This window comes from Superficieibacter electus (assembly GCF_002915575.1).
GTDB lineage: Bacteria > Pseudomonadota > Gammaproteobacteria > Enterobacterales > Enterobacteriaceae > Superficieibacter > Superficieibacter electus.
The window spans coordinates 230686-287778 of sequence record NZ_PQGD01000006.1 but is presented as its reverse complement, the minus strand read 5'-3'; the positions used below and the strand labels follow the sequence as shown (position 1 = coordinate 287778).

The following is a 57093-nucleotide window of genomic DNA, read 5'->3' as shown; positions in this document are numbered from 1 at the left end:
TCCGGGATCTCGCGGCGTAGTGTTTTCTTCAGCGCCGCAATATCCAGCGTCGCCGGCGCACCTTCCAGAAGTTCATTGACGCTTTCTTTAAGCAAGCGCCAGGCGCTACGCAGTACCAGACATGACACCAGAATAGAAAGAATGGGGTCAACAGGCATCCAGCCCGTAGTCATGATGATAATGGCTGCAGCTATCGCACCAACCGATCCGAGCAGATCGCCAAGCACATGCAGCATGGCCGCACGGACGTTAAGATTTTTTTCTTCTCCACCGCGATGCAGCAGCCAGAAGGCCAGCAGATTCGCCAGGAGTCCGGCAATAGCAATGATCAGCATGCTGAAGCCCGCAACCGGTCGCGGATGATAAAAACGTTGAATGGCTTCCCAGACAATCAGAAAAGTGATGATGACCAGCGCGATGGCATTAACAAAGGCCGCAAGCGTTGTCAGACGTAACCAGCCAAAAGTATGTTGAGCATTGGGTGGCCGTCGTGAAAATTGCACGGCCAAAAAAGCAAATAGCAGGGCCGCGGCATCGGTAAGCATGTGACCTGCATCTGCGAGCAAAGCCAGCGAGTTGGCGATAAGTCCGCCCGCCACTTCTACCGCCATAAAACCAGCGGTTACGCTAAAGGCTAACAGCAAACGGCGAGCATTACTGTTGTCAGGCGTCGCAGAGTGGGAGTGCGCCATAATATCGTCCTGCACCATTTTTAAGGGTTACGCATTACATCATATCGACATATTGCGCGATTGTGCATAAAAAAGGAGAGCCGAAGCTCTCCTTAATTCTGACGAGATTTACCACATTAATGGGTAGTACCATCAGTTTTGGTATCGACGTCATTATTAACGCCATCGCCAGTTTCTACTTTTTTATTGATATCCGGGCAACGACCATCTTTACACATGGTGTTTTTATGGATGTCTTCTTTGGTCATACCGTCAGCATCAGTGCTCTGGGTAGAGCTTGAGCTGTCAGGATGCAGCATGGTACCGCCAGAAGAACCCGTTGAGGTGGTATTAGTATTGGTGCTACCCGTATTGATATTACTGTTATCAACATTATTCGGTGCCACGTTCTCTTTCGCGCCTGGCTCGACCTGACCGGCGTCGGCAGAAGAGTTAGAGGTACCGTTATTCGATTGACTGCTGGCGGCAAAAACTGCGCCGCTGGTCATAGAAAGGGTTGCTGCCAGAAAAATTGTAGCCAGTTTAGTCGTTTTCATCATGCTGCTCCTGTTCTCATCGTGGTGTCAGATAACTTCATCCAACAATACAATTGAAAATCGTTTGCTCAGTAGTGAAAGATTCTGTGACAAATAAATCGGTCAGAATAGAATCTGGTAATTAAAAACAAACACAGTAGTTACATTTAAAAAGTGTAGATGAGATCTCGTTCTACGCTACTTTCTGGCCTTTTTTTAAATAATTCCAGGAATATTCTGTCTGAACTGTAAAAGTCCGTTTACAGTGCATGGCTGAGGATATAGATTGAAGGGATTGCAAACAACTTCATTAGTATGGCACGACTGGAAAGAAGATGAATTATCAGAACGACGATTTACGTATCAAAGAGATTAATGAATTACTGCCTCCTGTGGCATTGCTGGAAAAATTCCCTGCGACCGGTAACGCTGCTAATACCGTGGCCCATGCGCGCAAGGCCATTCACAAAATTCTTAAAGGGAATGATGACCGCCTGCTGGTCATCATTGGCCCATGCTCTATCCACGATCCGGCCGCTGCCAAAGAATACGCTTCACGTCTGCTGACGCTGCGTGAAGAACTGCGTGGCGAACTCGAAGTCGTGATGCGTGTTTATTTCGAGAAACCGCGCACGACCGTTGGCTGGAAAGGACTAATCAACGACCCGCATATGGACAGCAGCTATCAGATTAACGACGGCCTGCGTATTGCCCGTAAGCTGCTGCTGGATATTAATGACAGCGGATTGCCTGCGGCAGGTGAGTTCCTCGACATGATCACCCCGCAATATCTGGCAGATCTCATGAGCTGGGGTGCCATTGGTGCGCGTACCACTGAATCCCAGGTTCACCGTGAACTGGCATCAGGGCTCTCCTGCCCGGTCGGGTTTAAAAACGGGACTGACGGGACCATCAAAGTGGCGATTGATGCCATTAACGCTGCGGGTGCGCCACACTGTTTCCTCTCCGTCACCAAATGGGGGCATTCTGCCATCGTTAACACCAGCGGAAACGGCGATTGTCATATCATTCTGCGCGGTGGCAAAACGCCAAACTACAGCGCGCAGCATGTGGCAGAGGTAAAAGAGGGGCTAACCAACGCGAATCTTGCGCCGCAAGTGATGATTGATTTCAGCCATGCCAACTCCAGCAAGCAGTTTAAAAAGCAGATGGACGTCGGTGCTGATGTCTGTCAGCAGATCGCAGGTGGAGAGAAAGCAATTATTGGCGTGATGATTGAAAGCCATCTGGTTGAAGGTAATCAAAATCTCGACGGTGGCGAACCGCTGACCTACGGTCAAAGTATTACCGATGCCTGCATTGGCTGGGATGATACGCAAGTGCTGTTGCGTCAGCTGGCGGATGCGGTTAAAGCGCGTCGCGGCTGAATAAATAAGGCCGGACAATGTTGCCCGGCCTTACCTGTAGCTTTAATGCCCAAACAGTGGGCATTTTTTTACTTCGCTTTACCCTGATTTGCTACCGCCGCTGCTTTGGCCGCGATTTCGTCAGCATTACCCAGATAGTAATGTTTAATCGGCTTGAAGTTTTCGTCGAATTCATACACCAGCGGAACGCCGGTCGGGATATTCAGTTCGAGGATTTCATCTTCGCCCATGTTATCAAGATATTTAACCAGCGCGCGCAGGGAGTTACCGTGCGCGGCGATGATCACGCGCTCGCCGCTTTTCAGGCGCGGCAGAATGCTTTCATTCCAGTAAGGGATCACGCGGTCGATAGTCAGCGCCAGGCTTTCCGTCAGCGGCAGCTCCTGCTCGGTCAGTTTTGCGTAGCGCGGATCGTGGCCCGGGAAACGCTCATCTTCTTTCGTCAACGCAGGCGGGGTAACGGCAAAACCGCGACGCCACTGTTTAACCTGCTCATCACCGTATTTTTCCGCAGTTTCAGCTTTGTTCAGGCCCTGCAGCGCACCGTAGTGACGCTCGTTCAGTTTCCAGGATTTCTCAACGGGCAACCAGGCCTGATCCAGACCGTCCAGAATGTTCCACAGAGTGTGGATAGCGCGTTTCAGCACGGAGGTGTAAGCGAAGTCAAAGCTATAGCCTTCTTCCTTCAGTAATTTACCTGCCGCTTTGGCTTCAGATACGCCTTTCTCGGACAGATCAACATCATACCAACCGGTAAAGCGGTTTTCGTTGTTCCACTGACTTTCACCGTGACGAACCAGTACCAGCTTAGTTACAGCCATACACTTACTCCTCAAGCTTTATTGAATGATAACAATTCTCATTATATTGCCGTCACGTCTCCGGCGGCAATGCTTACCCCTAACCATAGCGAAAATAGTGGGTCAGTGTAAGGTGCTTGTGAATTTGCAGTTATGATTTTGTCTTTAAATGGCGTTAATTTCAGCAAAACGGGCAAAAAAAGCCCTCTATGAAGAGGGCCGGTGATCATGCTGGAATAAACTGATATTCCGTCAGGCTGACATACTCTTCACCCGGGCGTAAAATACAGTCCGGCTGCGGCCATTCCGGGTGATTGGGCGAGTCGGGTAAAAACTCGCTTTCCAGCGCCAGACCCTGCCAGGCATCATAGGTCCCGGGTTCACGGGAGGAGGTGCCTTTAAGGAAGTTGCCAGAATAAAATTGCAGCGCCGGAGCAGAGGTATACACTGCCATCTGCAATTTCTCATCATCCGACCACAGGTGCGCGGCTTTGGTTTTTACATCGCCTTTCGCCTGAAGTAAAAAAGCGTGATCGTAACCGTTAACCTTTTTCTGATCGTCATCGCTTAAGAAATCATCGGCAATACGTTTCGGCGCACGGAAATCAAAACTGGTGCCAGCTACCGCTTTTAAACCACTACGCGGAATACCGCTCTCATCAACCGGCAGATACTCATCAGCAAGGATTTGCAGTTTATGATCCCGCACATCGGAGCGTTCACCGTTGAGATTGAAATAGACATGGTTAGTCATGTTAACCGGGCAGGGCTTATCTACCGTAGCACGATACTCAATGGCAATGCGATTATCTTCGGTGAGGGTATAACGCGCCGTGGCTTGCAGATTACCTGGAAAGCCCTGATCGCCGTCAGCCGATTGCAGCGAGAAGATCACCTCATGGTCACTCAGGCTCTGATAACTCCAGCGGCGTTTATCAAACCCTTCCGGCCCGCCGTGAAGCTGGTTGACGCCCTGGCTTGGCAATACCTTAATGACTTCACCGTCCAGTTCAAAACGGCTGTCGGCAATACGGTTTGCATAGCGACCCACCGATGCGCCAAAAAAAGCCTCATGCTGCGGATACTGCTCCGGGCCGGTGCAGCCGAGGATGGCCTCCCGGACGCTACCATCTGAGTGCGGCACGCGAACAGACAGCAATGTTGCTCCCCAGTCCATCAGAGTGACGACCAGCCCTGCGTTATTACGCAGAGTGAGTAAACGAAACGGCAGCCCATCAGGGGCGGCTGCGGGTGTATTTCTTAACACTGACCTGCTCCTTGTGACGGTTTACAAACGTAGAAGGTTTCTTTGATGCCGGTTTTAGCTTCGTACTGTTCAGCGACCGCGTTTTCAACTTCAGTCACCAGCGCTTCCGGGATCAGCGCAACAATGCAGCCGCCAAAGCCGCCGCCGGTCATGCGCACGCCGCCTTTGTCACCAATGACACCTTTGACAATCTCAACCAGTGTGTCAATTTGCGGGACGGTGATTTCAAAGTCATCGCGCATGGACGCGTGAGATTCTGCCATCAGTGCTCCCATCCGTTGCAGATCGCCTTTTTCCAGCGCATCGGCGGCTTCAACGGTACGAATATTCTCCGTTAACACATGGCGCACGCGTTTAGCGACCACCGGGTCCAGCTCGTTTGCCACCGCGTTAAACTCGTCGAGTTTGACGTCACGTAGCGCTGGTTGCTGGAAGAAACGCGCTCCAGTCTCGCACTGTTCGCGGCGAGTGTTGTATTCACTGCCAACCAGCGTGCGCTTGAAGTTACTGTTAATAATAACTACCGCAACGCCTTTTGGCATGGAAACCGCTTTGGTGCCGAGCGAGCGGCAGTCAATCAACAGGGCATGATCTTTTTTACCCAGCGCCGAGATCAACTGATCCATAATGCCGCAGTTACAGCCGACGAACTGGTTTTCCGCTTCCTGACCGTTAAGCGCAATTTGCGCGCCGTCCAGCGGCAGATGATAAAGCTGCTGGAACACGGTGCCAACCGCCACTTCCAGCGAGGCGGAAGAGCTAAGACCTGCGCCCTGAGGTACATTCCCGCTGATCACCAAATCCGCGCCGCCAAAGCTGGCATTACGCTGCTGGAGATGTTTCACTACGCCGCGCACGTAATTAGACCACTGCTGGTCGTCATGGGTAACGATCGGCGCATCCAGCGAAAATTCATCAAGTTGATTGTCGTAATCCGCTGCCATCACCCGCACGGTACGATCGTCACGTGCGGCACAGCTAATCACTGTCTGATAATCGATGGCGCAGGGAAGGACGAAACCGTCATTATAGTCAGTGTGTTCACCAATCAGATTGACGCGGCCCGGTGCCTGAATCACATGAGTGGCAGGGTAGCCGAATGTCTCAGCAAACAGGGATTGTGTTTTTTCTTTCAGACTCATTGTTATTCTCCGGATTCGCGAAAATGAACGTCGCTGACCGCACGCAGGCGCTCCGCGGCTTGTTCTGCGGTAAGATCGCGCTGGGTTTCCGCCAGCATTTCGTAGCCAACCATAAATTTACGCACGGTGGCTGAGCGCAGCAACGGCGGGTAAAAGTGGGCGTGTAGCTGCCAGTGCTGATTGCCGTCATCATTAAACGGCGCGCCGTGCCAGCCCATTGAATAGGGGAAGGAGCACTGGAACAGGTTGTCGTAGCGGCTGGTGAGTTTTTTCAGCGCCAGCGCCAGATCCTGAGATTGTTCGTCGGTTAAATCGGTGAGCCGCAGCACATGCGCTTTTGGTAGCAGCAGGGTTTCAAACGGCCATGCGGCCCAGTAAGGTACCACCGCCAGCCAGTGTTCCGTCTCGACCACCGTGCGGCTACCGTCCGCCAGCTCACGTTGTACGTAGTCCACCAGCATCGGTGAATGCTGCTCAGCAAAATAGCTTTTTTGCAGGCGATCTTCGCGCTCGATCTCGTTTGGCAGGAAGCTGTTAGCCCATACCTGACCGTGTGGATGCGGATTCGAGCATCCCATCGCTGCGCCTTTATTTTCAAACACCTGCACCCATGGGTAGGTTTGCCCCAGCTCTGCGGTTTGCTGCTGCCAGGTGCTGACCACTTCCGCCAGCGCCTCCACGGTCAGTTCCGGCAGCGTTTTGCTGTGATCGGGCGAAAAGCAGATCACCCGGCTGGTGCCGCGCGCGCTCTGGCAACGCATCAGCGGATCATCGCTTTCCGGAGCGTCCGGGGTATCTGTCATCAGCGCGGCAAAATCGTTGGTAAAAACGTACGTGCCTTTGTAGTCCGGATTTTTATCACCGGTTACGCGGGTGTTGCCGGGGCAAAGAAAGCAATCCGGATCGTGTTTCGGCAGTTTTTGCTGCGAAGGCGTTTCCTGCGCGCCCTGCCAGGGACGCTTAGCGCGATGCGGAGAAACCAGAATCCATTGCCCGGTTAAGGGGTTATATCGGCGATGCGGATGATCGACCGGATTAAATTGCGTCATCACTGTTCCTTAGTCTGAGTAACCCTGCGGGTGGCGGGACTGCCAGTGCCAGGTGTCCTGCGCCATTTGATCAAGGTTGCGGGAAACGCGCCAATCCAGCTCTTTATCTGCTTTGCTGGCATCGGCCCAGTAAGCAGGAAGATCGCCGTCACGACGCGGGGCAAAATGGTAATTGACCGGTTTGCCGCAGGCTTTGCTGAAGGCATTAACGACATCCAGCACGCTGCTACCGACGCCTGCACCCAGGTTATAAATATGAACCCCTGGCTTATCTGCCAGTTTCTGCATGGCAGCAACATGGCCGTCAGCCAGGTCCATCACGTGGATGTAATCGCGCACGCCGGTACCGTCTTCAGTGGGGTAGTCATTGCCAAAAATGGCCAGCGATTCGCGACGGCCGACGGCAACCTGTGCGATGTAAGGCATCAGGTTATTTGGAATGCCCTGTGGATCTTCACCCATATCGCCTGACGGATGCGCCCCCACCGGGTTGAAATAGCGCAGCAGCGCGATGCTCCATTCCGGCTGGGCTTTTTGCAGGTCGGTCAGGATTTGTTCGACCATCAGTTTACTTTTGCCGTAGGGGCTCTGCGGCGTACCTGTCGGGAAGCTTTCAACATACGGGATCTTAGGTTGATCGCCATAAACGGTAGCAGAGGAGCTGAAAATGAAATTTTTAACATTTGCCGAACGCATAGCGGAGATCAGCCGTAAGGTACCGTTCACGTTATTGTCGTAGTACTCCAGCGGCTTCGCGACAGATTCACCCACTGCTTTTAACCCGGCAAAATGAATCACGGTATCAATGCTGTGATCGTGCAGAATTTCTGTCATCAGCGCTTCATTACGAATATCGCCTTCAACGAAGGTAGGATGCTTGCCGCCGAGACGTTCAATGACGGGCATTACGCTGCGCTTGCTATTGCACAGATTGTCCAGAATGATGACATCGTGGCCGTTTTTCAGTAACTGTACGCAGGTATGACTGCCAATGTAACCGCTACCACCCGTAACCAGAACTCTCATTTTTCGCTCCATCATGCTTATGATATGTGATAAAGATAGCATAACAAAGATGCGAAAAGTGTGACATGGAATAAGTTTGTGGAATCGCTTACACTAAAAGTGAGAAGCGTGTTTTTTTAATAAATAAATATAAAAATCAAATAGTTATTAAGATGTGTGATAAATCCTAAAATCCCTTCTTCCTGTTCCTGATTTTTACTGCCCCTCACGCCTTAATGGTTGACGAAAGGCATAACGTAACGCTCAATAAAACACGCAAAAAAGTGAGATGCAAAAGGAGTGAATAATGAAGACGTTTTATTCGCGTATTGCGGGCGCAAAGGTGCGCTGGCAGGCATTGCCAGGAGAGGGCCACCCGGTGGTTTTTATTCACGGGCTGGGCTGCGCTTCTTCTTATGAATATCCGCGCGTGGTGATGGACGCGCAATTTGGCAGAAAAGCGGCCATTCTTATCGATCTGCCGGGCAGTGGCTATAGTGAACGCCCACAGGCGTTTAGCTATCATACCCGCGACCAGGCGCGGGTAGTTGTGGAATTGCTGGAGAGTTTGAATTTACAGCATTTTTATCTATACGGTCATAGTATGGGCGGCAGTATTGCAATAGAAGTCGCAACACTAATGACCGATCGTCTTCTGGCGCTTGCCGTCTCTGAACCCAATTTTTCAGCGGGTGGCGGGATGTTCAGCCGTCAGATTGCCGCGCAGGCCGAAGAAGCATTTGTCCATGATGGCTATGCTGCACTGTTAGCTGCCGAAGACTCTCCCTGGGCCGGGTCATTACAAAGCAATGCGCCCTGGGCCGTCTGGCGTGGCGCGAAGAGCCTGGTTGACGGGATAACGCCATCATGGCTGATGCTTTTTCGGAGCCTGCGCTGCCCACATACGCTAATTGTGGGCGAACTTAGCGAGCCTGATACTGACGTCGAAACGATACGGGCGTGGGGAATTCCGGTTCTGACCATTGAAAAGGCAGGACACTCCATGTCATGGGAAAATCCGTCAGCCCTGGCAGGCATCCTTGCCAGCGTGTTTCATTAACGCTCCTCCAGGACGTAACGATAGCTTTCCCCCTCCGGCACAAACGCCAGCCGGTGGGTGATGCACGCTGGCGCATCTTCCGCATGATGCGAAACGAAGAGGAGCTGCGTTTCACCTTCACCGATCAGAATATCAATAAAGCGGCGAACCAGCTGGCGGTTCAGTGGATCAAGCCCCTGAAGGGGTTCATCAAGGATCAGCAGCGTTGGATGCTTCACCAGCGCGCGCGCAATCAGCGCCAGCCGCTGCTGGCCCCAGGAAAGACTGTGGAAGGGCGCGTCAGCAGTGCGATTATCTATTCCCAGAATATCCAGCCACTGCTGCGCCAGTTTGTGCTGTCGGTCGGAAACCGCCTGATAAATGCCAATTGAGTCAAAATAGCCGGAAAGAATGACATTACGCACATTAGTGCTGACGCGATAATCCAGATGCAGGCTGCTGCTGACGTAACCGATATGTTTTTTAATATCCCAGATGGTTTCTCCGCTGCCGCGGCGGCGGCCAAAGAGCGTCAAATCGTTGCTATAGCCCTGAGGATGATCGCCGGTGATAAGACTCAGCAGCGTCGATTTTCCCGCGCCGTTGGGGCCGACAATCTGCCAGTGTTCCCCTGGTTTTACTGTCCAGCTCAGATGATTAAGAACAGGGCGGTCATTGTAAGAGACCACGCCATCGTTAAGAATAATTCGCGGGGCGTCGGCGGCAAGGCTCAGGCGCACCGACGGCTCGTCCGGCTCAGGTAAACGGATGCCTTCCAGCCGTTCGCTGTGGGCCAACTGGCCAATGAGCGCCTGCTGTAATAACGTCTCTTTTTCGCCTGTGTCAAGCAGGGTGCAGTCTGCCAGAACCCCTGCATGCTGCACGAAAGCAGGGATTTCATCAAAGCGGTTTAACACCAGCACAATGGTATAGCCCTGCTCATTGAGCGTCGCCAGCAGCACCGCCAGTTGTTCACGCGACGTCACATCCAGCCCGTCAAACGGCTCGTCTAAGATCAGCAGATCCGGTTCGGACATCAGCGCCTGGCACAGCAGGGTTTTACGGGTTTCCCCGGTGGAAAGGTATTTGAAGCGACGGGTGAGCAGTGGCGTAATGCCAAATCGGGCGGCCAGCTGCGCGCAGCGTTGCGGATTTTTCACCTCATCCTGAATAATTTCTGCCGTGGTGCGCCCGGTATCATCCTCATCCGGACTCAGTAGATCGGTGTTATTACGCTGCCATTCATCGCTGACCAGCTTTTGTAACTGTTCAAAGGAGAGGCGAATAACGCGCGAAAACTGACTCTCCCGCCTACCTTTGCTGATCGGTAATTCGCCTGCCAGCGCCCGGGCAAGGGCTGATTTACCGCTGCCGTTGGTGCCGATAAAGGCCCAGCTTTCACCCGCGTGCAGGGTCAACGCGTTAATGGTCAGGACACGTGTATCGCTCAGATGAAACGTGCCTTGCGAAATATGCAACAATGACATTATATATCCCGTTTCTTGCAGTGTTTTAAACAGGGATACGATTTCCTGAGCAGATTGTCAATGCATCAGCACAGCGTGGCGATAATTACCCGGTCGGCATTGAAATACGCCATGACTTCGCTGCCTTCGTTAAGCGCGACGGCACGCTCATGAGGAAGCGTGGCGCAAAGATGTTGACCGTCCGGCAGCCGCATCAGCACTTCGCACTGCTCGCTACCGCGCTCAATATGACTGATAACGCCGGTAAGCTGATTATCTGCTGTTTCAGCCTGCGCACGATCGGTAGTAATATTGACCCAGGGTGCTTTCAGGAGCACCAGCACTTCTTTGCCTTCATCCAGACCGAGACGCTCGCCACTCTGGGCGGTAATAGCCACTTTTAACCGCGTTTCACCGTCTGCCAGTAGGATGTCCACATGCTGCTGTACGCGATCGCGATCGCGGCCAGTCACTGTACCGAACCACTGATTGCGGGCGCTGGTTTGCAAAGAAAAACGAGAAATCGCCGCCAGCAGGCTGTTTAGCGGCAGGCCGTCATCCAGACTTAACACGTCAAACGCTTTCTGCTGAATTTGCGCCAGCAGATCGTAAAGCTCGATGAGTCGCTGACCATAACGTGTTAACAGTGCTCCGCCGCCGCCTTTGCCGCCGGTCGCGCGATCCACCAGCGGCTGTTCGCTAAGCTGATTCATGTCGTTGATCGCATCCCAGGCGCTCTTATAGCTGATGCCCGCCTCTTTCGCGCCCTGACTGATGGAGCCAGTTTGTGCGATGTGCTTAAGCAGCATAATGCGGCGCGGATCGGCAAAAAGGCGCTGCTGGAGTTTCAGTGTAAGAAGAATTTCAGCCTGCATAACAGTGTCCTGGCAAAAAGGGTATTGTGACGCAATTAGGGTGGGACGCCAACCGCACCGCACAAAAGGGGAGTGCCTTTTAGTAAAATCCGGTTAGAATAACCTTATTCACAATGTCTGGAGTTCACCATGTTAGAGTTGTTGAAAAGTCTGGTTTTTGCCGTAATCATGGTCCCGGTGGTGATGGCTGTCATCCTCGGATTGATCTACGGGCTGGGTGAAGTGTTTAACATTTTCTCCGGGATTGGTCACAAAGACCGCTCCGAACAACGCCGCTGATTTCTCTGAACGCCCGCCACTCGCGGGCGTTTCTGCCTTAAGTTTTCCCCTTTATTGCCGATAGTCTACCCATTGCACGGTAGCATTTAATGCTGGGAAAAATCTGAGCTTGTCGTTATATTACGTGATATATAACGACACTCACAGGAGTTTATGATGGCACGTACATGGGTACGCTTGTTTGCAGGGGCAACATTAACGCTGACCGTCGCCGGACATGCGCTGGCTGATGAAGGTAAAATTACCGTTTTCGCGGCGGCTTCACTCACTAATGCGATGCAGGACATTGCCGCGGATTATAAAAAAGCCAAAAACGTTGAGGTGGTTTCCTCTTTTGCCTCATCATCCACACTGGCACGTCAGATTGAAGCCGGTGCACCTGCCGATCTGTTTATTTCTGCCGATCAGAAATGGATGGATTACGCGGTCGATAAGAAAGCGATTGATACCTCCAGTCGCGAGACATTACTCGGCAACAGCCTGGTTGTGGTCGCGCCAAAAGCCAGCAAGCTTGATAAGGTAACGATTGACGGCAAAACGGATTGGGCGCGCCTGTTAGATGGCGGACGTCTGGCGGTGGGCGATCCGGACCACGTTCCGGCAGGCATTTATGCCAAAGAAGCGCTGCAAAAATTAGGCGCATGGGAGACGCTTTCCCCGACACTGGCTCCGGCAGAAGACGTGCGCGGTGCGCTGGCGCTGGTTGAGCGCAATGAAGCGCCGCTGGGCATTGTTTACGGTTCCGACGCCGTTGCCAGCAAAGGCGTAAAAGTTGTTGGCACCTTCCCGGAAGATTCACACCAGAAAGTCGAATACCCGCTGGCGATTATTGACGGGCATAAAAATGCCACCGTCAGCGCGTTTTATGATTATCTGAAAGGACCGCAGGCTTCTGCGATTTTTAAACGTTACGGATTTACAACCCACTAATGATACTGACCGATCCTGAATGGCAGGCCGTGCTGCTGAGCCTTAAAGTGTCTTCTCTTGCCGTCATTTTTAGTTTGCCTTTTGGGATCTTCTTTGCCTGGTTACTGGTTCGTCGCCGCTTTCCAGGCAAAGCGCTGCTCGACAGCCTGCTGCATCTGCCGCTGGTGCTGCCGCCAGTGGTCGTCGGTTACCTGCTGTTAATTTCGATGGGGCGGCGCGGGGTTATCGGCGCGTGGCTGTATGACTGGTTCGGCATCACGCTGGCGTTCAGCTGGCGCGGGGCGGTGCTGGCAGCGGCGGTGATGTCCTTTCCGCTGATGGTGCGTGCCATCCGGCTGGCGCTGGAGGGCGTTGACGTCAGGCTGGAGCAGGCCGCCTGCACGCTTGGCGCAGGGCGTTTGCGCGTCTTCTTTACCATTACGCTGCCGCTGATGTTGCCAGGAATTATTGCCGGCACGGTGCTGGCCTTTGCCCGCTCGCTGGGCGAATTTGGCGCAACTATCACCTTTGTCTCCAATATTCCCGGTGAAACCCGTACCATTCCGTCGGCTATGTACACGTTAATCCAGATGCCCGGTGGCGAAAGCGCCGCCGCGCGTTTGTGCGTGATTTCCATTGTGCTGGCAATGATTTCGCTGCTTGTGTCGGAATGGCTGGCACGACTCAGCCGCGTGCGGACGGGGAAATAATGATGCTGGAACTCAATTTTACTCAGACGCTCGGTAGTCATTGCCTTTCCCTCAACGAAACGCTGCCTGCCAGCGGCATTACCGCCATTTTTGGCGTATCAGGTGCCGGAAAAACCTCGCTGATCAACGCCATCAGTGGCCTGACGCGCCCTGAGCAGGGACGCATCGTATTAAACGGCCGGGTACTGAACGATGCGCAGAAAGGCATTTGCCTTTCGCCGGACAAACGCCGTGTTGGCTATGTGTTCCAGGATGCGCGGCTGTTCCCGCACTATAAAGTGCGCGGCAATTTGCGCTACGGCATGGCAAAAAGTATGGCCGGACAGTTCGATAAGCTGGTGGAACTGCTGGGCATCGCGCCGCTGCTCGATCGCCTGCCGGGAAGCCTTTCCGGCGGTGAAAAACAGCGCGTGGCGATTGGCCGGGCGCTATTAACCGCGCCGGAACTGCTGCTGCTTGATGAGCCGCTGGCGTCGCTGGATATCCCCCGCAAGCGCGAACTGTTGCCGTACCTGCAACGACTGGCGCGAGAAATCAATATACCGATGCTCTACGTCAGTCATTCGCTGGATGAAATTCTGCACCTCGCGGATAACGTGCTGGTGCTGGAGGCGGGGCAGGTTAAAGCCTTTGGTCCGCTTGAAGAGGTATGGGGAAGCAGCGTGATGCATCCCTGGCTGCCGCAGGATCAGCAAAGCAGCATTCTGAAAGTCAGCGTGCTGGAGCATCATCCGCACTACGCGATGACCGCGCTGGCGCTGGGCGATCAGCACCTGTGGGTAAATAAAATTGATCGCCCGGTGCAGTCGTCGCTGCGCGTGCGTATCCAGGCCTCGGACGTTTCGCTGGTGCTGCAACCGCCCCAGCACACCAGCATTCGTAACGTTCTGCGCGCCCGCGTGGCGCAGTGCCTGGATGACAACGGTCAGGTTGAGGTGCAGCTGGAGATTGGCAGCCGCAGATTGTGGGCGCGCATCAGCCCGTGGGCCAGAGATGAACTGGCGATCAAGCCTGGCCTGTGGCTGTACGCGCAAATCAAAAGCGTGTCGATAACCGCCTGATCACAGCAAGTGAGAGTAGATAAACTGCGCGATGCTGTCTTCGGTATTTTCGCCAATCACGACATTGGCGCGCGCTTTGACTTCTTCGACAGCGTTGCCCATCGCCACCCCGGTGCCAGCGGCTTCCAGCATGCTGATGTCGTTCTGGTTATCACCAAAGGCCACCACGTCCTGCATTGACCAGCCCTGCGACTCCACCCATTGCGTAAGGCGTTTGCCTTTGCTGTTGCCGTGACGGGCCACGTCGACCTGATCCTGCCAGGACCATTCACACTCCAGTGCCAGCGTCTCGCCGACGTTCAGCGCGAAATCCTGCAGTTTGCTGATGTTCTCATCGGTCAGTGCAAACTTCCACACCGCGTTCACCTCCTGCGCCGCCTGGCTCAGCGAGCCGACCTGCGTAAACACCGGACGCTGCGCTTGCGGCAGGGTTTGTGCCCATTGGCTCATGCGGATCACGTGACCAGTAGGACGCTCATACAGCATCGCGTCGTCCACGTACATCAGGCCATGGATATCATACTCATTAAGCATTTCAATTAATTGCAGCGCTTTGGGGACCGGCATGGGATCGGCCTCAAGCACTTTTTTTGCATGATAATCATACAAATAGGTACCATTGCAGCAGATAGCAGGTGTATCCAGCGCCAGGGCCTGATAAAAAGGATGGATAGCAACGTGATGTCGCCCGGTGACAATAATCAATTTATACCCTGCCTCTTTCGCGCGCATCAGCGCCTCAAGCGACGAGGGGAGAAACGTTTTTTGCGGGGTCAGCAGGGTGCCGTCTAAATCCAGGGCGATAACGCGCGTGGTCATTCGTTTTTCCTGTCACAGAGTTAATATAAAAGCGTTGGTCGATGGTACACCGCCGTGCGGACAGGACAAATAAATTCAGCATTTACGGTCAAAAAAGACTATCCTGGTTATTTACTTCCACTCTGTTGTAAGGAAAGGAGTATTCATGAAACAAACCGTTTATACCGCCAGCCCGGAAAGCCAGCAAATCCACGTCTGGGGCCTTAATCCAGAAGGGACGCTGACCCTGATCCAGGTTGTTGATGTGCCCGGTCAGGTGCAGCCGATGGTGGTCAGCCCGGATAAACGCTATCTCTATGTTGGCGTGCGTCCTGAGTTTCGTGTGCTGGCCTGGCGCATTGCGCCGGATAACGGTGCGCTCACTTTCGCGGCAGAAGCGCCGCTGCCGGGCAGCCCGACGCACATTTCTACCGACCATAGCGGACGCTTTATTTTCAGTGCCTCCTACAATGCGGGCAGCGTTAGCGTAGTACGTTTGCAGGATGGCTTGCCGGTTGAAACGGTAGACGTTGTGGAAGGACTGGAAGGATGCCATTCAGCCAATATTTCCCCGGACAATCGAACATTGTGGGTACCGACGCTGAAGCAGGATCGTATCTGCCTGTTTACTCTTAGCAATGACGGTAAACTGGTCGCGCAAACGCCGGAAGATGTTAAAACGGTGGAAGGGGCGGGGCCGCGCCATATGGCGTTCCATCCTAACCATCAGTACGCATACTGTGTTAATGAGCTTAACAGCTCGGTTGACGTCTGGGATTTACGTAACGCCCACGATCAGATTGAATGCATTCAGACGCTGGATATGATGCCGGCCGGCTTTGCCGATACGCGCTGGGCCGCCGATATCCATATCACGCCTGACGGTCGCCATCTTTACGCCTGCGATCGCACCGCCAGTACGATCACTATCTTCAGCATCTCCGAAGACGGCAGCATTCTGGCGGTAGAAGGGCATCAGCCGACCGAAACGCAGCCGCGTGGCTTTAACGTCGATCACAGTGGTAAATATCTGGTTGCGGCCGGACAGAAATCTCACCATATCGCGCTGTATGAAATTCAGGGCCAGCAAGGGCTGCTGGAAGAGAAAGGCCGCTATGCCGTAGGGCAAGGCCCGATGTGGGTGGTGATTAACGCGTTTTAATCGGCATAAAAAACCTCGCGATAGCGAGGTTTGAGGCTGATGACAAATCTGTTTTACTACTGTGTTCACCGTTTTGCCGGGTGGCGGTATCGCCTTACCCGGCCAGTGAAAACCATCAACATCAATACGTTATGCGTAACCCGTAGGCCTGTGCAAGCGAAGCGCCGCCAGGCATCATTCCACGGTATAACGCTTATCAGTAGTCTGAAAAAGGGGGATTAATTCCCCCTTTTTGCTGTCCAGCTTTTACTGCTTCGCCTGCGCGGCTACCTGGCTCCCCACGCCGCGGTTATTAAACTCCCACATGCGGTTGAACTGCGTGTCGTTCAGGTTACGCTGGATCTCACCTTTCTCATCCTGGGTACCGGTATTACCACTAAATGGACGTTTGGAGATCGCCGCGTCTGCCCACGGCTGCGCCATATTAAAGCCCTGATTGATCACGCTGTCGCGGATCACCACCTGGCCGTTAACATTGCTGTCGGCGTCCAGAGAGCGCCCGAGCTGCGCGACCCCATCACCAGCGGCGGTAAAGCGGCTGTTGGTGGCCAGGAAACCATAATAGACATTGGACAGGGTTGCAGGGGCGAAAACATAGCCTTCCTGCTGGGTACGCGAGTTAACAATACGGAAGTCGGTATTGTCGAACACCACGCTACCGCGGCCTGAAACCAGATCGACATCGCCTTCTATATAGCTGTTGGTCACCAGCGTGCGAGTCTGACGATCGTTTTGCAGCACGTTCTGTACGCCGCTGTTGGTCACAAAGAAGGTGTTCTGACGGCCGAGGATATTGACGTTATTCATCTGCACCTGGTCGCCATCGCTGCGCAGCGCAACAGCCTGATGGGTACCCGCATCAACGCTGTCGCCGAGATTGTTTTCGATGGTCAGGTTCTGCAATTGCAGGCCATTATTTTGTGACCAGAAGACCGCAGAACACATCACCCCAACGGTCGCTGCACGTTTGCTCTGGCATTTATCGAACATATACCATGCGGGTTTACCCGGCATATATTTGCCTGACGGATTGACCAGCCGACGCCAGCTGACCGGATCGATTTCAGAATCAATCGCGGCACTGATTTTCACATCAATGGCTTTATCGCCTGTGCCGTACAGCGTCAGGCTACCAGAGGCGATGGGCACGTAAACGGTGCCTTCATATTCGCCAGGCATAATCGCAATATATTGGCGTTTACTGGTATGGCGCGTAATTGCTGCGTCAACGGCCGCCTGAAGTGAGGTGTGGGTGACTCCCGCGGACCCCGCTGGCCCCACCACAAAGTCGGGCTGGGCAGGAAGCGCGATCGCCGAGGGTTTCCACGGTGCGGCATTCGGATTTAACGACAGGAAATAGTTATCCGCGACAAAATTCTTTGCTTCGCCTGCGGAAAGGATAGGGCGTGCTGTGGTGCCGGGTGCGGCCTGTGAAGAAGGCTGTTGATCGGCGGGCGTTGAGCTGCATGCGGTCAGCGTCGCGCCCAGAACCAATGCCAGAGTCAGGCGAGAAACCGAAAATGTGTTCAAGGGATGCTCCAGACGTTTATTCGTTAAAGGTGCTTTAAAGCCTGCTGTTTTATACTAAGTTGAACGAAACGGGAAGCCAAATTACGTAAAAGACACAACGAAAAGTGTTGATTTACAAAGGCGGGGGAGACCCGCCGGATCAACACCTCGTATCAGGGGTGTAACGACAAGCCTTTAATCACTTTATCAACGGCTTTTTTCGGTCCGCGTAGTGCAATCCCGACCAGGTTCATCGCGTTTGCCTCTTCTTGCAAGAATACGGCGCGATTGTCGGCGTCATTGCCGGTTGCAAACATTGCCTGCACATAGGGTACCAGCGTCAGCTCTCGCTCAAGCCCCTTACGATGGGTACGCTGAAGATCCTCAAGCCCGCCGGCAAAAATGAGCATTGGCTGGCCTGACAGGCGGGAATAATGACGGTTGGCAGCATCAATATAGGTTTCGCCCAGCACTTCAGGCGCGGCAGAAACAATCCCGGTCGCCAGAAATGCCACCACATTCAGACGCTGCCAGTTTTCCAGATCGTCCCGTACTACCAGAGCAATTTTTGTGTCAAACATGCGTATTTCTTCTCCGTCCTCACTAAAAAGGCCATCATTAAAGAAACACGCTCAGCGGGATAGAACGTTTGTGCACTGTTGCTGAAACGCGGCGGGCGACATGCGATAAGCGCGTTGAAACCATCTCCCCAGATGACTTTGATCGGCAAACCCAACCTGGGCTGCAACAAGCGCAGGCTCTTGCCCGTGAGCCAGCAGCGCTCTGGCGCTACGCAGCCTCAGCCTGACGAGCCAGGCGTGGGGTGTTTGGCCAAACGCTTTGTAGAACTGCCTGCTAAGGCGAAAGCGGTCAATACCCGCAAGAGAGGATAATTCATCAAGGCCGATATCGTCCGCCATCCGCTCATGCAAAATTTCCCGGATACGGTGCATCAGCAGCATCGTATCGCTCTTATATGAGGCAGGCGGGGCTTTAATATGGCGGGTAAGTAAACTCAGAAGACGATCCATGCTTTGATCGCGGGCCAGTTTCCCTTCCCGATGATGAAAAGCAAAAAATGTCTGCTGGATGGCATAAAACAGCGTTTCGTCGTCGGTAAGCGTGTGGCGAAACGCCGCTTCGATGAGTGATATATCCGCCAGCCCGCGTTGAGCAAGCCGGTCGGAAACCCAACTTTGCGGCAGATACAGCATTGAGTAGGTAAAGCCGCCAGTTTCCGGGGCATGGCCGTCATGCACCGCGCCAGGTTCGATCAGAATAGCGCGGCCCGGTCTGCTGGTATGCAGTGTCCGATGGCAGCGAAACCGCTGCACACCCTGGTGCGTAAAGCCCACCAGAACTTCATCATGGTCGTGCGGATCGTAAGCGTGGCCGGTAAAATGGGCGCTCACGCTTTCGATACCACTTTCACTGTCGCGACGAAAGTCGAGCCAGTCGCCGCTTTTGGTGTCCTTCATCTCAGACGATCAGATATACCAGGCGGTCAGCGAGGCGCTGCCGAGGGTATGGAAATGGACGTTAAAGCCAACCATGGCACCGCTTGCGCCTTCATCCACCTCAATATGCTCAACATTAAGTGCGTGTACGGTAAAAATATAGCGATGGGATTCACCCTTCGGCGGGGCCGCGCCGTCGTAGCCCGTTTTACCAAAGTCGGTGCGGGTCTGGACCGCACCCTCCGGCAACGCAACCAGATTTGAGCCGGAACCCTGAGGCAGCACGCGGGTATCCGCCGGCAGATTAGCAACCACCCAGTGCCACCAGCCGGAGCCGGTTGGGGCATCAGGATCGTAGCAGGTGACAACAAAGCTTTTGGTTCCCGCCGGAACATCATCCCACGCCAGATGGGGCGAAATATTATCGCCTTCATAGCCCATGCCATTAAACACATGGCGGTTATGCAGCTTGTCCCCATCCTGGAAATCTTTACTGATTAATTTCATTACGTCTCCTTCGGTATACCTTGTTCGCTTCTGAAGAAGTGTAGCATCGCGGTTAATGGCTAAAAAGTCTTTCATCCTGAACCGCACAATTGACCGCGTAGGTCAGTTGCGTTAACTGGTCCGGGCTGATGGGATAGGGTGGCATCAGATAAATCAGTTTGCCAAAAGGCCGGACCCAGACCTTGTGCTCAACAAAAAAGCGCTGCAGTGCCGCCATATTTACTGGCCGGGTGGTCTCGACCACGCCAATCGCGCCGAGTACGCGCACATCGGCAACCAGCGTGGAGGCCCGGGCGGGAGCCAGTTCTTCTTTTAGTTGTTTCTCAATCGCCGCCACCTGCGCCTGCCAGGTGTTTTCCGCCAGCAGCGCGAGACTTTCCGTCGCCACCGCGCAGGCCAGCGGATTGCCCATAAAGGTCGGACCGTGCATAAAGCACCCGGCGTCACCGTTACTAATCGCGTCGGCCACTGCGCGGGTTGTGAGGGTGGCCGACAGGGTCATGGTGCCACCGGTCAACGCTTTTCCGAGACACAGAATATCAGCGCTGATGTCCGCATGTTCGCAGGCAAATAGCTTGCCGGTACGGCCAAAACCGGTGGCGATTTCGTCGGCGATCAGCAGAATACCTTCGCGATCGCACATTTTGCGGATACGGCGTAGCCATTCAGGATGATACATCCGCATGCCGCCCGCCCCTTGCACAATCGGCTCGAGGATCACCGCGGCAATCTCGTGACGGTGCGCGGCCATCAGGCGGGCGAAGGCCACCATATCGCGCTCATCCCATTCGCCGTCGAAGCGGCTTTGCGGCGCGGGCGCAAACAGATGCTGCGGCAGATAACCCTGCCACAGGCTGTGCATGGAGTTGTCTGGATCGCACACCGACATTGCGCCAAACGTATCGCCATGATAGCCGTTGCGGAAGGTGAGAAAACGCTGACGCGGTTCGCCTTTGGCCTGCCAGTACTGGAGCGCCATCTTCATCGCCACTTCCACTGCCACCGAGCCGGAATCGGCCAGAAAGACACATTCCAGCGCTTCCGGAGTCATCGCCACCAGCTGACGACATAACGCAACCGCTGCCGGATGCGTTATGCCACCAAACATCACGTGTGAAACCTTGTCGATTTGCGCTTTTAGCGCGGCGTTCAGGCGCGGGTGATTATAGCCGTGGATCGCCGCCCACCAGGACGACATCCCGTCAATCAGATGTTCGCCGCTGGCAAGTTCCAGCTCACAGCCCTGCGCGCTGACCACCGGGTACACCGGCAGAGGAGAGGTCATCGAAGTGTAGGGGTGCCAGATGTGGCGTTTATCAAAGGTAAGATCGTCCGGGGTCATAATCGACTTGTAAACCATTTTGAAAAGTTTTAGGTTTACGAGTTTACACTGAAGCAGAAATTAACTAAACCCTTTGGAGAAGCCCGATGGCTCACCACCCGCGCTGGACAATGTCGCACGTTACCGAACTTTTTAATAAACCGCTGCTGGATCTGTTATTTGAGGCTCAGCAAATTCACCGCCAGCATTTCGATCCGCGTCAGGTGCAGGTCAGCACGCTGCTGTCGATTAAAACCGGGGCTTGCCCGGAAGATTGTAAGTATTGCCCGCAAAGCTCGCGCTACAAAACCGGGCTGGAAGCCGAGCGCCTGATGGAAGTGGAACAGGTGCTGGAGTCTGCGCGCAAAGCAAAACAGGCAGGCTCTACCCGCTTCTGCATGGGCGCGGCATGGAAAAATCCCCACGAGCGCGATATGCCGTATCTGGAGCAGATGGTGCAGGGGGTGAAAGCGATGGGGCTTGAAGCCTGTATGACTCTCGGTACGCTTGATGAAACGCAGGCGCAGCGTCTGGCGTCGGCGGGCCTTGATTACTATAACCATAACCTTGATACCTCGCCGGAATTCTACGGCAACATTATCACCACCCGCACCTACCAGGAGCGTCTGGATACGTTGGGTAAAGTCCGCGATGCTGGCATTAAAGTCTGTTCCGGCGGGATCGTCGGGCTGGGCGAAACGGTGAAAGATCGGGCCGGGTTGTTGCTGCAACTGGCGAATCTGCCGACGCCGCCGGAAAGCGTGCCGATAAATATGCTGGTGAAGGTCAAAGGCACGCCGCTGGCGGATAACGAAGACGTCGATGCGTTCGACTTTATTCGCACCATCGCGGTGGCGCGCATCATGATGCCAACCTCCTGGGTTCGCCTTTCCGCCGGGCGTGAGCAGATGAATGAGCAGACGCAGGCCATGTGCTTTATGGCGGGCGCAAACTCGATCTTCTATGGCTGTAAACTGCTGACTACCCCGAACCCGGAGGAAGATAAAGATCTCCAGTTGTTCCGCAAGCTGGGGCTGAACCCAGAGCAAACGCGGGTGCAGGAGGGGGATAACGAGCAGCAGGCGCGTCTGGAGGAGGTGCTGCGCACGCCGGATACCGACGCGTACTATAACGCGGCGGCGGTATGAGCTGGCAGCAGCGAATCGACAGCGCCTTAGCGCAGCGCCAGGCCGCCAGCGCACTGCGTCGTCGCCAGGCGGTGGCGCAGGGGGCCGGGCGCTGGCTGATGGCAGAGGGGCAACGGTATCTCAATTTCTCCAGCAATGACTATCTGGGCCTCAGCCAGCATCCGCAGGTGATCGCCGCCTGGCAGCAGGGCGCGGCGCAGTTTGGGGTTGGTAGCGGTGGCTCCGGACATGTCAGCGGTTACAGTTGTGCCCACCAGCAGTTTGAGGATCAACTGGCGCAGTGGCTGGGCTTTCCGCGCGCGCTTTTGTTTATTTCCGGTTTTGCCGCCAATCAGGCGGTGATTGCCGCGCTGGCGATGAAAGACGATCGCATCGTGGCTGACCGTCTGAGCCACGCCTCACTGCTGGAGGCCGCCAGCCTCAGCCCGGCGCAGCTACGGCGCTTTGCGCATAATGACGCCTCTGAGCTGCAACGCCTGCTGGCAAAGCCGGTCGGCGGACAACAACTGGTGGTTACGGAAGGCATTTTTAGCATGGACGGCGACAGCGCGCCGCTTGCCGACATCGGGCGCATCACGCGAGACGCTGGTGCATGGTTGATGGTTGATGATGCGCATGGCATCGGGGTGAGCGGCGATGAGGGGCGTGGCAGTTGCCACCAACAGCAGGTGCAGCCGGATCTGTTAATTGTGACCTTCGGTAAAGGTTTTGGTGTCAGCGGGGCCGCCGTGTTATGCAGTGAAACCGTCGCGGATTATCTGCTGCAATTTGCCCGTCATCTTATCTACAGTACTGCCATGCCTCCCGCGCAGGCCGTAGCATTACAGGCGGCGCTGGCGGTGATCCGCAGTGATGAAGGCCGTGCGCGGCGCGAAACGCTGGCCCGGCATATCGCTTTTTTTCGCGCCGGGGCCGCCGCGCTGGATGTCGCACTGACCGCGTCTTCCAGCGCCATTCAGCCGCTCATTGTCGGCGACAATGCCCGCGCCCTGCATATGGCAGGCGCATTACGTGAACAGGGATGTTGGGCAACGGCCATTCGTCCGCCCACCGTGGCGCAAGGCACCGCCCGCCTGCGTTTAACCTTAACGGCGGCACATACCACTGACGATATCGCCCGTTTACTGGAGGTGCTGGATGCCGCAAGTTGATAAACAGGCGGTTGCAGCCGCGTTCGGACGCGCCGCGTCGGTCTATTTACAGCATGACAGTCTGCAACGGCAAAGCGCTGCGGCATTATTGAGTAAACTGCCGGCACAGCCTGTGCCCCGAGTCCTGGATGCCGGATGCGGCCCCGGCGGCATGAGCCGCTACTGGCGTGAGCAGGGAAGCCTGGTGACTGCGCTGGACCTGTCAGCGCCGATGCTGGAAGAGGCGCAGCGCCAGGCGGCGGCGGATCACTATCTACTGGCCGACATTGAGGCGATTCCGCTGGCGGATGCGCAGTTCGATCTGGCCTGGAGTAATCTGGCCGTGCAGTGGTGTGACAACTTGCAGGTCGCTATTGCTGAGCTTTACCGGCTTGTCAGGCCGGGTGGCAGGGTGGCGTTCACCACGCTCATTGCCGGCTCGCTGCCCGAAGTTGCGCAGGCGTGGCAGGCTGTTGATGGACGTCCACATGTCAATCGCTTTATGCCCGTTGAGGCTGTACATGCGGCGTTGTCCGGCTGGCGTTATCGCCATTACCAGCCGTCGATTCGCCTGATGTTTCCCGACGCCCTCAGCGCCATGCGTTCGCTTAAAGGCACCGGTGCCACGCATTTGCATGAAGGACGCAATCATCGCCCGCTGACCCGCAGCCAGCTACGTCAGCTTCAACTGGCCTGGCCGCAGCAGCAGGGGCATTGTCCCCTGACGTATCATCTTTTTATTGGGATTATTGAACGTGATTAACCGTTTTTTTGTCACCGGAACCGACACTGAAGTCGGTAAAACCGTCGCCAGTTGTGCGCTGCTTCAGGCAGCCAGACGCCAGGGATTTGTGACAGCAGGCTATAAGCCGGTTGCGTCCGGCAGTGAAAGCACGGCTGAAGGGTTGCGTAATAGCGACGCGCTGGCGCTTCAGCGCAACAGCAGCCTGCTGCTCAATTATCACCAGGTGAATCCCTGTACTTTTGCCGAGCCGACCTCACCGCACATTGCCAGCGCCGATGAAGGGCGACCAATTGACGCAGCGGTACTGTCTGCGGGGTTGAGGGAGCTTGAAGCGCGGGCGGAGTGGGTGCTGGTGGAGGGAGCCGGAGGGTGGTTCACGCCGCTCTCCCCGACGCTAACTTTTGCCGACTGGGTTGGCACGGAACAACTGCCGGTGATCCTCGTGGTTGGGGTGAAACTAGGATGTATTAATCATGCCATGTTAACGGCGCAGGCAGTCCGGCAAGCGGGACTACCCCTGGCAGGCTGGATTGCGAATGACATTACGCCGCCGGGGCGTCGCCACCAGGAATATCTCGCCACTTTGCGGCGCGTCGTACCGGCACCGCTGTTAGGCGAGATCCCGTGGCTTGAACACGGGCCTGAAACTGCGGACCTCGGTCAGTATCTCGACCTTAGCGACCTGGCGCGGGTGTCATCCACTGTGTGAGCAACTGTTGATCGAGCTGATTAACCTGTCCCTGCGCGACGTTACGCCCCTGATGAAGCAGGAGAAAACGATCTGAAACGTGATGGATAAACGACAAATGCTGCTCCGCCAGCAGGATTGTCAGCCCCAGTTCGCGTTTCAGGCGCAGGATAATCTCCCCGAGCTTATGCAAAAATGCCTGGCCCGCGCCACGCGTTGGTTCATCCAGAATCAACAGGCGCGGGCCTGCAACCAGCGCGCTGGCCAGGGCCAGTTGATACTGCTGCTCATGTGAAAGCGTGGCGGCCTTTCGCTGGCGCAGGGCGCAAAGTTCGGGGAAAAAATCATATATACCGCGCTTCACCGCGCCGTCCCCGCTGGCGGCATGAGCAATATGCAGATTCTCCTCTACCGTCAGTTGCGAAAAGATCCGCCTTTCCTGCGGGACATAGCCCATTCCGAGCGCGGTACGGTGGGGGGCAGAGAGGGGGAGAAGATCGCACGGCGGTGCATCATCGCCATGCCAGAAAATGCTGCCGCTCTCAATGGGCAAAAAACCGGTGATGCAATGGATTAGGGTCGTTTTTCCCATCCCGGGCAGGCCAATAACGCTGGTGCATTTTCCCGGCTGAAGCTCCAGCGTAATATTCCACAGCGTATGCTGGTTTCCGTAAAACTGATTTACAGCGCGTAGACTCAACATGGATGACCTCTCAATTCAGCACCTGCGTTCGATTCTGTTGTATTGCAAAAGGCTTGCCAGCGGTTATGAAATCATCAAAAAAGGCACTTATTTCGGATAGCGCTGAGAATCAGGAGGAAAATAACGCACATCGACTCACACCCATGCCCTTTGTCGGTGCCAGAGCAGAAAAATAGTGGTGCAACAATCCCACCGTGGTGAGCGAATTGCCCAGCGCCCTTAAGCTAATAAAAGACAAAAAATAGTGGTAAATATTTTTTCTGATCGTCTTTTTCCGACTGGGCCTGTTTTTGCCAGAGAGCGGTGGCTAAGGGCTGGCGTCAGTTATCCACCATTCCTGTGGATAACCTTGTGTATTAGAGTTAGAAAAGGCGTGATAAACGAGAGAATACGCGGCTTGCGCCTGAATTGACGGCAAACGCATCTTTTATGTTAATATCTTATATTTCAACGTGTTAAATAAAAGCAAGCTCTGCAAGAAATCTGTCATCTACTGCCACAAATCCGTCATGACGTTACTTGACAAAGTTAAAAAACGCTTATTTTTGGGGATAACCGATTTCAGGTGGCAAATTTTCGTACTGGCACTACGCTTTTGCTACCGATTTCGCGCGCAACCAGCACTATTTTATCTGTACTGGTTTTTTATCCAGTGTTAGCTGTTGGCAAAATCATCAACGACGCGTAAAATTAAACACCTGCCCGTTTCCTCCTTTCAGGTAGCCATTAATGAGTAAAGCGTTCAAACTGAATTCCGCATTCCGTCCCTCTGGCGATCAGCCGGAGGCGATTCGTCGTCTTAAAGAAGGTCTTGAAGATGGCCTGGCCCATCAGACGCTTCTTGGCGTAACGGGGTCAGGGAAGACGTTTACCGTCGCCAACGTCATTGCCGATCTTCAGCGTCCGACAATGGTGCTGGCACCAAACAAAACGCTGGCAGCGCAGCTGTATGGCGAGATGAAAGAGTTTTTCCCGGATAACGCCGTCGAGTATTTCGTCTCGTATTACGACTACTATCAGCCGGAAGCCTATGTCCCCAGCTCGGACACCTTTATTGAGAAAGATGCCTCGGTCAATGAACATATTGAACAGATGCGCCTGTCGGCAACTAAAGCCCTGCTGGAGCGTCGGGATGTGGTAGTGGTGGCGTCCGTTTCTGCCATTTACGGTCTTGGCGATCCTGACTCGTACCTAAAAATGATGCTGCACCTGACTATCGGTATGATCATCAATCAGCGCGATATTCTGCGTCGCCTTGCCGAGTTGCAGTACGCCCGTAACGACCAGGCATTTCAGCGCGGTACCTTCCGCGTGCGCGGGGAGGTGATTGATATCTTCCCGGCGGAATCTGATGATGTGGCGCTGCGCGTGGAGCTGTTTGACGAAGAAGTCGAGCGTTTGTCGCTGTTCGACCCGCTGACCGGGCATATTGAGTCCACCATCCAGCGTTTCACCGTGTACCCGAAAACGCACTACGTGACGCCACGCGAACGCATTGTGCAGGCAATGGAAGACATTAAAGTCGAGCTGTCTGACCGTCGTAAAACGCTGCTGGCAAATAATAAGCTACTAGAAGAACAGCGCATCACCCAGCGTACTCAGTTCGATCTCGAAATGATGAACGAGCTGGGCTACTGCTCGGGCATTGAAAACTACTCGCGCTACCTTTCCGGGCGCGGGCCGGGCGAAGCGCCACCAACCCTGTTTGATTATTTACCTGCAGATGGGCTGCTGGTAGTTGATGAATCCCACGTCACTATTCCACAAATTGGCGGCATGTATCGCGGCGACCGGGCGCGTAAAGAAACCCTGGTCGAGTATGGTTTCCGCCTGCCTTCGGCGCTGGATAACCGCCCAATGAAGTTTGAAGAGTTTGAAGCGCTTGCGCCACAGACGATTTACGTCTCCGCAACGCCTGGCAAGTATGAGCTGGAAAAATCCGGTGATGAGGTTGTGGATCAGGTGGTCCGTCCGACCGGGCTGCTGGACCCCATTATTGAAGTGCGGCCGGTGGCGACACAGGTTGATGATTTGCTCTCAGAAATCCGCAAACGCGTGGCGATTAACGAACGCGTGCTGGTGACCACCCTCACTAAGCGTATGGCAGAAGATTTAACCGAATATCTTGACGAGCACGGTGAGCGGGTACGCTATCTCCACTCGGACATTGACACCGTCGAGCGCATGGAAATCATACGCGATCTGCGCCTCGGCGAGTTTGACGTGCTGGTGGGGATTAACCTGCTGCGTGAGGGGCTGGATATGCCGGAAGTGTCTCTGGTTGCTATCCTGGATGCAGACAAAGAGGGCTTCCTGCGTTCAGAACGCTCACTGATCCAGACCATCGGGCGTGCGGCCCGTAATATCAACGGTAAAGCTATCCTGTATGGCGACAAAATCACGCCGTCGATGGAAAAAGCCATCAGCGAAACCGAGCGCCGCCGCGAAAAACAGCAGCAATACAATGAAGAACACGGCATTGTGCCGCAGGGCCTGAATAAGAAAGTGGTCGACATTCTGGCGCTGGGTGAAAACATTGCGAAGACTAAAGCAAAAGGGCGTGGTAAAGCACGTCATCCGGTACAGGATGACGCAGAACTGGCTCTGACCCCGAAAGCACTGCAGCAGAAAATTCACGAGCTGGAAGCGAAAATGATGCAGCACGCCCGAGATCTGGAGTTCGAAGAAGCGGCACAGACGCGCGATCAGCTCCAGCAGTTACGTGACCTGTTTATCGCCGCCTCATAGTGCGCCCGTGCAGGGTGCAAATATAGCCGGGCATTGATTGCAGGCAGGATAAGCGCCATCCGGCGCTTCCTGTCACCGTAGCGACGCTGCTAAGCACGCAGCGGTCTGAATTTCACCCAGGCCCGCGCACCTGGCTGCGATCGCCGGTTGTGCAAAAAAAACTGCGCGTCGTGCAATTGCGCGATGCGCGTAACGATGCTCAATCCAAGGCCTATCCCGCCATACCGGCTGTCCATACGCACAAACGCCTTACTGAGCTCGCCGCCCTTAGCTTCGTCTATTCCCGGCCCTTCATCCTCGACGATCAATACCGGGTCGTCGGTGTTATCAATACTAATGGTAATCACTGAGCCCTCAGGGCTATAACGATAGGCGTTTTCGACCAGATTTCTGAGCAAAACACGCAACAGCGTCGCATCGCCTAATACCGCGACCTGACTTTCCACCGGCAACGTCAGGTACTGCTGGCGCTGCGAGAGCATAGTTTCAAGCTCCCCCTGAAGTGGCAAAAGCACATCCCGGTATAGATTCACCTGCTGATAGCTCCCCGCAGAGAAGGATTGCCCGACCCGCGCCAGTTGAAGAAGCTGAGCAATGCTGGTAGTCATCTGATCGAGGCGCTGCAGGAGTGGCTCCACGTTAGCCGTGCCGGCCCGGCCAATCAGCTCCAGATGCAGGCGCAGCCCGGCCAGCGGCGTACGCAGCTCATGGGCGACATCAGCGGTAAAAAGTCGCTCACGCTCAAGCGTAACCGTAAGCCGCTCGACCAGCTGATTGATAGCGAAGGTGACGGCTTCCACTTCGCTAACGGAGGCATTAATGGCAATGGGCTGAAGATTATCAGGCGTGCGGGTACCCAGCTCGCGCTGCAACTCAGCCAGCGGGCGGGTGATCTTTTTCACTGCATGGAAGCTAATGACCAGGGCCAGGCCGATAATCAACAAGCTGGGGACCAACAGGCTGGCGACCGCTTCGCGAACTTCGTGCTCAATATGTTTACTGTTGTTGTGATTATGAATGGCGCTCTCAACCAACAGCTGAATTTGCTCTTTACTTTCATGCCACAGCCAGAAAACGCTGAACACCTGGCACACAATGAGAATTGCGCCAATGGTCAGCAGCAACTGGCTGCGCATCGTGGTTTTTCGTCCGCTGAAGATCGCCATTATTTATCCGGACCCACCATCATATAGCCAAAGCCTCGTACCGTACGAATACGTGTTTTACCAATTTTATCGCGCAGGTTATGGATATGCACTTCCAACGTATTGGTTGAGGGCTCATTGTCCCAGTTATAAATATCATTATAGAGAATTTCACGATGCACCGGGCTTCCTGCTTTGAGCATCAATCTTGAGAGTAGCGCATACTCTTTTGGCGTGAGTTCAAGGAGCTGTCCATCCAGCCAGACCTGACGACGGGTTACGTTCAACGTCAGATTTTCAATGGTGATTTCGTTGTCGCCCTGGTTATGATGGCGGCGCAGCAGCGCGCGGATACGGGCATTCAATTCGTCAAGCGCGAAAGGCTTGATTAAATAGTCATCAGCGCCAGTATCCAGCCCGGCAATGCGATCGCCAACGGTATCACGGGCCGTGAGGATCAATACCGGCTGGGTGAATTTCTCCCGCCGCAGATTAGCCAGTAACTGTAAACCATCCTGATCCGGTAACCCCAGGTCCAGTACCACCAGACTGTAATGTGCGTTGGCCAGACAAATTCTGGCTTCACGGCCAGTCGACACGCCATCACAGACATATCCCTCGTTCTGCATGGCCAGTATTAACCCCTGCAACAGTAAAGCATCATCCTCAATAACTAATATTTTCACTTAGCGAGCTCCTCTGCACGACGATAAAATATCGTCTTTCCCTTGATAAACCTGTGTGTTGACGCCCACCAGACCCAGCATGGTAGAGAAAAGATTATCCTGTGAGTATGATTGAGTGTCGGCCTTTTTCTCCACACACGACTGACTAACGTGATAGCGTTTCTGATAATCCTCTGAGAGCCAAATCAGTAACGGGATTTGTTTTTGCATCTGTGGGGCTACCGACCATGGTAACCCGTGTAAATAGACCCCGTCTTCCCCCAGTGATTCACCGTGATCCGACAAATACACCAGGCTGGTAGTAAAGTTATCCTGCTTGCTCTGTAGCAGTTTGATCGCTTTATCGACAATATAATCCACATACAGAATCGTATTATCATAGGTATTCACCAGTTGTTGCTGACTGCAGGTCTGGATCTCATTTGTGTCGCAGGTTGGGGTAAACGTGCGAAATCGGGAAGGATAACGGTTAAAATACGTTGGGCCGTGGCTACCAATGGTATGCAGCACGATAACGCCATCGCCCTGAAGCGTATCAATGTAATGGTTGAGATCGTCAAATAACACCTCGTCATAACATTCGCCATCAATACACTGACCCGCCAGTTTCTTAGCGGTCATATCCTGGGTGGGTACCCGCTCACAGGCACCTTTACAGCCGCCATCATTTTCGTTCCAGAGCACCTTGATCCCCGCGCGCTGAATAACGTCCAGAAGTCCCTCCTGATGATGTGCCAGCTGGGCGTCGTAATGCTGGCGCGGCATACCTGAGAACATGCAGGGAACTGACACTGCTGTTGCCGTACCGCATGAGGTGGTTTGCGGGAAATAAATAACGTGGTCCTGCCGGAGGCGAGGATTGGTCTCGCGTGAGTAACCGCCGAGAGAAAAATTTGCCGCCCGTGAGGTTTCGCCCACAATCAGGATTGTCAGGTTTTTACGCGGCCCCTGATGCCTTCCCGGGTCTTGCTTTGCATCCTCGCCAATGCGTACCAGCGGTAAATTATCCATCCGGTTGTGAATATACCAGGACCAACTGGCCACGATACTGTTGGAAGGATTGAGTGATTTAACCAGCTGTTTATTATTGCGAAACAACGACGCATAATCTTTGTAAAATAGCAGGGCCACCAGCAGGATCGCCAGTATGGAAAGTGTGATGTTAACGGTACGCAGGAGCAGGCCGCGCGTCAGTGTGGCGGGGTAACGAATTTTCACCCACCACGCAAGCCCGGCCACCAGTACGCCGGAAAACAGTAACGATAATACCAGCCGCGATGAGAGCAGTGCGAAACTTTCCGCAGCGGTGGTATCAAGGACGTTATCGATCATCGAGCGATCCATTACGATCGCAAAATTAAGAATAAAATACTGCACCGCTGCGCCGAGCATGACAAAAATGCTTATCACCAGCCGATGCAGGCGCAGCAAAGATGCCACTGTCAGCAGGATATTCATCACTGCCAGCGCCACCACAGGCATAGAAATGAATACCAGCGCTGAGTGAAGAGAATTTACCGGCAGCAATCTGAACGCCTGGTGCCAGAACGCCAGATTCAGGCAAAGCGCGATGTAAAATGCAAAAAGTAGCAGAAAGGTCAGCAGACCGAGAGTTGGTCTGCGCAGATGAAACGCCCGCATGATGTGTTCTCGCCAGTAAAGAGAACGTCATGCTGGCAGAGAAGGTTTAAGCTAACCTTAAGATTGAACTAACGGCGAGCAGATTATCCAAGCGCCTGAACCGCTTGCTCCAGTGCCTTGCGTAACAAATGCCGATCGTGAAGGTAAGGAATATCGCTGGCTTCCAGCGGTTGCTGAATAACCAGCCGGTCTTCTATACCCTGAATATCGGTATCCGGACCAATGACCACGGCGTCAATAACCCGCTTACCAATCGCCCGCTCCATCAGCGCCAGTTTATCAACAACCTGTAACTCGGCGGCCGGGAGACTGACTTCACGGCCTAAATTGCCAATGTAAATCATCGGTGCCGGCGCGCGTCGCAGCGCCTGAGTAATATCGCCTAATAGCAGGATTGGCATCAGGCTGGTATAAAAACTGCCCGGTCCAATCAGGATAAGATCGGCCTCGGCAATGGCCTGCACGGCTTCACGGGTTGCCGGGACTTTGGGTGAGAGCAGCAGTTCTACGGGCGGCCGTTTTAACTGGTCAATGTTTACCTCACCATAAACTTCATGGCCTTCGTTGTCGATCGCCATCAAATCTACCGGCACTTCAGACATGGGGATCAGCAATGCGTCCACCTTGAGCAGATTACGAATTAAATTTATGGCCTCCAGAGGCCGCACGCTCAGGTGATCCAGCGCTTTTAACATCAAATTTCCCAGATTATGCCCGGAAAGTTCGCCATTACCGCCAAATCGGTACTCAAACATTGCCGACGCGACGCTGGGTTCTGTGATGAGCTGGTTGAGGCAATTACGCATATCTCCCCAGGCAATGCCGCCTTCCGCACGCCGGATGCGCCCGGTGGAACCGCCGTTATCGGTAGTGGTGACAATGCCGGTCAACCGTGAACCAACCGATGAGAGTGAAGACATAACTCGTCCCAGACCATGCCCGCCACCCAATGCCACTACTCTGTCCAGATCCGCAAACGTGCGATTACGCATAACTTTCCCTTATTTAATCATTCAGCGTAACAGTAGCCTAACTACCCCTAAAAGACGATGGGCTTGCGGCGTTAAACTGACGCATATCAATGCAAAAGCCTGAATTACGCGTATTGTGTAGTGAAATTGCACGAACGTGTCGCTATATACGTAATTATATAGCGTATTGCGAGTAGCGAAAACGCTTTTGACGCGCTACTATCGGCATAATCACTCTAGCCCCTGCGCCTAAGTCAAACGATATGGCGCTTCGGCCGTGGCATTTGCCACCAGGGTACAGAAAGAAATGACTGTGCCTCCCGAACTGGAAAGGTGTATATGGCTTCACAACTTACCGATGCGTTCGCCCGCAGGTTTTACTATCTGCGTTTGTCGATCACCGATGTGTGTAACTTTCGTTGCACCTACTGTCTGCCAGACGGCTATCGCCCGAGCGGTGTTTCCAATAAAGGTTTTCTGACCGTCGATGAAGTGCGGCGGGTTACCCGCGCTTTCAGTGCGCTTGGCACTGAAAAAGTCAGGCTTACCGGCGGCGAACCTACGCTGCGCCGCGATTTTACCGACATCATTGCCACCGTGCGTGAAAACCCGGCTATCCGCCAGATTGCAGTAACCACCAACGGCTATCGAATGGCGCGCGACGTTGCCAGCTGGCGCGACGCGGGCCTGACCAACATTAACGTCAGTCTCGACAGCCTCGACGCCCGCCAATTTCACGCGATCACCGGCCAGGATAAATTCCATCAGGTCATGGGCGGTATTGATGCTGCCTTTGACGCGGGTTTTTCGCGCGTTAAGGTCAATACCGTGTTAATGCGCGACGTCAATCATCATCAGCTTGATACCTTCCTGGCGTGGATCAAACCGCGCCGCATCCAGCTGCGTTTTATTGAGCTTATGGAAACGGGTGAGGGGAGCGAGCTGTTTCGTAAGCATCATATTTCCGGCATGGTACTGCGCGATGAGTTGCTAAAGCGCGGCTGGCTGCATCAGCTTCGCCAACGCAGTGACGGACCGGCGCAGGTTTTCTGCCATCCCGACTATGAAGGTGAAATCGGCCTTATCATGCCGTACGAGAAGGATTTTTGCGCCAGTTGCAACCGTCTGCGCGTCTCGTCAATCGGCAAGCTTCATTTATGCTTATTTGGTGAGGGAGGCGTCGAGTTACGAGATTTACTGGCAGATGACCATCAACAGGCGGCGCTGGAGTCGCGTATTGCAGCCGCGTTGACCCATAAAAAACAGACCCACTTCCTCCATCAGGGAAATACGGGCATTACTCAGAACCTTTCTTATATTGGCGGGTAAATCGCGAAGGAGATTTCTATGAGTCAGGTAAGCGCTGAATTTATTCCAACAAATATCGCCGTTCTTACGGTTTCCAGTCGCCGTGGCGAAGAAGACGATACCTCCGGTCATTACCTGCGTGATTCTGCCCACGAGGCGGGGCATCAGGTAATAGACAAAGCCATCGTTAAAGAAAACCGCTACGCTATTCGCGCGCAGGTTTCCGCCTGGATCGCACGTGATGATGTGCAGGTAGTGCTAATCAACGGTGGCACTGGTTTCACTGCAGGCGATCAGGCTCCGGAAGCGCTGCTGCCGCTGTTTGACCGTGAGATTGAAGGCTTTGGCGAAGTGTTTCGCATGCTTTCTTTTGAAGAGATCGGCACCGCAACGCTGCAATCTCGTGCGGTCGCCGGCATTGCCAATAATACGCTGATCTTTGCAATGCCTGGTTCCACCAGGGCTTGCCGTACGGCGTGGGAGAACATCATTGCTCCACAGCTGGATGCGCGTACTCGTCCCTGTAATTTTCATCCTCACCTGAAGAAATAATCATGTCACAACTGACCCATATCAACGCCGCCGGTGAAGCGCATATGGTGGATGTCTCCGCCAAAGCGGACACGGTGCGCGAAGCTCGCGCGGAGGCCTATGTCACCATGCGCCCGGAAACCCTGGCGATGATCGTCGAGGGTAGCCATCATAAAGGCGACGTGTTTGCTACGGCCCGCATCGCGGGTATTCAGGCGGCTAAGCGTACCTGGGAACTGATCCCGCTGTGTCATCCGTTGATGCTGAGCAAAGTCGAGGTTCAGCTTGCGGCTGAAACCGAACATCATCGCGTGCGTATCGAAACGCGTTGTCGTCTGAGCGGCAAAACCGGTGTAGAAATGGAGGCGCTGACGGCGGCCTCGGTGGCGGCGCTGACCATTTACGATATGTGTAAAGCGGTGCAGAAAGATATGGTGATTGGCCCGGTACGCCTGTTGGCGAAAAGCGGCGGCAAATCGGGTGATTTTACGGTGGATTCGCATGATTAACGTTCTTTTTTTCGCTCAGGTGCGTGAACTGGTCAGCACCGATCGTCTGGCGCTGGAGGCTGAGTTTGCGACGGTCGAGGCGCTGCGTCAGCATCTTGCCGCCCGGGGCGATCGCTGGGCGCTGGCGCTGGAGGCGGGCAAACTGCTGGCTGCGGTTAACCAGGCGCTGGTGGCCTTTGACCAGCCGCTTGCCGACGGTGATGAAGTGGCATTTTTCCCGCCAGTAACAGGAGGCTGACATGGAAACCCGTATTTGTGTTGGACATGCTCCGTTTCGCGTGGGTGATGAATATCCGTGGCTGGCTGAGCGCGATGAAGACGGCGCGGTAGTCACCTTTACCGGCAAAGTGCGCAATCACAACCTCGGCGACAGCGTAAAAGCGCTGACCCTTGAGCACTATCCCGGCATGACTGAAAAAGCGCTGGCGGAAATCGTCGCCGACGCGCGTGCACGCTGGCCGTTAGGCCGCGTTACCGTTATCCACCGAATTGGCGAACTGTGGCCGGGGGAAGAAATCGTCTTTGTTGGCGTCACCAGCGCGCATCGCAGCAGCGCCTTTGAAGCCGGGGAATTTATTATGGACTATCTGAAACCCCGCGCGCCGTTCTGGAAGCGCGAAGCCACGCCGGAAGGTGAACGTTGGGTGGAAGCACGCGACAGCGATAAGCAGGCGGCGCAACGCTGGTAAGGCGACTTTCGTAAGATGTAGTAATCTTACAGCAAGTATTCACTTATAAGGAGTTACTCATGGATAGATATCCGCGTTCAGATTCAATAGTGCAGCAGTCCCGCAGCGGCCTGCAAACCTATATGGCGCAGGTCTATGGCTGGATGACCTGCGGCCTGTTACTCACTGCCTTTGTGGCCTGGTATTCAGCCAATACGCCTGCGGTTCTGATGTTTGTTTTCTCCAGCCAAATTACCTTCTTTGGTTTGATCATTGCGCAACTGGCGCTGGTTTTTGTGCTCTCCGGCCTGGTGCACAAGTTGAGCGCTGGGATGGCGACCACGCTGTTCATGCTCTACTCGGCATTAACCGGCCTGACGCTCTCAAGCATTTTTGTGGTGTATACCTATTCATCGATCGCCAGCACCTTTGTGGTAACGGCGGGGATGTTTGGCGTCATGAGTCTTTACGGTTACACCACGAAGCGCGATCTCAGCGGACTGGGTAATATGCTGTTTATGGGGCTTATCGGTATTATTCTCGCCTCGCTGGTCAACTTCTGGCTGAAAAGCGACGCGCTGATGTGGGCGGTGACGTATATTGGCGTGGTGATATTCGTTGGCCTAACGGCGTATGACACGCAGAAGCTGAAAAACATTGGTGAGCAAATTGATACCCGGGATAGCAGCATGCTGCGTAAATATTCTATCCTCGGCGCGCTGACGTTGTATCTCGACTTTATCAACCTGTTCCTGATGCTGCTGCGCATTTTCGGCAACCGCCGTTAAACTGATTGCTGGCATTTTTGACGTAACTGCCGGGTGGCGCTACGCTTACCCGGCCTACAAAATTAACGATATCAACAGGTTGTGCTTAACGTATGCCCGTGCAAGCGTAGCGCCGCCGGACAGGTTGAGACCACCGCTTCTTACGATTTCGCCATTGCCCGTTCGTTTTTTGCTCTCAGCTTCTTCGCCCGGCTTTCCAGCACCAGATAGCACACCAGCGCCAGCAGCAGTGGGGCGATATAATAGAGCATTCGGTAGGCCAGCAGGGCAGCAATAATGGTACCTTGAGAGGTGTGTTCGCCCGCCAGCAGCGCGATAAACACCGCTTCCAGTACGCCGATCCCCGCCGGAATATGCACGATAACGCCGGCGATACTGCTGACCAGCAGCACGCCGAGAACAAAGAAGTAATTCACATCCTGTCCCAGCAGCAGCCAGATAATCAGCCCCATCACCATCCAGTTAATACTGGAAATCACCATCTGGGCGATGGCAAATTTCCACGATGGCAGTACCAGCTTCTGGCCCTTAATAGTGATATGACGGCGTTTTGCGAACGCACAACCCCACATATAAACGGCAACCAGCAGCAACAGCACGATGCCGACAATCCGCAGCGTACCTTCATCGATATACCAGTGAGAAGGAAGCTGCACCACGCCGAAAGTAAAGATCAAGCCACCCAGCAGGATATAGCCCAGCCAGTTAGTGGTAATGCTGAGTGAGAAAATCCGCGTGATGGTGCTGCTCGGCAGGCCGAGCCGTGAATAGAGACGGTAACGCATCCCAATGCCACCGACCCAGGTACTTAACGTTAAATTAAAGGCATAACAAATAAACGACACCAGCATGACCTGACGTTTTGCCAGCTTATGCCCACAATAAGCCCGGCCCAGCAGATCATAAAAGCCATACATAACATAGCTGACCACCACCAGCGCCACCGCACTTAGCAGCGCCAGGCGGTTATAGTCGCGGATGACGTTCCAGACATCTTCCCAGTTGACCTTTTTGGCATACACCACCAGCAGGACCGCAACGGCAATAAAAAACAGCCAGGTAAGAATTTTTTTCGCCAGCCGCCAGCGAGGATGAGATTTAGCCATCAGGATTTCACTCCGGAGTTTTCGGTATCAACGCGGTCCTGCGTTTCAAGTTCCGGCTGTACGGGCGGATCGACCTCGGCCAGCAGCGGAGTATGTGCCGGAAGCCAGCCCACCAGCGCCGGGAAATGGCGCAGGAAGTGGAACACCACCAAGCTTTTACCCAGATTCCACCAGGTGCGCCTTGGCATCATGGTTTCATCCACCAGCTTGCAGTCCTTGCTGATAATCGCGTCCAGGTTCTCCCGCAGCGTCTGGTTAAACTGCCGGTCGTGAATGATCAGATTGGCTTCAAGGTTGAGCGACAGGCTGAGCGGGTCCAGGTTGCTGGAGCCGACCGTCGCCCAGTGATCGTCCATCAGCGCCACTTTACCGTGTAGTGGGCGACGGCAATACTCGTAAACATCAACGCCGCCTTTGATCAGATAGTTATACAGCAAACGTGCGCCCACTTTGACGATCGGCATGTCCGGTTCGCCCTGAACAATCAGCTTCACCTTCACGCCACGGCGGGCGGCGTTTCGCATGGCATGCAGCAGACGATAACCGGGAAAGAAGTAAGCGTTGGCAATAATCACTTCTTTGCGGGCATTGGCCAGCATTTTCAGATAGTGACGTTCAATATCATCGCGGTGCTCTTCATTGTCGCGCCAGACAAACAGTGCCTGCGCTTCTCCCGGCGTGCGGTTTTCCACCGCCCGGTGCCGACGTCGCCACCAGCGACGAACTGAGGCGTTACCGGGCAGGTTTTCGACTTCAAACTGCAAAATGTCCAGCACCACAGGGCCTTCGATACGAATAGCATAGTCCTGCTTGGCCTGCGGACCGTAGCTGGACATATGCTCATCTGAGTAGTTAATGCCACCAACAAAGGCAACGTCAGTATCGATAACCACTATCTTACGGTGCATGCGGCGAAAGACGTTAGTACGCATCCCCATTGTCCGCGGACGCGGATCATAATAACGAAATATCACGCCAGCAGATGTCAGTTCATTGACAAAAGCATCGCTGAGATCGGGGGAGCCATAACCGTCCAGCAGCACATCTATTTTCACACCGCGTCGCGCCGCACGCAGCAGAACGGCGTGCAGTTGCTTACCCACTTCATCTTCAAACCAGATGAAGCTCTCGAGAATAACCCGGCTTTTGGCCTCATCAATGGCGGCATGTACCGCCGGATAAAACTGGTCGCCGTTCTCCAGTAACTGGATGCGGTTTCCCTCTCGCCAGTCACATTTCATAAGTGTATCTCCGCACTCAGAGGGGCATGATCGGAAAGATGCCGCCAGTGACGCAGTAAAAGCGCCGAAGGACTGCTGGCATGCGCGTTCTTTACGTAGATCCGATCAAGTCGTAATAAAGGAAAACTCACAGGAAATGTGCGCGCAGGCCGACCTTTAGCGCGAGTAAAAATTTCTTCCAGACCCGCCCTGGATTTCAGGGGATAATTGGCCTTTTGCCGCCAGTCGTTGAAATCGCCTGCCACTACCACCGGTTCGCCGTCGGGGAAACTGTTCACCCAGTCTGCCAGCATTGTCAGCTGTGCCTGCCGGTGGGCTTCCCGCAGTCCCAGGTGCACACAAATAACATGAATCGGATAGTCCACATCCGGTGGGGTGATTCGGCAATACAGCAGTCCGCGCTTTTCGCTGCCGTCAACCGAGACATCACGATTCTCGTAATGCGCAATCGGGTAGCGCGACAATACTGCATTACCGTGGTGACCTTCCGGGTAAACGGCATTACGACCATAGGCAAAATCGCTCCACATGGTATCAGCCAGAAATTCATAATGTGTGGTATCCGGCCAGTTTTCCACATGCAGAGGGTGCACTTCATGCGCGCCCATCACTTCCTGAAGACAAACAATATCTGCACCTACGGTGCGTACCGCATCACGGAGTTCAGGCAAAATAAAACGTCGGTTAAATGCGGTGAATCCTTTGTGTGTATTAATCGTCAGTATTTTTAATGAAAAATGTCGCGCGTGTTGGGTCATAGTTCTCCTGCCAGCGTCACTGTCCTGTTTAAAATAGTGTAGTAGGCGTCACAAAAAGATGCGTTGTTACGGAATTTTCCGTAAAGTTCGGTACTCTGAGATATCAGTTAAAAATTCTTCAGGAGAAATGCCATGAAGTGGCAACAACGTGTTCGTGTCGCAACGGGTCTTAGTTGCTGGCAGATTGTGTTGCATTTGCTGATTGTGGCGCTATTGGTCATGGGCTGGATGAGCGGGGCGCTGGTGCGCGTCGGGCTGGGTTTATGCGTTGTTTATAGCGTGACAGTTGTACTGATGCTGGCACTCCAGCGCCACCATGAAAGACGCTGGCGCGATGTTGCCGACGTGCTGGAAGAACTGACTACCACCTGGTATTTTGGTACTGCCCTGATTGTACTGTGGTTGATCTCACGCGTGGTGCACAATAATTTGCTGCTGGCGCTGATTGGGCTGGCGATCCTTGCTGGCCCTGCGGTTGTCTCACTTCTGGCAAAAGATAAAAAATTAAGCAATCTTACGGCGAAACATCATATACGCCACTGATCCTGTGCTGGCCGCTATTACCAGTAGCGGCCACAGACTTCCCCAGACAATCTCCAGACTCGCATCCTTCAGATAGATCTGTTTGGTAATATCGGTAAAGTGGCGGATCGGATTCACCCACGTCAGATTCTGTAACCACACCGGCATGTTTTCGACAGGCGATACATAGCCTGAGAGCAGAATGGCGGGCATCATAAAGACGAACACGCCGATAAATGCCTGCTGCTGTGTTGAGCACAGCGACGAAATCAGCAGCCCAAAGCCGACCAGCGATAAACCGTAAATCAGCATCGTAAAGTAAAACAGTCCCAGCGAGCCGGCGAAGGGAATATGGTAAGCCCAGATGCCAACGGCCAGCACCACCGAGGCCTGAAACGTAGCCACGACCAGCGCCGGGACCGCTTTTCCGACAAAAATCTGCCAGGTGGCCAGCGGCGATACCAGAAGCTGATCCAGCGTTCCCTGTTCACGTTCACGGGCGACCGAAAGCGAGGTGACAATCATTACCCCGATGGTGGTGATCATCGCTATCAGCGACGGCACGATAAACCATTTGTAATCCAGATTCGGGTTATACCAGTTGCGCACCACCAGTTCGCTGTTATTAGGTTTCGGCTGATTTTCGGTCAGTTCCAGCTGGTAGTTTTTCACGATCTGCTGAAGATAGTTTGCGGCGATTTGCGCGCTGTTAGAGTTGCGTCCGTCGAGGATCAGCTGCATTGGCGCAGGTTGCAGGGCGTCAAGATTACGCGAAAAATCCGCCGGGAAACGTACCAGCAGCAGCGCTTTTTGCGTATCGAGCGTTGGCTGGATTTCCTGTGAGCTTCGTAATAGCACGACATGGGTAAATGCCTTTGCACGGGCAAAGCGCTGGGTTAATTCAATGGCATGTTTACCGTTATCTTCGTTATAAATGGCGATAGTCGCGTTGCTGACCTCAAGCGTGGCGGCGAACGGAAACAGAAACACCTGAATCAGCACCGGCAGGATCAGGATGGCACGCGTTTGCGGTTCGCGCAGCAGCGACTGGAGTTCTTTGCGAATTAACGTCCATAAGCGATAAAACATACCTTTTCTCCTGTTAACACCCTCACCCCAGCCCTCTCCCTGAGGGAGAGGGAGCCGTCCGCCAGGGTGGCGACATAGTCGCCTCACTGTTACCGTACAAAGCGATGCCAGTACCGCAGCCTGGTAAGCGCAGCGCCACCGGGCAAAGCGATGCCCGTACTGTAGGCCTGGTAAGCGCAGCGCCACCGGGCAAAGCGGTGCCCGTACTGTAGGCCTGGTAAGCGCAGCGCCACAGGGCAAAGCGATGCCCGTACTGTAGGCCTGGTAAGCGCAGCGCCACCGGGCAAAGCGATGCCCGTACCGTAGGCCTGGTAAGCGCAGCGCCACCGGGCAAAGCGATGCCCGTACTGTAGGCCTGGTAAGCGCAGCGCCACCGGGCAAAATAATGCCAGCGCTAATCCAGACGCCGTCTGGTTTTCATCCATGTCAGCCCAATAAACATTACCGCCGAGGCGATCAAAAACAGTACGTTTACCACCAGCACCGTGGGAATATTGCCCGCCAGAAACAGGCTTTGCAGGGTGCTGACGAAATAGCGTGCCGGAATAACGTACGTCACCACCCGGATAGCCGCTGGCATACTTTCAATCTGGAAAATAAAACCGGACAGCATGATTGACGGCAAAAACGCCGCGTTAAGCGCTACCTGGGCGGCGTTAAACTGATTGCGGGTGATGGTAGAAATCAGCAAGCCCATGCCAAGCGTGCTGAGTAAAAACAGACTAGTGGTGAGAAACAGTATCAGTAGGGAGCCGCGATACGGTACGCCAAGAATAAAGACCGATACCAGCATACACAAAAGCATCGCCAGCATGCCGAGAAAATAGTAGGGGATAAGTTTACACAGTAGCAGCTCGCTGCGCGTCACTTCGGTGGACAGCAGTGCCTCCATCGTCCCACGTTCCCATTCCCGCGCCACCACCAGTGAGGTCAGGATCGCGCCAATCACGGTCATAATGATGGTTACCGCGCCTGGAATGATAAAGTGCTGGCTAATGGCCGCCGGGTTGAACCAGTAGCGGGTCTGCACGTCGATCAGCGGCTCGAAGGTTTCGCCGCGATCCTCAGCTCGCTGCATTTGCCAGATCTGCCAGATCCCTTCCACGTAACCCTGCACAAAATTCGCGGTATTTGGCTCGCTGCCGTCGGTGATCACCTGAATCGGGGCATCGTCGCCGTCGCGGGCCATCTTGCGGGCGAAATCAATGGGGATCACCACCATGCCGCGAATGCGCCCGGCCTGCATCATTTCCACCAGTTGCTGACGGCTGTCGCTGATAGTGGCATCAATGTACGGGGAACCGGTCATGGCGTGGGTAAAATCCAGCGCCTCCTGACTATGCTCTTCCAGCAAGATGCCGACCCGCAGCCTGCTGGAGTCGAGATTGATTCCGTAGCCAAAGATGAACAGCAGCAGCAGGGGGATCAGCACCGCAATCAGCCAACTGCTGGGATCGCGGACGATTTGCCGCGTCTCTTTGATGCACAGGGCGCGGACCCGGCGAAAGGAGAGGGTGCTAGTGCTCATGAGCATGCTCCTGATCCCAGTTATTGATAAGCGTGATAAACGCCTGCTCCATCGTCGGATCGTTTTGTTTATCATCAGCGGCCTGCGCTTTCAGATCGTCCGGCGTGCCGTGGGCAATCAGTTTTCCGCGATACACCAGGCCGATGCGATCGCAATATTCGGCTTCATCCATAAAGTGTGTCGTCACCATCACCGTCACCCCTTTCTCCACCATGCTATTAATGTGCAGCCAGAATTCGCGGCGGGTGAGTGGATCAACGCCGGAGGTCGGCTCATCCAGAAACAGAATATCCGGTTCGTGCATTAACGAGCAGGCCAGCGCCAGCCGTTGCTTAAAGCCCAGCGGCAGGGCATCAGTGGCGTGATTGGCGATATCTTTCAGACCAAATGCCTCACTCATACGGGAGATTTTTTCATTCTGTGTCCGACCCCGTAGCCCATACACGCCGGAAAAAAAGCGCAGATTTTGTTCAACCGTCAGATTCCCGTAGAGTGAAAATTTCTGCGCCATATAGCCCAGATGCTGGCGCGCTTTGCCGGAGCTGACTTTCAAATCCATATCCAGTACCAGCGCCTTGCCTGACGTCGGCACCAGCAGGCCGCACATCATTTTGAAGGTGGTGGATTTTCCTGCGCCGTTTGGCCCCAGCAAACCAAAAATCTCCCCGCGGCGGACGCTAAAATTGACATGATCAGTGGCAGCGAAGTCGCCAAATTTTTTTGTAAGTTGCTGCGCTTCAATCACCGTTTCGCCCGGCGTACCTTCTACCTTATGCAGAATGGCTCCCAGCGGCGACTCTGACGCGCCCGCACCGCCGAGAAGATCGATAAATGCATCTTCAAACCGCGGTGCGGTTTTGGTTATTTCTATTTCTGGCATCCCCCTGGCGCGACGGATATCCTCCGCCACTGCGTCTTTTTTGAGGATCAGCCGTACCGATTTCCCCTGAATCATGCCGTCGCTGACCTGCGGCAATTTCAGCGTTCGCTGAAGAAGCTGGCGGTTATTTTCTTGTGGGCTGTGCAGCAAAAAACTGCGTCCGCTGATAGTCCGGGTCAGTGCCTTTGGCTCGCCCTGATAAAGCAACTGGCCCTCATTCATTAACAGGACATCGCGACACTGCTCCGCTTCATCCAGATAGGAGGTGCTCCAGAGGATTAACATGCCGTCGCCCGCCAGTTCGTGCACCATCTGCCACAGTTCACGACGGGAAATGGGATCGACGCCGACCCCCGGCTCATCCAGCAACAGCACTTTGGGCTCGCCAACCAGGGTGCAGGCCAGCCCCAGTTTTTGTTTCATACCCCCGGACAGTTTCCCCGCCAACCGTGCGGTAAAGGGGCCCAGAGAGGTAAATTGCAGCAGGCGATCGAAGGTTTTTTTACGTACGTCGCCGGTAACGCTGCGCAGATCGGCATACAGCGACAGATTCTCCATCACCGTCAGATCTTCATACAGCCCAAACTTTTGCGGCATATAACCTAACACTGCATGTAATGCGTTATTCTCTGTTACCGGGTCATAACCTATAACTCTGGCACTGCCAGCATCGGGCTTGAGCAGCCCCGCCAGCATCCGCATTAGCGTCGTTTTGCCTGCGCCATCAGGGCCAACCAGCCCGGTGACATAACCCGCGCGAATGGTGCAATCCAGCGGGGCGACGGCGGGTTTATCCATTCCGGCAAAGCGTTTTTCCAGCCCGTCAAGAGCGATCAGCGCTTCGGTCATTGGTCGAATCTCAACGTCACCGGCATCCCCTGACGCAGGGCATCATCGGCGTCAGTGACGATAATGCGCATCCGGTAAACCAGGTCGGTGCGTAGATCCGGGGTCTCCACGGTTTTCGGCGTAAACTCGGCGGTGGGAGAAATAAACCCAATCTTGCCGTGATAAGGCTTATCCGGGCGGCCGTCGGTATAAAGCAGGATGTCACGTCCCGGCTGTGCCTCATGTAAATGGCGTTCATCGACCCAGGCGCGGACCCATACCGGACGAGTAAGCGAAAGGGTGAGTACCGTACTGCCCGCGTTTAACATACTGCCCGGCTCCACGGCGCGGGTCAGAAGCGTACCGCCGGAAGGGGCGAGAAGAGTGGTATCCTGCAAATCCAGTCGGGCCTGCGCCAGTTGCGCCTGGGCCTGTTCAAGGCTGGCTTTTGCCTGAGCGATTTCCTGCGGACGGTTACCGGCGCGGAACTGACTGAGCTTGTCCTGGGCGGATTTCAGGCTGGCCTGCGCCTGATCGCGTGAGGAGCGGGCGTTTTCCAGATCGTTAGCCGAGATGGTTCGGCTTTTCCACAACCCTTGCTGGCGCTGATAAAAGTTTTGCGCATACTGATACGCGGCCTGCGCCTGATTTACCGCAGCGCTGGCCTGGGCAATCTCTTCCGCCCGATAGCCTGCCATCGCCAAATCGTATTTGGCCTGTGCGGTAGACACGTTAGCGTTGGCCTGCATCAGCGCATTTTGATATGGCGCGCGATCCAATTCGCCCAGCACCTGACCCGCCTTAATTGAATCGCCTTCATCCACCGTCAGGCTGGCCAGCCTGCCACCTACCCGAAAGCTCATATTTACCGTGCGGATATCGACATTGCCATATAAGGTCAGCGGTTGATTCTGCCGGCTGTGATACCACATCCAGCCGCCGCCGATGGCAGCCAGCACAATGACGCCAATCAGCACAATAACGACGGGTTTTTTCATGACGTCAGGCTCCTTTCGATAATCCCTGCAGAATAAAATCGATATGACTGGTGATAGTCTTGAAAACCAGCCCCGCTTTCTCTTCATCAAACTGTGACCAGCCGGTCCGCTGTAAGATTGTTTCCCGCACCAGTCGGAAAGCCAGGATTTCGCCCAGCAGCGCATGAGTATGCAAAATCGTGCGCGTATCCGTGGCATCAAGACCGGTATACGCGGCGATAAGCCGGGTCATATGGGTATGCATTGGGGCGATCACCCGATCGTGAATTAGCCGGTAGCCTGCCGTCGGGGAAAGCTGTTCACGGGAGATGAATTTACTCAGGTTGACGGTGTCATCGTGGGTTAGCAGAGCGATCATATTTTCGCAGGCGTTGAGGATAAGCCCGCGAATCGCTGCTTTATCCACTACCGGTTGCGCCAGCAGGTGTTCTGCCACAAGGGTGTGCGGCTGAAATTGCTCGCTGATAAAGTCGGCAATCCACTGCGCGCAGGCAAGATACAGATCTTCTTTAGATCCAAAATAATAAGGAATAGCCGCAATATTTTGCCCCGCCAGAGCGGCGATGTCGCGGGTGGTGGCGTTCAGCCCGTACTCGCCAAACTGCGCCAGCGCGGCATGTATCAACTGCGCTTTTGCCTGTTCGCCTTTGGTGGTTATAGGGGGTAAAGTCATTGCACAGTCCAAAATTAATCAATCGATTGATTAATAATAAGGTCGTTTTTTGAACTTGTCCAATTGGCGGAGTATTTTAGTGAGGGGAGGCCCCTTAAAGCAGAGGGCATATAATGCACAACCAACGCAGAAGGCTCACAGTGATACTTTGTGGTAAATTATGCAGAATTATCATTATTTGAGGACCTGACGTGGCAGATTATGATGCATTTCCCGAACAACGGTTGGCTCTGATCCAGCAAATGTTAACCGACACGGGGCGCGTAATAGGTGTTGACCTGGCGCAAAAATTGGGGGTTTCCGAGCATACGATTCGCCGGGATCTTCAGGAGCTTGCCCGGCGAGGAATCTGCAAAAAAGTGTATGGTGGTGCCGTCAGCCAGATCAAGCAGTCCGCGCTTTTTGAAGTACGGGCGGCGCAAAATACCGTTGAAAAATCGACTCTCGCCAGACGGTGCGCGCAATTTATTGCGGCTGATAGCTGTATTTTTCTGGATGCCGGATCAACGTATCTGGCGATGGTCGAATTTATTCCCGCCGATCTGACACTGACCATCGTGACCAATTCACCGCAAATCGCAACCGCGCTTAGTAGCCGCAGTAACGGCGAGGTGATTTTGCTCGGTGGGAAAATTAATCCGCTCACGGGCAGTACGCTCAGTGCAGATACGGTGAAGCAAATTCAGGGAATGATCTTCGATCAGACATTTATTGGTGTTTGCGGACTGGACCCGCAGGCGGGGCTTAGCGCCGTATACTATGAAGATGCCTGCTTTAAAAAAGAGGTGCTGAGCCAGAGCAGTGAAGTTATAGCGGCGGCTACAGCAGATAAAATGCCGCAGGTCGCCCGCTATAAAGTTGCTTCCTGCGAAGATATCGACATTGTCGTCGTTAACGCCGGGACCAATATCGCGGATTTCAGCCATGTAAATATGCGTATTGAGATTGCGGAATAGCGTTTTTTCTCACGGCTGAAAAGCTGGTTTTGCTATGCGTTGTGCCGGGTGGCAGCTTCGCCGTACCCGGCCTACAACATCATCAATATTAACTGATTATTCGCAAACCATGGGCCTGCCAGGCATCACGGCACGGAATGACATCTGTCAGCCATCCATAACGAAGCCGCTTCGCGCGGTTATGACTGTAGCGCCAGTAGTTGCTGAATGGTGGTACAAACCGCGCTTTCATTATTGCTGCCAGTGATAAAACGTGCTGCTGCTTTGGTTTCTTCAAAGGCGTTGCGCATCGCAAAACTGTAATCTGCCGCTGCCAGCAGTTCGAGATCGTTATAGCCATCGCCAAACGCCATGGTTTCATGCCGACCTACTCCGAGTAAATCCTGCAACTTTTGTACGGTCGTGCCTTTATGAATGCCGTAGTCAGCGATATCGATCCATGCGGCTTCTGAAACAACGATATAAGCGTCATTCTCAAAGGGGGTGAGATACGGGCGCGTTTGCGGACAGGTTCCTTTTTCATCGAACACAGTGATTTTTACGAAATCGCAGGTTAGCGAGGCGAGGTCGTCGGTCTGGATCACATGGGTATAGGAGCGGCGAACGATATCTTTCAGATGCTGTGGCGTATCGGCCCGGATCGCTGCGCCTTCCTGGGTACAGGCGATGATCACATGGTGGTCGTTGGCCTGCCGGAGAGCAGAAATAATGCGCTGCCCGGTTTCATTACGGATAAGCGACTGAAACATAAACTCACCGTTGTATTTTATTCGCGTGGCGCTGTCGCCGACGATCCACACATCACGACTGAAGTCGCCGAATAACTCTTCCACTCTTTCACATTGCTTGCCAGTGCAGGCGGCAAAATGGACGCCTTTTTCCGCCATTAATGCCCTGACGTCAGCAAACAATGCCCGGTCATACTCTCCGTGGCTGTTCAGGAAAGTACCGTCTAAATCAGTAATGATGAGCTTAATCATCCGTTAACCTCCAGTCTGTTATGTGAGTTGCTGGCATCCGTTATCGTGCGCCAGGGATCATCAACACGCTAACAGGGTATGATGCTTTGTGCAATTTTGTGTTTATTTATGTTTGATATTGCTCAATCTTGCTCGATGATGTGGTGCAGACAGCTCACCCGCTTTTGTCTGCCTCAGAAAGGGATATTTATGCGCCACGTCACAAAAACTGCTACACTCCGCCCCTTCATGACATTGTGGTTTTTGTCATCTGCCTTATTACTATCTCCCTGAAAACTACACCGGTAACGGTCGGGGCGGTGTGGAGTTGTTATGTCTTTTGATACCCTTGGCCTGAGCCCTGAAATTCTGCGTGCCGTTGCAGAGCAGGGATACCGTGAGCCTACCCCCATTCAGCAGCAGGCGATCCCCGCCGTGCTGGAAGGCCGCGATATTATGGCCAGCGCCCAGACCGGTACGGGTAAAACCGCCGGATTTACGCTGCCGTTGCTTCAGCAACTTTCTCAACGTGCACCGGTAAAAGGGCAGCGCCCGGTCCGCGCGTTGATCCTCACGCCTACCCGCGAACTGGCGGCACAAATCGGCGAAAACGTGCGTGACTACAGTAAACACCTCAACATCCGCTCCATGGTGGTCTTTGGTGGGGTGAGCATTAACCCACAGATGATGCAACTGCGCAGCGGCGTCGACATCCTTGTTGCCACGCCGGGTCGCCTGCTGGATCTGGAACATCAGAACGCTGTTAAGCTGGATAAGGTGGAAGTGCTGGTACTGGATGAAGCCGACCGCATGCTCGATATGGGCTTTATCCACGATATTCGCCGCGTGCTGGCTAAGCTGCCGGCGAAGCGTCAGAATTTGCTTTTCTCCGCCACGTTTTCCGACGACATCAAAACGCTGGCCGAAAAACTGTTACGTAATCCGCTGGAAATTGAAGTAGCGCGTCGCAACACCGCCTCCGAGCAGGTCACTCAGCACGTACATTTGGTGGATAAAAAACGCAAGCGTGAACTGCTATCGCAGATGATTGGTGAAGGAAACTGGCAGCAGGTGCTGGTGTTCACGCGCACCAAACACGGCGCTAACCATCTGGCGGAGCAGCTGAATAAAGACGGTATTCGCAGCGCGGCTATTCACGGGAATAAAAGTCAGGGCGCACGCACCCGCGCGCTGGCCGACTTTAAATCCGGTGAGATTCGCGTGCTGGTGGCCACCGACATCGCGGCGCGTGGTCTGGATATCGAAGAACTGCCGCACGTGGTCAACTACGAGTTGCCGAACGTGCCGGAAGATTATGTACATCGCATCGGGCGTACCGGACGTGCGGCGGCGACGGGTGAAGCCCTTTCGCTGGTTTGCGTTGATGAACACAAACTGCTGCGCGACATCGAACGTCTGTTGAAAAAAGAAATCCCGCGCATCGCGCTGGCAGGCTATGAGCCTGACCCGTCGATCAAAGCCGAGCCGATTCAGAATGGCCGTCAGCAGCAGCGTGGCGGTGGCCGCGGACAAGGCGGCGGTCGCGGGCAGCAGCAACCGCGCCGTACTGACGGCGGTGCGCCGAAAGCCAGAGGCCCGCGCAGCAATGACGGCAAACCGGGCGGTGAAAAGCCGCGTCGTTCCCGTCCGCGCAAACCTTCAGCAGTATAAAAAACAGGCCGGATTGTCCGGCCTGTTTCTTTTCAGCCGGTATGGCTTTTCCTGCACAGACATTGTCACTTTGCCGCCGGGTGGCTAACATGTCATTCTCTACAGGGAGCATCGTGAATGATTGATAAACACTCGACCGTGCCGGTCTATCTGCAACTGGAACACTATCTTACCGGGCAAATTACCGCCGGCCTGCTGCGACCTGGCGATGCAATCCCTTCCGAAAATGAACTCTGCCAGCAATTTTCCATTTCCCGCATGACCGCACGTAAAGCGGTTGATTATCTGGTGCGCCAGGGCAAGGTTGAACGTCGCCGAGGACAGGGGACATTTGTCGTGCAGCCTGCTAAACATCTGCGTATTTCACTGCCGCTCGATCGTCATCTTTCATCCAGTGAAGCTACGCTGGGGCTGGCAGAACCGGTCATTAACCGGCTGATATGCCTTCTTCGCCAAAAAGCCACGGCGGAAATTGCCGAAACGCTTGCGCTTGCTCCGGGTGACGATGTCTGGTTTATGAAACGGCTGCGGCTGGTCGGGGACATCCCGTTTGTTTTTGAGCAGTCGTGGATGATTACCGGTCCTTTCGACGATCTAAATGAAGCCGATCTCAATGCGTCGAAATACGCCTATATCAGCCGCAAAGGTTTCACCGTTGAGCGCTCGGAAAAAGAAATCCGCGCTGAACTGCCTTCGCAGGAAGTGCGCGATATGCTGGGCATCAACCGCGATGAACCGGTGCTGCATGCCACGTCGGTTGCCATATTACGTAACAACACGCCCTTTGAACTTTCAGAGATTTATTACAATCAGCAGCACTACCGCTTTACCCTGACCGCCGCCCGTCCCTAGTCCTGTTAGCCGGTGAAATTGTGATCGATACCTTGTTTTTAAAATAGTGGGCTAGACAACTATACATGTGTTCCCGCTATACTTACCGCCATGTGCAGTCTGTTAAGCCACTTCTACCTTACAGGGAATGCGATATGAGTCGGGCAGGTGAGTTTTTACAAGATTTAGGCAAGGCATTAATGATGCCGATCTCGGTAATTGCGGCGGCGGGGATTTTTCTTGGCCTCGCGGCGGCATTGCAGAATCCGGCAATTGTGGGCGAAAGCATTATTCATGCTGAGGTGATGCAGCAAGTCATTGGTTTTATCCGCAAAGTCGCGGGGGCATTATTTGCTAATCTTCCACTGTTATTTGCTATTGCCTGTGCCATTGGCCTTGCCCGCGATGAAAAGCCGACTGCAGCGCTCTCGGCGGTAATTGGCTTCATCACTTTTCATGTTGGTGTTAATTACAGCCTGCTGGCGCAAGGACTAACGCCAGAAACGACTTCGGCAGCGGCTTTTATGGCCAAAGGGTACAGCCAGACCGAAGCGGTGATGTATTCCGCGGAATTTGCTAATACCCTGGGTATTTTCTCTTATCAAATGAGCGTCCTCGGTGGGGTGATTGCCGGACTGATAACCGTAATTCTCCACAACCGTTTTTATAAGATTACACTCCCGGCGGCCATCGCCTATTTTGGTGGCCGCCGCTTTGTTCCGATTATTACGGTCATGGTCCTGCCGCTGGTCGGCGTTTTAATGTCGCTGGTGTGGCCGGTTATCGCCAGTGCGATTATTCGGTTGGGGCAGTTTATCGGTGAGTCCGGCGCATTCGGTACCTTTATTTATGCCTTCACCGAGCGCATCTTAATTCCTACCGGACTGCATCATATTCTTAATGAAACCGTGCGTTTTACACCGGTCGGTGGGATGGTTAATGTCAATAATGAAAGTGTGATCGGCGCGCTCTCGATCTTTAATTACGCGCTGGCCCATCCTGGCGCATTAGCTGATGATATTACCCGGGAAGCCACGCGTTTTCTGGCCCAGGGTAAAATTCCGGTGATGATGTTTGGCCTGCCCGCTGCCGCGCTGGCGATGTACCGCTGCGCGAAACCGGAACACAAACAGCGGGTTAAGGCGCTCATGATGGCGGGCGCGTTGGCTTCCTTCACCACCGGTATTACCGAGCCGCTGGAATTCAGCTTTATTTTTGTCTCACCGCTGCTGTTTATTTTTCACGCCGTAATGAGCGGACTGTCATTTGCCTGCGCGCAACTGCTCGACATGATGATTGGTAATATTCAGGGCGGATTTATTGACTTTATTGTCTTTGGTGTTCTGGGCGGCGCGAAAACCCACTGGTGGTTCAGTTTGTTATTGGGCGCTATCTGGGCACCGGTGTATTACTTCGCCTTTAAGTGGATTATTTTGCGCACCCACGCCAAAACACCAGGCCGTGAAGAAGAAAGTACTGCGCCAGCACTCAGCAATGGGAAATTAACGATCGATGAAAACAGCGCGCATATTATCACCGGCCTCGGCGGTAAAGAAAATATTCAACACGTTGACTGCTGCTTCACGCGCCTGCGGGTCAAAATAATTGATATGCAAAAAGTGGATGAAGCAGCGCTTAAGCGCAGCGGTGCCAGCGGATTTATCCGCGCCACCGATAATGACTTGCAGGTGATTTATGGGCCGCAGGTAGAAAGTATTGCCAGCGCGGTGAAACAACATTTACTCGTTCAACAGACGCAATAAGAGAACTGATGATGAAAAAACATTTTAATATTGTATTAGTCGGTGGAGGTTCCACGTGGACGCCGGGCTTATTAAAAGCGTTATGCAAACTCAAAGCGCGTCTGCCATTAAAAAAACTGGTGATGTTTGACGTCAATAGTGAGCGCCAGGCGGTCATTGGCGACTATGCAAAAGTCCTGTTCAGTGAAGAATATCCGGAACTGGAATTTACCTATACCACCGATGAAGATGTCGCCTTCAGCGATATGGATTTCATTTTCTGCCAGATGCGCACTGGCGGCTATGCAATGCGTGAGAAAGATGAAAAAATCCCGCTGAGCCTTGGCGTTATCGGTCAGGAAACCTGTGGTGCGGGCGGCTTTGCTTATGGCATGCGCTCCATACGCGATATGATTGCGCTGGTCGAAAAAGTACGCGCCCGCTCGCCGGAGGCGTGGATTTTAAACTACACCAATCCGGCCGCCATTGTGGCAGACGCCCTGAACAAGCGTTTCCCGCAGGATAAACGCATTCTCAATATCTGCGACCAGCCGGTGAACCTGCTGCGCTCCTATGGACGGCTGTTGAATCGCGATCCGGCCACCTTCGATCCGGTTTATTTTGGTCTGAACCACTTTGGCTGGTTTACCCATCTTTATGATGAAAACGGTCACGACCTTGCGCCAGAGCTAAAAGCCTATATCGCCGCCAACGGTTTTAAACCGGCAGATGCCGAGCAGCGTGACCTGTCCTGGCTTGATACCTATGCCGCCGTGGCGGACATGCTGCGTGATTTCCCGGATTATCTGCCCAACACCTATCTGCAATATTACCTTTATCCGGAATATAAATTTGCCAAACTGGACCCCAACTTTACCCGCGCTAATGAAGTGATTAACGGGCGCGAGAAGCGAGTTTTTGAAGAGTGTCGTACAGCGGTGGCCGAAGGCACCACGCGCAACGTCCATGTGGTACATAATGATGCTCACGGCGATATGATAGTCGAGCTGGCAGAGGCTATTGCCTTTAACCTGAAGAAAAAATTCATCGTCATGGTGCCCAATAACGGGCTGGTGGAAAACCTTGATGATGACGTGATGGTCGAATTGACGGCGGAAATTGGCTGCAATGGGCCGCGTCCGTATGGCGTGGGGAAAATCCCGACCTTCTATAAGGGGCTGATTGAACAGCAGTTTGCTTATGAACGCTTGACCGTTGAGGCATGGTTTGAAGGTTCTTACACTAAAGCGTTGCAGGCGCTGACGCTTAACCGCACCATCATTGATGCCAAAAAGGCGCGCCGGGTGCTGGATGCGTTGATTGAGGCCAATAAAGAATACTGGCCGGAACTGCGTTAAACGGTTTCCCCCTCTCTTTTACCGGAGAGGGGAAATCCTTATTCGGTGTAGCGAATTATTTGCGAGCCGTCTTCCACAATCCTAAAAACCCATACCCCCGCCGACTGAAAAATGCCACAATAGTGGCTGTTTATACAGTATCTCAGGTTTTCCGATGGCCCTTACTCCCGCGCTGAAAGCGCAAATTGCCGCCTGGTACAAGGCGCTGCAACAGCAAATACCGGATTTTATCCCGCGTCCGCCGCAGCGGCAGATGATTGCTGACGTGGCAAAAACCCTTGCCGGAGAGGAAGGGCGTCATCTGGCGATTGAGGCACCGACCGGCGTCGGTAAAACCCTGTCTTATCTGATCCCCGGCATTGCTATTGCGCGTGAAGATCAGAAAACGCTGGTGATCAGCACCGCTAACGTCGCCCTTCAGGATCAGATCTACAGTAAAGATTTACCACTGCTGAAAAAAATCATACCAGAGCTGCGCTTCACTGCCGCATTTGGCCGGGGTCGCTACGTCTGCCCGCGCAATTTGACCGCGCTCGCCAGTACTGAAGAAACGCAGCAGGATTTACTGGCGTTTCTTGATGACGATCTGACGCCGAACAATAAAGAAGAGCAGCAGCACTGCGCGAAGTTAAAAGGCGATCTCGACAGCTATAAATGGGATGGTCTGCGCGATCATACCGATCGCGCTATCAGTGACGACCTGTGGCGACGTCTGAGTACCGATAAAGCAAGCTGCCTTAACCGCAACTGCCATTACTACCGGGAATGCCCATTTTTCGTCGCCCGACGTGAAATCCAGGAAGCTGAAGTGGTGGTCGCCAATCACGCGCTGGTGATGGCGGCGATGGAAAGCGAGGCGGTGTTGCCAGAAGCTAAAAATTTACTGCTGGTGCTGGATGAAGGCCATCACCTGCCGGATGTGGCGCGTGATGCGCTGGAGATGAGTGCTGAAATTACCGCGCCGTGGTATCGCCTTCAGCTCGATCTGTTTACCAAACTGGTCGCGACCTGCCTTGAACAGTTTCGCCCGAAAACCCTGCCGCCGCTCGCCACGCCCGAGCGTCTTAACGCCCACTGTGAAGAGCTGTATGAGCTGATTGCCTCCCTGAACGCGATCCTGAATTTGTATCTTCCGGCAACCCAGGACGCCGAGCATCGCTTTGTCATGGGGGAGCTGCCGGACGAAGTGATGACCATCTGCCAGCGTCTGGCAAAGCTGACGGAACTGTCGCGCAGTCTGGCGGAGGCATTTCTTAACGATCTGGCTGAGAAAACCGGCTCGCACGATATCGTCCGTCTGCATCGGGTGCTCCTGCAAATGAACCGTGCGCTGGGGATGTTTGAGGCACAAAGTAAACTCTGGCGGCTGGCGTCGCTGGCGCATGCCTCCGGCGCGCCGGTGTCAAAATGGGCCACGCGTGAGGTTCGTGAAGGGAAGGTGCATATGTTTTTCCACTGCGTCGGCATCCGCGTCAGCGATCAGCTGGAAAAGCTGCTCTGGCGCAGCGTGCCGCACATTGTCGTCACCTCTGCCACCCTGCGCTCGCTTAATAGCTTTTCCCGCTTGCAGGAGATGAGCGGCCTGAAAGAAAAGGCCGGCGATCGCTTTGTGGCGCTGGACTCGCCGTTTAATCACGTCGAACAGGGCAAAATCGTCATTCCGCAAATGCAGTATGAACCGCTTATCGACAATGAAGAGCAGCATGTTGCGGAAATGGCCGCGTTTTTTCGTCAGGAGCTGGAGAGTAAAAAGCATCGCGGCATGCTGGTGTTATTTGCCAGCGGTCGGGCGATGCAGCGTTTTCTGGAACATGTTACCGATCTGCGGCTGTTATTGCTGGTGCAGGGCGATCAGCCACGTTACCGGCTGGTTGAGCTGCATCGCAAGCGTGTGGAGGCAGGCGAGCGCAGCGTACTGGTCGGGCTGCAATCTTTTGCCGAAGGCCTGGATCTCAAAGGCGAGCTGTTAAGTCAGGTACATATTCATAAAATTGCCTTTCCGCCTATCGATAGTCCGGTGGTGATCACCGAAGGAGAATGGCTGAAAAGCCTGAAACGCTATCCCTTTGAAGTGCAAAGTCTGCCCAGCGCCTCGTTTAACCTTATTCAGCAAGTCGGGCGTCTGATTCGCAGCCATAGTTGCTGGGGGGAAGTGGTGATTTATGACAAGCGCCTGCTCACGAAAAACTATGGCAAGCGGCTGCTGGATGCGCTGCCCGTCTTTCCGATTTCCCAACCTGCGGTGCCTGACGTTATAGTGAGCAAAACTAAAACAAAACCGACCCGTCGTAAGCGACGTTAATGATGTGAGCCGCAGGAGGGCGTTAGATGGATTACCGCAAGATCATCAAAGAAGTAGGGCGGGGGAAGAATCATGCCCGCGACCTGGACCTTGATACCGCGCGTGAATTATATACCCGCATGCTAAACGGTGAAGTTGACGATCTCGAAATGGGTGGCATCCTGATTGCCCTGCGGATCAAGGGAGAAGGTGAAGCCGAAATGCTGGGGTTCTATCAGGCGATGCAGCAGCAGGTTATGCGGCTGACCCCACCAGTGGCAAAGCCGATGCCCATCGTCATCCCGAGTTATAACGGTGCACGCAAGCAGGCTAATCTGACGCCGCTGCTGGCGATCCTGCTGCATAAGTTCGGTTTTCCGGTGCTGGTGCACGGTGTGAGTGAAGACCCCGGGCGCGTACTGACTGAGACGATTTTTGCCCTGCTTGGCATTGAAGCAACGCATCACGCAGGCCAGGCGCAAGCTAAACTTGACGGCTCGCAGCCTGTTTACCTGCCGGTGAGCGCTTTTTGTCCGCCGTTGGAAAAACAGCTGGCGCTGCGCTGGCGTATGGGCGTGCGTAACAGTGCTCACACGCTGGCAAAACTGGCAACGCCATTTGCAGAAGACGCGGCGCTGCGTCTTTCAAGCGTTTCGCACCCGGAATATTTGTCAAAAGTGGCAAACTTCTTTACCGGCATCAGCGGCCGGGCGCTATTAATGCACGGCACGGAAGGCGAAGTGTATGCCAGCCCACAGCGTTGCCCGCAGATCGGCCTTGTGGATGCGCATGGCATGCGGATTATCCACGAACGTCAGGACGCCGCAGACGGCACTACATTATCGTTGCCACAGAGTAAAGACCCCGATGTCACCGCGCGCTGGATCGAGCGCTGCATCAGCGGTTGCGAGCCGGTGCCACAGTCATTAAAAACGCAGATAGCCTGCTGCCTGTTGGCGAGCGGAGAGGTTGACACCCTTGAGTCAGGGCTTGCCCGTGTGGCGCAGAGCTACTGAGCAGACAAAAAAAGCCCGTCCGGGAGGGACGGGCAAAAAGGGTAACAACACAGAGTCAATAATGAGGGTTAATGCGCCCCGCCAGCGTGTCACCAGCGGGTCAGGTCATAACGAAATGGCGATCAGTTGTAGATAACCGCGGTACCGCTCATTTTGTTATTCCCGTTGGTAGAGGTAATGCTATAGCCTTTTGCACCCGCCGCTGCCGCTTTTTCTGCCAGGCGCGCTTCCAGACCGTCCAGCGTAGTGGCACCGTTCGCGGAGACCACGCCAACTTTATTCATGCTTTGCGCCTG

At 54.1% G+C, this 57093-nt stretch carries 56 protein-coding genes and 1 riboswitch (2 of these 57 cut by a window edge); of the genes, 26 read left to right on the top strand and 30 right to left on the bottom strand.

What is annotated here, in order from left to right; all coding sequences use genetic code 11:
* Both zitB and CHU32_RS09605 read right to left on the bottom strand, forming a co-directional pair.
* Nucleotides 1-692, bottom strand: partial view of a CDF family zinc transporter ZitB gene (gene zitB / locus CHU32_RS09610; RefSeq protein ID WP_103675565.1) — the 5' portion only. 241 nt of this gene lie to the left of the window's left edge; the window shows 692 of its 933 coding nt (coding positions 1-692); its start codon is at nucleotides 690-692; its stop codon lies beyond the left edge, outside the window.
* A 116-nt stretch (nucleotides 693-808) separates the two neighbouring features.
* On the bottom strand, nucleotides 809-1228 hold the full coding sequence (locus CHU32_RS09605; RefSeq protein ID WP_103675564.1) for a YbgS-like family protein: 420 nt from the start codon (nucleotides 1226-1228) through the stop codon (nucleotides 809-811).
* 314 nt (nucleotides 1229-1542) lie between these two features.
* On the opposite strand from CHU32_RS09605, the gene aroG reads away from it, so the two are divergent.
* Nucleotides 1543-2595, top strand: a complete 1053-nt coding sequence (gene aroG / locus CHU32_RS09600) for a 3-deoxy-7-phosphoheptulonate synthase AroG (RefSeq protein ID WP_103675563.1) — start codon at nucleotides 1543-1545, stop codon at nucleotides 2593-2595.
* Between the two features lie 68 nt (nucleotides 2596-2663).
* Here the strand turns inward: aroG and gpmA are convergent, their stop codons facing one another.
* The 5 genes from gpmA to galE form a co-directional block, all read right to left on the bottom strand.
* Nucleotides 2664-3416, bottom strand: a complete 753-nt coding sequence (gene gpmA / locus CHU32_RS09595) for a 2,3-diphosphoglycerate-dependent phosphoglycerate mutase (protein ID WP_103675562.1) — start codon at nucleotides 3414-3416, stop codon at nucleotides 2664-2666.
* A 205-nt stretch (nucleotides 3417-3621) separates the two neighbouring features.
* On the bottom strand, nucleotides 3622-4662 hold the full coding sequence (gene galM / locus CHU32_RS09590; protein WP_103675561.1) for a galactose-1-epimerase: 1041 nt from the start codon (nucleotides 4660-4662) through the stop codon (nucleotides 3622-3624).
* A complete protein-coding gene (gene galK, locus CHU32_RS09585) occupies nucleotides 4656-5804 on the bottom strand; it encodes a galactokinase (protein WP_103675560.1) in 1149 nt (382 codons plus the stop codon). Before galK ends, galM begins: the two co-directional genes overlap by 7 nt.
* A gap of 2 nt (nucleotides 5805-5806) precedes the next feature.
* Nucleotides 5807-6853: a galactose-1-phosphate uridylyltransferase gene (gene galT, locus CHU32_RS09580; RefSeq protein ID WP_103675559.1), complete on the bottom strand. Its 1047-nt coding sequence runs from the start codon at nucleotides 6851-6853 to the stop codon at nucleotides 5807-5809.
* 9 nt (nucleotides 6854-6862) lie between these two features.
* A complete protein-coding gene (gene galE / locus CHU32_RS09575) occupies nucleotides 6863-7879 on the bottom strand; it encodes a UDP-glucose 4-epimerase GalE (RefSeq protein WP_103675558.1) in 1017 nt (338 codons plus the stop codon).
* 286 nt (nucleotides 7880-8165) lie between these two features.
* On the opposite strand from galE, the gene CHU32_RS09570 reads away from it, so the two are divergent.
* A complete protein-coding gene (locus CHU32_RS09570) occupies nucleotides 8166-8918 on the top strand; it encodes an alpha/beta fold hydrolase (protein WP_103675557.1) in 753 nt (250 codons plus the stop codon).
* Here the strand turns inward: CHU32_RS09570 and modF are convergent.
* Both modF and modE read right to left on the bottom strand, forming a co-directional pair.
* On the bottom strand, nucleotides 8915-10384 hold the full coding sequence (gene modF / locus CHU32_RS09565; protein WP_103675556.1) for a molybdate ABC transporter ATP-binding protein ModF: 1470 nt from the start codon (nucleotides 10382-10384) through the stop codon (nucleotides 8915-8917). The two genes, CHU32_RS09570 and modF, sit on opposite strands and share 4 nt — an antisense overlap.
* Nucleotides 10385-10449: 65 nt before the next feature.
* Nucleotides 10450-11238, bottom strand: a complete 789-nt coding sequence (gene modE / locus CHU32_RS09560) for a molybdenum-dependent transcriptional regulator (protein WP_103675555.1) — start codon at nucleotides 11236-11238, stop codon at nucleotides 10450-10452.
* Nucleotides 11239-11367: 129 nt separating this feature from the next.
* Here modE and CHU32_RS09555 point away from each other — a divergent pair, with 129 nt between their 5' ends.
* From CHU32_RS09555 to modC, 4 genes are all read left to right on the top strand, one after another.
* Complete coding sequence (locus tag CHU32_RS09555) at nucleotides 11368-11517, top strand: AcrZ family multidrug efflux pump-associated protein (RefSeq protein WP_103675554.1); 150 nt, start codon at nucleotides 11368-11370, stop codon at nucleotides 11515-11517.
* A 156-nt stretch (nucleotides 11518-11673) separates the two neighbouring features.
* A complete protein-coding gene (gene modA, locus CHU32_RS09550; RefSeq protein ID WP_103675553.1) occupies nucleotides 11674-12447 on the top strand; it encodes a molybdate ABC transporter substrate-binding protein in 774 nt (257 codons plus the stop codon).
* Complete coding sequence (modB, locus tag CHU32_RS09545) at nucleotides 12447-13136, top strand: molybdate ABC transporter permease subunit (RefSeq protein ID WP_103675552.1); 690 nt, start codon at nucleotides 12447-12449, stop codon at nucleotides 13134-13136. The genes modA and modB overlap by 1 nt, the downstream gene beginning before the upstream one ends.
* A gap of 2 nt (nucleotides 13137-13138) precedes the next feature.
* Nucleotides 13139-14197: a molybdenum ABC transporter ATP-binding protein ModC gene (gene modC, locus CHU32_RS09540; protein WP_103750833.1), complete on the top strand. Its 1059-nt coding sequence runs from the start codon at nucleotides 13139-13141 to the stop codon at nucleotides 14195-14197.
* Here the strand turns inward: modC and CHU32_RS09535 are convergent, their stop codons facing one another.
* The gene (locus CHU32_RS09535) at nucleotides 14198-15016 is read right to left on the bottom strand and encodes a pyridoxal phosphatase (RefSeq protein WP_103675551.1); all 819 of its coding nucleotides are present in this window, start codon (nucleotides 15014-15016) and stop codon (nucleotides 14198-14200) included. It lies immediately after the preceding gene.
* Nucleotides 15017-15161: 145 nt separating this feature from the next.
* Here CHU32_RS09535 and pgl point away from each other — a divergent pair, with 145 nt between their 5' ends.
* Entirely contained in the window at nucleotides 15162-16157 is a 996-nt protein-coding gene (gene pgl / locus CHU32_RS09530; RefSeq protein ID WP_103675550.1) for a 6-phosphogluconolactonase, read from the top strand.
* Nucleotides 16158-16403: 246 nt separating this feature from the next.
* Here the strand turns inward: pgl and CHU32_RS09525 are convergent, their stop codons facing one another.
* From CHU32_RS09525 to bioA, 5 genes are all read right to left on the bottom strand, one after another.
* Nucleotides 16404-17687: a putative acyl-CoA thioester hydrolase gene (locus CHU32_RS09525; protein WP_103675549.1), complete on the bottom strand. Its 1284-nt coding sequence runs from the start codon at nucleotides 17685-17687 to the stop codon at nucleotides 16404-16406.
* A 152-nt stretch (nucleotides 17688-17839) separates the two neighbouring features.
* Nucleotides 17840-18247: a DUF2000 family protein gene (locus CHU32_RS09520; protein WP_103675548.1), complete on the bottom strand. Its 408-nt coding sequence runs from the start codon at nucleotides 18245-18247 to the stop codon at nucleotides 17840-17842.
* A gap of 51 nt (nucleotides 18248-18298) precedes the next feature.
* Entirely contained in the window at nucleotides 18299-19144 is an 846-nt protein-coding gene (locus tag CHU32_RS09515) for an AraC family transcriptional regulator (RefSeq protein WP_103675547.1), read from the bottom strand.
* Nucleotides 19145-19153: 9 nt separating this feature from the next.
* A complete protein-coding gene (locus CHU32_RS09510) occupies nucleotides 19154-19630 on the bottom strand; it encodes a kinase inhibitor (RefSeq protein ID WP_103675546.1) in 477 nt (158 codons plus the stop codon).
* Between the two features lie 52 nt (nucleotides 19631-19682).
* Nucleotides 19683-20972, bottom strand: a complete 1290-nt coding sequence (bioA, locus tag CHU32_RS09505) for an adenosylmethionine--8-amino-7-oxononanoate transaminase (RefSeq protein ID WP_103675545.1) — start codon at nucleotides 20970-20972, stop codon at nucleotides 19683-19685.
* Between the two features lie 86 nt (nucleotides 20973-21058).
* Between bioA and bioB the strand changes: the two genes are divergently transcribed.
* From bioB to bioD, 4 genes are read left to right on the top strand one after another with little or no spacing between them, the layout of a single operon-like run.
* Complete coding sequence (bioB, locus tag CHU32_RS09500; protein ID WP_103675544.1) at nucleotides 21059-22099, top strand: biotin synthase BioB; 1041 nt, start codon at nucleotides 21059-21061, stop codon at nucleotides 22097-22099.
* Complete coding sequence (gene bioF / locus CHU32_RS09495; RefSeq protein ID WP_103675543.1) at nucleotides 22096-23250, top strand: 8-amino-7-oxononanoate synthase; 1155 nt, start codon at nucleotides 22096-22098, stop codon at nucleotides 23248-23250. The genes bioB and bioF overlap by 4 nt, the downstream gene beginning before the upstream one ends.
* Nucleotides 23237-23992 carry a malonyl-ACP O-methyltransferase BioC gene (bioC, locus tag CHU32_RS09490; RefSeq protein ID WP_103750832.1) on the top strand — a complete coding sequence of 252 codons (756 nt, stop codon included), beginning with the start codon at nucleotides 23237-23239 and terminating at the stop codon, nucleotides 23990-23992. Before bioF ends, bioC begins: the two co-directional genes overlap by 14 nt.
* Complete coding sequence (bioD, locus tag CHU32_RS09485) at nucleotides 23985-24683, top strand: dethiobiotin synthase (protein ID WP_103675581.1); 699 nt, start codon at nucleotides 23985-23987, stop codon at nucleotides 24681-24683. Before bioC ends, bioD begins: the two co-directional genes overlap by 8 nt.
* On the opposite strand, the gene CHU32_RS09480 is transcribed toward bioD, so the two are convergent.
* Nucleotides 24649-25365 carry an ABC transporter ATP-binding protein gene (locus CHU32_RS09480; protein ID WP_103675541.1) on the bottom strand — a complete coding sequence of 239 codons (717 nt, stop codon included), beginning with the start codon at nucleotides 25363-25365 and terminating at the stop codon, nucleotides 24649-24651. The genes bioD and CHU32_RS09480 overlap by 35 nt on opposite strands.
* Before the next feature lie 729 nt (nucleotides 25366-26094).
* Here CHU32_RS09480 and uvrB point away from each other — a divergent pair.
* Nucleotides 26095-28113, top strand: coding sequence for an excinuclease ABC subunit UvrB (uvrB, locus tag CHU32_RS09475; protein WP_103675540.1), 2019 nt, complete (start codon nucleotides 26095-26097; stop codon nucleotides 28111-28113).
* An 89-nt stretch (nucleotides 28114-28202) separates the two neighbouring features.
* Here uvrB and pmrB read toward each other — a convergent pair whose 3' ends face one another.
* The 4 genes from pmrB to yvcK all read right to left on the bottom strand — a co-directional run bounded on the left by pmrB (nucleotide 28203) and on the right by yvcK (nucleotide 32577).
* The gene (gene pmrB / locus CHU32_RS09470) at nucleotides 28203-29279 is read right to left on the bottom strand and encodes a two-component system sensor histidine kinase PmrB (RefSeq protein ID WP_103675539.1); all 1077 of its coding nucleotides are present in this window, start codon (nucleotides 29277-29279) and stop codon (nucleotides 28203-28205) included.
* Entirely contained in the window at nucleotides 29279-29944 is a 666-nt protein-coding gene (gene pmrA, locus CHU32_RS09465) for a two-component system response regulator PmrA (protein WP_103675538.1), read from the bottom strand. The genes pmrB and pmrA overlap by 1 nt, the downstream gene beginning before the upstream one ends.
* Nucleotides 29945-31585 carry a phosphoethanolamine transferase EptA gene (eptA, locus tag CHU32_RS09460; RefSeq protein ID WP_103675537.1) on the bottom strand — a complete coding sequence of 547 codons (1641 nt, stop codon included), beginning with the start codon at nucleotides 31583-31585 and terminating at the stop codon, nucleotides 29945-29947.
* A gap of 83 nt (nucleotides 31586-31668) precedes the next feature.
* Entirely contained in the window at nucleotides 31669-32577 is a 909-nt protein-coding gene (gene yvcK / locus CHU32_RS09455) for a uridine diphosphate-N-acetylglucosamine-binding protein YvcK (RefSeq protein WP_103675536.1), read from the bottom strand.
* 199 nt (nucleotides 32578-32776) lie between these two features.
* A riboswitch (molybdenum cofactor riboswitch) is annotated at nucleotides 32777-32908 on the top strand.
* On the opposite strand from yvcK, the gene moaA reads away from it, so the two are divergent.
* From moaA to CHU32_RS09425, 6 genes are all read left to right on the top strand, one after another.
* On the top strand, nucleotides 32896-33885 hold the full coding sequence (gene moaA / locus CHU32_RS09450; RefSeq protein ID WP_103750831.1) for a GTP 3',8-cyclase MoaA: 990 nt from the start codon (nucleotides 32896-32898) through the stop codon (nucleotides 33883-33885). Its footprint overlaps the riboswitch before it by 13 nt.
* Nucleotides 33886-33903: 18 nt before the next feature.
* Entirely contained in the window at nucleotides 33904-34416 is a 513-nt protein-coding gene (gene moaB / locus CHU32_RS09445) for a molybdenum cofactor biosynthesis protein B (protein ID WP_103675534.1), read from the top strand.
* A gap of 2 nt (nucleotides 34417-34418) precedes the next feature.
* Entirely contained in the window at nucleotides 34419-34904 is a 486-nt protein-coding gene (gene moaC, locus CHU32_RS09440; RefSeq protein WP_103675533.1) for a cyclic pyranopterin monophosphate synthase MoaC, read from the top strand.
* A complete protein-coding gene (moaD, locus tag CHU32_RS09435) occupies nucleotides 34897-35142 on the top strand; it encodes a molybdopterin synthase sulfur carrier subunit (protein ID WP_103675532.1) in 246 nt (81 codons plus the stop codon). The genes moaC and moaD overlap by 8 nt, the downstream gene beginning before the upstream one ends.
* Nucleotide 35143: 1 nt before the next feature.
* Nucleotides 35144-35593, top strand: a complete 450-nt coding sequence (moaE, locus tag CHU32_RS09430; RefSeq protein WP_103750830.1) for a molybdopterin synthase catalytic subunit MoaE — start codon at nucleotides 35144-35146, stop codon at nucleotides 35591-35593.
* Nucleotides 35594-35652: 59 nt separating this feature from the next.
* Nucleotides 35653-36360: a Bax inhibitor-1/YccA family protein gene (locus tag CHU32_RS09425; RefSeq protein ID WP_103675530.1), complete on the top strand. Its 708-nt coding sequence runs from the start codon at nucleotides 35653-35655 to the stop codon at nucleotides 36358-36360.
* Nucleotides 36361-36500: 140 nt separating this feature from the next.
* Here CHU32_RS09425 and CHU32_RS09420 read toward each other — a convergent pair whose 3' ends face one another.
* From CHU32_RS09420 to CHU32_RS09410, 3 genes are read right to left on the bottom strand one after another with little or no spacing between them, the layout of a single operon-like run.
* The gene (locus tag CHU32_RS09420) at nucleotides 36501-37466 is read right to left on the bottom strand and encodes a lysylphosphatidylglycerol synthase domain-containing protein (RefSeq protein ID WP_103675529.1); all 966 of its coding nucleotides are present in this window, start codon (nucleotides 37464-37466) and stop codon (nucleotides 36501-36503) included.
* Nucleotides 37466-38707, bottom strand: coding sequence for a cardiolipin synthase ClsB (gene clsB / locus CHU32_RS09415; RefSeq protein ID WP_103675528.1), 1242 nt, complete (start codon nucleotides 38705-38707; stop codon nucleotides 37466-37468). The genes CHU32_RS09420 and clsB overlap by 1 nt, the downstream gene beginning before the upstream one ends.
* Nucleotides 38704-39465: an endonuclease/exonuclease/phosphatase family protein gene (locus CHU32_RS09410; RefSeq protein WP_103675527.1), complete on the bottom strand. Its 762-nt coding sequence runs from the start codon at nucleotides 39463-39465 to the stop codon at nucleotides 38704-38706. The genes clsB and CHU32_RS09410 overlap by 4 nt, the downstream gene beginning before the upstream one ends.
* A gap of 132 nt (nucleotides 39466-39597) precedes the next feature.
* Here CHU32_RS09410 and CHU32_RS09405 point away from each other — a divergent pair, with 132 nt between their 5' ends.
* On the top strand, nucleotides 39598-40008 hold the full coding sequence (locus CHU32_RS09405) for a YbhQ family protein (RefSeq protein ID WP_103675526.1): 411 nt from the start codon (nucleotides 39598-39600) through the stop codon (nucleotides 40006-40008).
* Here the strand turns inward: CHU32_RS09405 and CHU32_RS09400 are convergent.
* The 5 genes from CHU32_RS09400 to cecR form a co-directional block, all read right to left on the bottom strand.
* Entirely contained in the window at nucleotides 39970-41076 is a 1107-nt protein-coding gene (locus CHU32_RS09400; RefSeq protein WP_103675525.1) for an ABC transporter permease, read from the bottom strand. The genes CHU32_RS09405 and CHU32_RS09400 overlap by 39 nt on opposite strands.
* Before the next feature lie 394 nt (nucleotides 41077-41470).
* Nucleotides 41471-42604, bottom strand: coding sequence for an ABC transporter permease (locus tag CHU32_RS09390; RefSeq protein WP_103675523.1), 1134 nt, complete (start codon nucleotides 42602-42604; stop codon nucleotides 41471-41473).
* A complete protein-coding gene (locus CHU32_RS09385; protein WP_103675522.1) occupies nucleotides 42594-44333 on the bottom strand; it encodes an ATP-binding cassette domain-containing protein in 1740 nt (579 codons plus the stop codon). Before CHU32_RS09385 ends, CHU32_RS09390 begins: the two co-directional genes overlap by 11 nt.
* Nucleotides 44330-45310, bottom strand: a complete 981-nt coding sequence (gene hlyD / locus CHU32_RS09380; protein WP_103675521.1) for a secretion protein HlyD — start codon at nucleotides 45308-45310, stop codon at nucleotides 44330-44332. Before hlyD ends, CHU32_RS09385 begins: the two co-directional genes overlap by 4 nt.
* A gap of 4 nt (nucleotides 45311-45314) precedes the next feature.
* A complete protein-coding gene (cecR, locus tag CHU32_RS09375) occupies nucleotides 45315-45983 on the bottom strand; it encodes a transcriptional regulator CecR (RefSeq protein WP_103675520.1) in 669 nt (222 codons plus the stop codon).
* A gap of 191 nt (nucleotides 45984-46174) precedes the next feature.
* Here cecR and CHU32_RS09370 point away from each other — a divergent pair, with 191 nt between their 5' ends.
* Nucleotides 46175-46939 carry a DeoR/GlpR family DNA-binding transcription regulator gene (locus CHU32_RS09370; protein ID WP_103675519.1) on the top strand — a complete coding sequence of 255 codons (765 nt, stop codon included), beginning with the start codon at nucleotides 46175-46177 and terminating at the stop codon, nucleotides 46937-46939.
* 179 nt (nucleotides 46940-47118) lie between these two features.
* Here the strand turns inward: CHU32_RS09370 and CHU32_RS09365 are convergent, their stop codons facing one another.
* Nucleotides 47119-47919, bottom strand: coding sequence for an HAD-IIB family hydrolase (locus CHU32_RS09365; protein WP_103675518.1), 801 nt, complete (start codon nucleotides 47917-47919; stop codon nucleotides 47119-47121).
* A 312-nt stretch (nucleotides 47920-48231) separates the two neighbouring features.
* Here CHU32_RS09365 and rhlE point away from each other — a divergent pair, with 312 nt between their 5' ends.
* The 6 genes from rhlE to ybiB all read left to right on the top strand — a co-directional run bounded on the left by rhlE (nucleotide 48232) and on the right by ybiB (nucleotide 56797).
* Nucleotides 48232-49569, top strand: coding sequence for an ATP-dependent RNA helicase RhlE (gene rhlE, locus CHU32_RS09360; RefSeq protein WP_103675517.1), 1338 nt, complete (start codon nucleotides 48232-48234; stop codon nucleotides 49567-49569).
* Between the two features lie 117 nt (nucleotides 49570-49686).
* Entirely contained in the window at nucleotides 49687-50421 is a 735-nt protein-coding gene (locus tag CHU32_RS09355) for a GntR family transcriptional regulator (protein ID WP_103675516.1), read from the top strand.
* 134 nt (nucleotides 50422-50555) lie between these two features.
* Nucleotides 50556-52163, top strand: coding sequence for a PTS transporter subunit EIIC (locus CHU32_RS09350; RefSeq protein ID WP_103675515.1), 1608 nt, complete (start codon nucleotides 50556-50558; stop codon nucleotides 52161-52163).
* 8 nt (nucleotides 52164-52171) lie between these two features.
* Nucleotides 52172-53500 carry a 6-phospho-alpha-glucosidase gene (locus CHU32_RS09345; protein WP_245880204.1) on the top strand — a complete coding sequence of 443 codons (1329 nt, stop codon included), beginning with the start codon at nucleotides 52172-52174 and terminating at the stop codon, nucleotides 53498-53500.
* A 154-nt stretch (nucleotides 53501-53654) separates the two neighbouring features.
* A complete protein-coding gene (dinG, locus tag CHU32_RS09335; RefSeq protein ID WP_103675513.1) occupies nucleotides 53655-55802 on the top strand; it encodes an ATP-dependent DNA helicase DinG in 2148 nt (715 codons plus the stop codon).
* Nucleotides 55803-55828: 26 nt separating this feature from the next.
* Complete coding sequence (gene ybiB / locus CHU32_RS09330) at nucleotides 55829-56797, top strand: DNA-binding protein YbiB (RefSeq protein ID WP_103675512.1); 969 nt, start codon at nucleotides 55829-55831, stop codon at nucleotides 56795-56797.
* A 122-nt stretch (nucleotides 56798-56919) separates the two neighbouring features.
* On the opposite strand, the gene ybiJ is transcribed toward ybiB, so the two are convergent.
* On the bottom strand, nucleotides 56920-57093 hold the 3' portion of the coding sequence (gene ybiJ, locus CHU32_RS09325) for a DUF1471 family protein YbiJ (protein WP_103675511.1). It continues 87 nt past the right edge of the window; only the last 174 of its 261 coding nucleotides appear in the window; its start codon lies beyond the right edge, outside the window; its stop codon occupies nucleotides 56920-56922.

Bases quoted from the DNA above. Each gene is read 5' to 3' on its own strand.
- CHU32_RS09350 (WP_103675515.1), top strand. From the start codon at position 50,556: ATGAGTCGGGCAGGTGAGTTTTTACAAGATTTAGGCAAGGCATTAATG.
- dinG (WP_103675513.1), top strand. From the start codon at position 53,655: ATGGCCCTTACTCCCGCGCTGAAAGCGCAAATTGCCGCCTGGTACAAG.
- gpmA (WP_103675562.1), bottom strand. From the start codon at position 3,416: ATGGCTGTAACTAAGCTGGTACTGGTTCGTCACGGTGAAAGTCAGTGG.
- clsB (WP_103675528.1), bottom strand. From the start codon at position 38,707: ATGAAATGTGACTGGCGAGAGGGAAACCGCATCCAGTTACTGGAGAAC.
- bioF (WP_103675543.1), top strand. From the start codon at position 22,096: ATGAGCTGGCAGCAGCGAATCGACAGCGCCTTAGCGCAGCGCCAGGCC.
- CHU32_RS09555 (WP_103675554.1), top strand. From the start codon at position 11,368: ATGTTAGAGTTGTTGAAAAGTCTGGTTTTTGCCGTAATCATGGTCCCG.
- moaA (WP_103750831.1), top strand. From the start codon at position 32,896: ATGGCTTCACAACTTACCGATGCGTTCGCCCGCAGGTTTTACTATCTG.
- uvrB (WP_103675540.1), top strand. From the start codon at position 26,095: ATGAGTAAAGCGTTCAAACTGAATTCCGCATTCCGTCCCTCTGGCGAT.
- modF (WP_103675556.1), bottom strand. From the start codon at position 10,384: ATGTCATTGTTGCATATTTCGCAAGGCACGTTTCATCTGAGCGATACA.
- pgl (WP_103675550.1), top strand. From the start codon at position 15,162: ATGAAACAAACCGTTTATACCGCCAGCCCGGAAAGCCAGCAAATCCAC.
- CHU32_RS09480 (WP_103675541.1), bottom strand. From the start codon at position 25,365: ATGTTGAGTCTACGCGCTGTAAATCAGTTTTACGGAAACCAGCATACG.
- modB (WP_103675552.1), top strand. From the start codon at position 12,447: ATGATACTGACCGATCCTGAATGGCAGGCCGTGCTGCTGAGCCTTAAA.
- CHU32_RS09570 (WP_103675557.1), top strand. From the start codon at position 8,166: ATGAAGACGTTTTATTCGCGTATTGCGGGCGCAAAGGTGCGCTGGCAG.
- eptA (WP_103675537.1), bottom strand. From the start codon at position 31,585: ATGCGGGCGTTTCATCTGCGCAGACCAACTCTCGGTCTGCTGACCTTT.
- bioC (WP_103750832.1), top strand. From the start codon at position 23,237: ATGCCGCAAGTTGATAAACAGGCGGTTGCAGCCGCGTTCGGACGCGCC.
- pmrB (WP_103675539.1), bottom strand. From the start codon at position 29,279: ATGGCGATCTTCAGCGGACGAAAAACCACGATGCGCAGCCAGTTGCTG.
- aroG (WP_103675563.1), top strand. From the start codon at position 1,543: ATGAATTATCAGAACGACGATTTACGTATCAAAGAGATTAATGAATTA.
- bioB (WP_103675544.1), top strand. From the start codon at position 21,059: ATGGCTCACCACCCGCGCTGGACAATGTCGCACGTTACCGAACTTTTT.
- CHU32_RS09410 (WP_103675527.1), bottom strand. From the start codon at position 39,465: ATGACCCAACACGCGCGACATTTTTCATTAAAAATACTGACGATTAAT.
- CHU32_RS09510 (WP_103675546.1), bottom strand. From the start codon at position 19,630: ATGAAATTAATCAGTAAAGATTTCCAGGATGGGGACAAGCTGCATAAC.
- CHU32_RS09405 (WP_103675526.1), top strand. From the start codon at position 39,598: ATGAAGTGGCAACAACGTGTTCGTGTCGCAACGGGTCTTAGTTGCTGG.
- CHU32_RS09385 (WP_103675522.1), bottom strand. From the start codon at position 44,333: ATGACCGAAGCGCTGATCGCTCTTGACGGGCTGGAAAAACGCTTTGCC.
- ybiB (WP_103675512.1), top strand. From the start codon at position 55,829: ATGGATTACCGCAAGATCATCAAAGAAGTAGGGCGGGGGAAGAATCAT.
- cecR (WP_103675520.1), bottom strand. From the start codon at position 45,983: ATGACTTTACCCCCTATAACCACCAAAGGCGAACAGGCAAAAGCGCAG.
- bioA (WP_103675545.1), bottom strand. From the start codon at position 20,972: ATGACCCCGGACGATCTTACCTTTGATAAACGCCACATCTGGCACCCC.
- CHU32_RS09355 (WP_103675516.1), top strand. From the start codon at position 49,687: ATGATTGATAAACACTCGACCGTGCCGGTCTATCTGCAACTGGAACAC.
- moaE (WP_103750830.1), top strand. From the start codon at position 35,144: ATGGAAACCCGTATTTGTGTTGGACATGCTCCGTTTCGCGTGGGTGAT.
- CHU32_RS09520 (WP_103675548.1), bottom strand. From the start codon at position 18,247: ATGTTTGACACAAAAATTGCTCTGGTAGTACGGGACGATCTGGAAAAC.
- modA (WP_103675553.1), top strand. From the start codon at position 11,674: ATGGCACGTACATGGGTACGCTTGTTTGCAGGGGCAACATTAACGCTG.
- CHU32_RS09365 (WP_103675518.1), bottom strand. From the start codon at position 47,919: ATGATTAAGCTCATCATTACTGATTTAGACGGTACTTTCCTGAACAGC.
- modE (WP_103675555.1), bottom strand. From the start codon at position 11,238: ATGCAGGCTGAAATTCTTCTTACACTGAAACTCCAGCAGCGCCTTTTT.
- yvcK (WP_103675536.1), bottom strand. From the start codon at position 32,577: ATGCGTAATCGCACGTTTGCGGATCTGGACAGAGTAGTGGCATTGGGT.
- moaD (WP_103675532.1), top strand. From the start codon at position 34,897: ATGATTAACGTTCTTTTTTTCGCTCAGGTGCGTGAACTGGTCAGCACC.
- CHU32_RS09390 (WP_103675523.1), bottom strand. From the start codon at position 42,604: ATGAGCACTAGCACCCTCTCCTTTCGCCGGGTCCGCGCCCTGTGCATC.
- galE (WP_103675558.1), bottom strand. From the start codon at position 7,879: ATGAGAGTTCTGGTTACGGGTGGTAGCGGTTACATTGGCAGTCATACC.
- rhlE (WP_103675517.1), top strand. From the start codon at position 48,232: ATGTCTTTTGATACCCTTGGCCTGAGCCCTGAAATTCTGCGTGCCGTT.
- moaC (WP_103675533.1), top strand. From the start codon at position 34,419: ATGTCACAACTGACCCATATCAACGCCGCCGGTGAAGCGCATATGGTG.
- moaB (WP_103675534.1), top strand. From the start codon at position 33,904: ATGAGTCAGGTAAGCGCTGAATTTATTCCAACAAATATCGCCGTTCTT.
- galK (WP_103675560.1), bottom strand. From the start codon at position 5,804: ATGAGTCTGAAAGAAAAAACACAATCCCTGTTTGCTGAGACATTCGGC.
- hlyD (WP_103675521.1), bottom strand. From the start codon at position 45,310: ATGAAAAAACCCGTCGTTATTGTGCTGATTGGCGTCATTGTGCTGGCT.
- CHU32_RS09420 (WP_103675529.1), bottom strand. From the start codon at position 37,466: ATGGCTAAATCTCATCCTCGCTGGCGGCTGGCGAAAAAAATTCTTACC.
- CHU32_RS09515 (WP_103675547.1), bottom strand. From the start codon at position 19,144: ATGAAGGACACCAAAAGCGGCGACTGGCTCGACTTTCGTCGCGACAGT.
- CHU32_RS09605 (WP_103675564.1), bottom strand. From the start codon at position 1,228: ATGAAAACGACTAAACTGGCTACAATTTTTCTGGCAGCAACCCTTTCT.
- CHU32_RS09425 (WP_103675530.1), top strand. From the start codon at position 35,653: ATGGATAGATATCCGCGTTCAGATTCAATAGTGCAGCAGTCCCGCAGC.
- galT (WP_103675559.1), bottom strand. From the start codon at position 6,853: ATGACGCAATTTAATCCGGTCGATCATCCGCATCGCCGATATAACCCC.
- CHU32_RS09535 (WP_103675551.1), bottom strand. From the start codon at position 15,016: ATGACCACGCGCGTTATCGCCCTGGATTTAGACGGCACCCTGCTGACC.
- CHU32_RS09400 (WP_103675525.1), bottom strand. From the start codon at position 41,076: ATGTTTTATCGCTTATGGACGTTAATTCGCAAAGAACTCCAGTCGCTG.
- CHU32_RS09345 (WP_245880204.1), top strand. From the start codon at position 52,172: ATGATGAAAAAACATTTTAATATTGTATTAGTCGGTGGAGGTTCCACG.
- modC (WP_103750833.1), top strand. From the start codon at position 13,139: ATGCTGGAACTCAATTTTACTCAGACGCTCGGTAGTCATTGCCTTTCC.